Source organism: Soonwooa purpurea (genome assembly GCF_053891095.1).
The window spans coordinates 114,433-172,103 of the sequence record NZ_JBSSMA010000006.1; the positions used below are offsets into that span (position 1 = coordinate 114,433).

At 34.9% G+C, this 57,671-nt stretch carries 55 protein-coding genes, 1 other RNA gene and 1 pseudogene (2 of these 57 only partly in view); 41 read left to right on the forward strand and 16 right to left on the reverse strand.

Annotated elements, in window-relative coordinates; all coding sequences use genetic code 11:
* From secY to ACVFVN_RS07495, 10 genes are all read left to right on the forward strand, one after another.
* Positions 1-635 carry the final stretch of a preprotein translocase subunit SecY gene (gene secY, locus ACVFVN_RS07450; RefSeq protein WP_456234810.1) on the forward strand. It extends 748 nt beyond the left edge of the window, so 635 of the gene's 1,383 nt are visible here — the last part of the coding sequence; its start codon lies beyond the left edge, outside the window; it ends in the stop codon at positions 633-635.
* 7 nt (positions 636-642) lie between these two features.
* A complete protein-coding gene (infA, locus tag ACVFVN_RS07455) occupies positions 643-858 on the forward strand; it encodes a translation initiation factor IF-1 (RefSeq protein ID WP_165133812.1) in 216 nt (71 codons plus the stop codon).
* Positions 859-904: 46 nt separating this feature from the next.
* Positions 905-1,021: a 50S ribosomal protein L36 gene (gene rpmJ, locus ACVFVN_RS07460; RefSeq protein WP_007839480.1), complete on the forward strand. Its 117-nt coding sequence runs from the start codon at positions 905-907 to the stop codon at positions 1,019-1,021.
* Positions 1,022-1,037: 16 nt separating this feature from the next.
* Positions 1,038-1,415, forward strand: a complete 378-nt coding sequence (gene rpsM, locus ACVFVN_RS07465) for a 30S ribosomal protein S13 (RefSeq protein ID WP_165133809.1) — start codon at positions 1,038-1,040, stop codon at positions 1,413-1,415.
* A 15-nt stretch (positions 1,416-1,430) separates the two neighbouring features.
* A complete protein-coding gene (rpsK, locus tag ACVFVN_RS07470; protein ID WP_009087288.1) occupies positions 1,431-1,820 on the forward strand; it encodes a 30S ribosomal protein S11 in 390 nt (129 codons plus the stop codon).
* 19 nt (positions 1,821-1,839) lie between these two features.
* Positions 1,840-2,448: a 30S ribosomal protein S4 gene (gene rpsD / locus ACVFVN_RS07475; RefSeq protein WP_165133806.1), complete on the forward strand. Its 609-nt coding sequence runs from the start codon at positions 1,840-1,842 to the stop codon at positions 2,446-2,448.
* A 31-nt stretch (positions 2,449-2,479) separates the two neighbouring features.
* Positions 2,480-3,475: a DNA-directed RNA polymerase subunit alpha gene (locus tag ACVFVN_RS07480; RefSeq protein WP_165133803.1), complete on the forward strand. Its 996-nt coding sequence runs from the start codon at positions 2,480-2,482 to the stop codon at positions 3,473-3,475.
* A gap of 8 nt (positions 3,476-3,483) precedes the next feature.
* Positions 3,484-3,993, forward strand: coding sequence for a 50S ribosomal protein L17 (gene rplQ, locus ACVFVN_RS07485; RefSeq protein ID WP_165133800.1), 510 nt, complete (start codon positions 3,484-3,486; stop codon positions 3,991-3,993).
* A 97-nt stretch (positions 3,994-4,090) separates the two neighbouring features.
* Positions 4,091-5,461: a DUF4403 family protein gene (locus ACVFVN_RS07490; RefSeq protein WP_456234811.1), complete on the forward strand. Its 1,371-nt coding sequence runs from the start codon at positions 4,091-4,093 to the stop codon at positions 5,459-5,461.
* Positions 5,462-5,479: 18 nt separating this feature from the next.
* Complete coding sequence (locus ACVFVN_RS07495) at positions 5,480-6,166, forward strand: hypothetical protein (protein ID WP_165133794.1); 687 nt, start codon at positions 5,480-5,482, stop codon at positions 6,164-6,166.
* 40 nt (positions 6,167-6,206) lie between these two features.
* Here the strand turns inward: ACVFVN_RS07495 and ACVFVN_RS07500 are convergent, their stop codons facing one another.
* From ACVFVN_RS07500 to ACVFVN_RS07510, 3 genes are all read right to left on the reverse strand, one after another.
* A complete protein-coding gene (locus tag ACVFVN_RS07500; protein WP_456234812.1) occupies positions 6,207-7,166 on the reverse strand; it encodes a phosphatidylinositol-specific phospholipase C in 960 nt (319 codons plus the stop codon).
* 79 nt (positions 7,167-7,245) lie between these two features.
* On the reverse strand, positions 7,246-13,332 hold the full coding sequence (locus ACVFVN_RS07505) for a choice-of-anchor Q domain-containing protein (RefSeq protein WP_456234813.1): 6,087 nt from the start codon (positions 13,330-13,332) through the stop codon (positions 7,246-7,248).
* A gap of 252 nt (positions 13,333-13,584) precedes the next feature.
* A complete protein-coding gene (locus tag ACVFVN_RS07510) occupies positions 13,585-15,336 on the reverse strand; it encodes a tetratricopeptide repeat protein (RefSeq protein ID WP_456234814.1) in 1,752 nt (583 codons plus the stop codon).
* Between the two features lie 381 nt (positions 15,337-15,717).
* Between ACVFVN_RS07510 and ACVFVN_RS07515 the strand changes: the two genes are divergently transcribed.
* Complete coding sequence (locus ACVFVN_RS07515) at positions 15,718-16,551, forward strand: choice-of-anchor J domain-containing protein (RefSeq protein WP_456234843.1); 834 nt, start codon at positions 15,718-15,720, stop codon at positions 16,549-16,551.
* Between the two features lie 97 nt (positions 16,552-16,648).
* Here ACVFVN_RS07515 and ssrA read toward each other — a convergent pair.
* Positions 16,649-17,047, reverse strand: a transfer-messenger RNA (tmRNA) gene (gene ssrA, locus ACVFVN_RS07520).
* Between the two features lie 419 nt (positions 17,048-17,466).
* Here ssrA and ACVFVN_RS07525 point away from each other — a divergent pair.
* The 3 genes from ACVFVN_RS07525 to ACVFVN_RS07535 all read left to right on the forward strand — a co-directional run bounded on the left by ACVFVN_RS07525 (position 17,467) and on the right by ACVFVN_RS07535 (position 21,173).
* The gene (locus ACVFVN_RS07525; RefSeq protein ID WP_165133737.1) at positions 17,467-18,441 is read left to right on the forward strand and encodes a ribonucleotide-diphosphate reductase subunit beta; all 975 of its coding nucleotides are present in this window, start codon (positions 17,467-17,469) and stop codon (positions 18,439-18,441) included.
* A gap of 68 nt (positions 18,442-18,509) precedes the next feature.
* Positions 18,510-20,165, forward strand: coding sequence for a ribonucleoside-diphosphate reductase subunit alpha (locus tag ACVFVN_RS07530; protein WP_456234844.1), 1,656 nt, complete (start codon positions 18,510-18,512; stop codon positions 20,163-20,165).
* A gap of 114 nt (positions 20,166-20,279) precedes the next feature.
* On the forward strand, positions 20,280-21,173 hold the full coding sequence (locus tag ACVFVN_RS07535) for a DUF72 domain-containing protein (RefSeq protein ID WP_456234815.1): 894 nt from the start codon (positions 20,280-20,282) through the stop codon (positions 21,171-21,173).
* A 52-nt stretch (positions 21,174-21,225) separates the two neighbouring features.
* Here ACVFVN_RS07535 and ACVFVN_RS07540 read toward each other — a convergent pair whose 3' ends face one another.
* Complete coding sequence (locus ACVFVN_RS07540; RefSeq protein ID WP_456234816.1) at positions 21,226-22,746, reverse strand: Do family serine endopeptidase; 1,521 nt, start codon at positions 22,744-22,746, stop codon at positions 21,226-21,228.
* A gap of 344 nt (positions 22,747-23,090) precedes the next feature.
* On the opposite strand from ACVFVN_RS07540, the gene ACVFVN_RS07545 reads away from it, so the two are divergent.
* From ACVFVN_RS07545 to ACVFVN_RS07560, 4 genes are all read left to right on the forward strand, one after another.
* Positions 23,091-24,386, forward strand: coding sequence for a peptidase U32 family protein (locus ACVFVN_RS07545; RefSeq protein WP_456234817.1), 1,296 nt, complete (start codon positions 23,091-23,093; stop codon positions 24,384-24,386).
* A 21-nt stretch (positions 24,387-24,407) separates the two neighbouring features.
* Complete coding sequence (locus ACVFVN_RS07550; protein WP_456234818.1) at positions 24,408-24,638, forward strand: ferredoxin; 231 nt, start codon at positions 24,408-24,410, stop codon at positions 24,636-24,638.
* Positions 24,639-25,211, forward strand: coding sequence for a 5-formyltetrahydrofolate cyclo-ligase (locus ACVFVN_RS07555; RefSeq protein WP_456234819.1), 573 nt, complete (start codon positions 24,639-24,641; stop codon positions 25,209-25,211).
* Positions 25,212-25,387: 176 nt separating this feature from the next.
* Positions 25,388-25,603, forward strand: a complete 216-nt coding sequence (locus ACVFVN_RS07560) for a hypothetical protein (protein ID WP_165133719.1) — start codon at positions 25,388-25,390, stop codon at positions 25,601-25,603.
* Between the two features lie 55 nt (positions 25,604-25,658).
* Here the strand turns inward: ACVFVN_RS07560 and ACVFVN_RS07565 are convergent, their stop codons facing one another.
* Both ACVFVN_RS07565 and ACVFVN_RS07570 read right to left on the reverse strand, forming a co-directional pair.
* The gene (locus ACVFVN_RS07565) at positions 25,659-26,288 is read right to left on the reverse strand and encodes a hypothetical protein (protein ID WP_165133716.1); all 630 of its coding nucleotides are present in this window, start codon (positions 26,286-26,288) and stop codon (positions 25,659-25,661) included.
* Entirely contained in the window at positions 26,278-27,456 is a 1,179-nt protein-coding gene (locus ACVFVN_RS07570; protein WP_456234820.1) for a hypothetical protein, read from the reverse strand. Before ACVFVN_RS07570 ends, ACVFVN_RS07565 begins: the two co-directional genes overlap by 11 nt.
* 182 nt (positions 27,457-27,638) lie before the next feature.
* Here ACVFVN_RS07570 and ACVFVN_RS07575 point away from each other — a divergent pair, with 182 nt between their 5' ends.
* Positions 27,639-27,869, forward strand: a complete 231-nt coding sequence (locus ACVFVN_RS07575; protein ID WP_165133711.1) for a hypothetical protein — start codon at positions 27,639-27,641, stop codon at positions 27,867-27,869.
* Between the two features lie 51 nt (positions 27,870-27,920).
* On the opposite strand, the gene ACVFVN_RS07580 is transcribed toward ACVFVN_RS07575, so the two are convergent.
* Positions 27,921-28,691 (reverse strand): TrmH family RNA methyltransferase, encoded by a 771-nt coding sequence (locus ACVFVN_RS07580; protein WP_456234821.1) that lies wholly within the window; start codon positions 28,689-28,691, stop codon positions 27,921-27,923.
* A gap of 224 nt (positions 28,692-28,915) precedes the next feature.
* On the opposite strand from ACVFVN_RS07580, the pseudogene lptB reads away from it, so the two are divergent.
* From lptB to ACVFVN_RS07650, 14 genes and pseudogenes are all read left to right on the forward strand, one after another.
* Positions 28,916-29,641: pseudogene (gene lptB, locus ACVFVN_RS07585) on the forward strand (LPS export ABC transporter ATP-binding protein); the annotation flags it as partial.
* 341 nt (positions 29,642-29,982) lie between these two features.
* The gene (locus ACVFVN_RS07590) at positions 29,983-30,606 is read left to right on the forward strand and encodes a Crp/Fnr family transcriptional regulator (protein WP_456234822.1); all 624 of its coding nucleotides are present in this window, start codon (positions 29,983-29,985) and stop codon (positions 30,604-30,606) included.
* Between the two features lie 205 nt (positions 30,607-30,811).
* Entirely contained in the window at positions 30,812-31,603 is a 792-nt protein-coding gene (locus tag ACVFVN_RS07595) for a sulfite exporter TauE/SafE family protein (RefSeq protein WP_456234823.1), read from the forward strand.
* Between the two features lie 134 nt (positions 31,604-31,737).
* Positions 31,738-33,147, forward strand: coding sequence for an MBL fold metallo-hydrolase (locus ACVFVN_RS07600; RefSeq protein WP_456234824.1), 1,410 nt, complete (start codon positions 31,738-31,740; stop codon positions 33,145-33,147).
* Positions 33,147-33,461, forward strand: a complete 315-nt coding sequence (locus ACVFVN_RS07605) for a rhodanese-like domain-containing protein (protein WP_456234825.1) — start codon at positions 33,147-33,149, stop codon at positions 33,459-33,461. The genes ACVFVN_RS07600 and ACVFVN_RS07605 overlap by 1 nt, the downstream gene beginning before the upstream one ends.
* A gap of 9 nt (positions 33,462-33,470) precedes the next feature.
* Positions 33,471-34,109: a methyltransferase domain-containing protein gene (locus ACVFVN_RS07610; protein ID WP_456234826.1), complete on the forward strand. Its 639-nt coding sequence runs from the start codon at positions 33,471-33,473 to the stop codon at positions 34,107-34,109.
* 31 nt (positions 34,110-34,140) lie between these two features.
* Positions 34,141-34,350, forward strand: a complete 210-nt coding sequence (locus tag ACVFVN_RS07615) for a DUF6132 family protein (RefSeq protein WP_165133696.1) — start codon at positions 34,141-34,143, stop codon at positions 34,348-34,350.
* A 10-nt stretch (positions 34,351-34,360) separates the two neighbouring features.
* Entirely contained in the window at positions 34,361-34,924 is a 564-nt protein-coding gene (locus ACVFVN_RS07620; RefSeq protein WP_165133693.1) for a YeeE/YedE family protein, read from the forward strand.
* A gap of 81 nt (positions 34,925-35,005) precedes the next feature.
* The gene (locus tag ACVFVN_RS07625; RefSeq protein WP_456234827.1) at positions 35,006-35,425 is read left to right on the forward strand and encodes a DUF6691 family protein; all 420 of its coding nucleotides are present in this window, start codon (positions 35,006-35,008) and stop codon (positions 35,423-35,425) included.
* 258 nt (positions 35,426-35,683) lie between these two features.
* A complete protein-coding gene (locus tag ACVFVN_RS07630; RefSeq protein ID WP_456234845.1) occupies positions 35,684-37,414 on the forward strand; it encodes an ABC transporter ATP-binding protein in 1,731 nt (576 codons plus the stop codon).
* A gap of 132 nt (positions 37,415-37,546) precedes the next feature.
* Positions 37,547-38,128: a hypothetical protein gene (locus tag ACVFVN_RS07635; RefSeq protein ID WP_456234828.1), complete on the forward strand. Its 582-nt coding sequence runs from the start codon at positions 37,547-37,549 to the stop codon at positions 38,126-38,128.
* Between the two features lie 42 nt (positions 38,129-38,170).
* Positions 38,171-38,755 (forward strand): cob(I)yrinic acid a,c-diamide adenosyltransferase, encoded by a 585-nt coding sequence (locus ACVFVN_RS07640; RefSeq protein ID WP_165133684.1) that lies wholly within the window; start codon positions 38,171-38,173, stop codon positions 38,753-38,755.
* Entirely contained in the window at positions 38,756-39,370 is a 615-nt protein-coding gene (locus tag ACVFVN_RS07645; RefSeq protein WP_456234829.1) for a thiamine diphosphokinase, read from the forward strand.
* Between the two features lie 90 nt (positions 39,371-39,460).
* Positions 39,461-40,852, forward strand: coding sequence for an arginine decarboxylase (locus tag ACVFVN_RS07650; protein WP_456234830.1), 1,392 nt, complete (start codon positions 39,461-39,463; stop codon positions 40,850-40,852).
* Positions 40,853-40,887: 35 nt separating this feature from the next.
* Here ACVFVN_RS07650 and ACVFVN_RS07655 read toward each other — a convergent pair whose 3' ends face one another.
* The 4 genes from ACVFVN_RS07655 to ACVFVN_RS07670 form a co-directional block, all read right to left on the reverse strand.
* Positions 40,888-41,550: an HAD family hydrolase gene (locus ACVFVN_RS07655; protein WP_456234831.1), complete on the reverse strand. Its 663-nt coding sequence runs from the start codon at positions 41,548-41,550 to the stop codon at positions 40,888-40,890.
* Between the two features lie 64 nt (positions 41,551-41,614).
* Positions 41,615-42,241, reverse strand: coding sequence for an alpha/beta hydrolase family protein (locus ACVFVN_RS07660; RefSeq protein ID WP_456234846.1), 627 nt, complete (start codon positions 42,239-42,241; stop codon positions 41,615-41,617).
* A gap of 264 nt (positions 42,242-42,505) precedes the next feature.
* On the reverse strand, positions 42,506-43,090 hold the full coding sequence (locus tag ACVFVN_RS07665) for a pentapeptide repeat-containing protein (protein WP_058699790.1): 585 nt from the start codon (positions 43,088-43,090) through the stop codon (positions 42,506-42,508).
* A gap of 135 nt (positions 43,091-43,225) precedes the next feature.
* On the reverse strand, positions 43,226-43,780 hold the full coding sequence (locus ACVFVN_RS07670) for a TetR/AcrR family transcriptional regulator (RefSeq protein WP_058699789.1): 555 nt from the start codon (positions 43,778-43,780) through the stop codon (positions 43,226-43,228).
* Positions 43,781-44,064: 284 nt separating this feature from the next.
* Between ACVFVN_RS07670 and ACVFVN_RS07675 the strand changes: the two genes are divergently transcribed.
* From ACVFVN_RS07675 to ACVFVN_RS07700, 6 genes are all read left to right on the forward strand, one after another.
* The gene (locus ACVFVN_RS07675; protein ID WP_058700049.1) at positions 44,065-44,910 is read left to right on the forward strand and encodes an RteC domain-containing protein; all 846 of its coding nucleotides are present in this window, start codon (positions 44,065-44,067) and stop codon (positions 44,908-44,910) included.
* Between the two features lie 250 nt (positions 44,911-45,160).
* Positions 45,161-45,508, forward strand: coding sequence for a helix-turn-helix domain-containing protein (locus tag ACVFVN_RS07680; RefSeq protein ID WP_058699788.1), 348 nt, complete (start codon positions 45,161-45,163; stop codon positions 45,506-45,508).
* Positions 45,509-45,519: 11 nt separating this feature from the next.
* Positions 45,520-45,828 (forward strand): helix-turn-helix domain-containing protein, encoded by a 309-nt coding sequence (locus ACVFVN_RS07685; protein WP_058699787.1) that lies wholly within the window; start codon positions 45,520-45,522, stop codon positions 45,826-45,828.
* An 88-nt stretch (positions 45,829-45,916) separates the two neighbouring features.
* Positions 45,917-47,371 carry a DUF3945 domain-containing protein gene (locus ACVFVN_RS07690; RefSeq protein ID WP_058699786.1) on the forward strand — a complete coding sequence of 485 codons (1,455 nt, stop codon included), beginning with the start codon at positions 45,917-45,919 and terminating at the stop codon, positions 47,369-47,371.
* A 19-nt stretch (positions 47,372-47,390) separates the two neighbouring features.
* On the forward strand, positions 47,391-49,475 hold the full coding sequence (topB, locus tag ACVFVN_RS07695; protein WP_058699785.1) for a type IA DNA topoisomerase: 2,085 nt from the start codon (positions 47,391-47,393) through the stop codon (positions 49,473-49,475).
* The gene (locus tag ACVFVN_RS07700; protein WP_058699784.1) at positions 49,472-50,347 is read left to right on the forward strand and encodes an ORF6N domain-containing protein; all 876 of its coding nucleotides are present in this window, start codon (positions 49,472-49,474) and stop codon (positions 50,345-50,347) included. The genes topB and ACVFVN_RS07700 overlap by 4 nt, the downstream gene beginning before the upstream one ends.
* 75 nt (positions 50,348-50,422) lie before the next feature.
* Here the strand turns inward: ACVFVN_RS07700 and ACVFVN_RS07705 are convergent, their stop codons facing one another.
* The 4 genes from ACVFVN_RS07705 to ACVFVN_RS07720 form a co-directional block, all read right to left on the reverse strand.
* Positions 50,423-51,655 carry an IS256 family transposase gene (locus tag ACVFVN_RS07705; RefSeq protein ID WP_059344605.1) on the reverse strand — a complete coding sequence of 411 codons (1,233 nt, stop codon included), beginning with the start codon at positions 51,653-51,655 and terminating at the stop codon, positions 50,423-50,425.
* Between the two features lie 79 nt (positions 51,656-51,734).
* Complete coding sequence (locus ACVFVN_RS07710; protein WP_058699783.1) at positions 51,735-51,911, reverse strand: histone H1; 177 nt, start codon at positions 51,909-51,911, stop codon at positions 51,735-51,737.
* Positions 51,912-51,992: 81 nt separating this feature from the next.
* Complete coding sequence (fabF, locus tag ACVFVN_RS07715) at positions 51,993-53,243, reverse strand: beta-ketoacyl-ACP synthase II (protein ID WP_058699782.1); 1,251 nt, start codon at positions 53,241-53,243, stop codon at positions 51,993-51,995.
* A gap of 55 nt (positions 53,244-53,298) precedes the next feature.
* Positions 53,299-53,886, reverse strand: coding sequence for a TetR/AcrR family transcriptional regulator (locus ACVFVN_RS07720; protein ID WP_058699781.1), 588 nt, complete (start codon positions 53,884-53,886; stop codon positions 53,299-53,301).
* Positions 53,887-54,107: 221 nt separating this feature from the next.
* On the opposite strand from ACVFVN_RS07720, the gene ACVFVN_RS07725 reads away from it, so the two are divergent.
* Both ACVFVN_RS07725 and ACVFVN_RS07730 read left to right on the forward strand, forming a co-directional pair.
* Positions 54,108-54,545 carry a DUF1896 domain-containing protein gene (locus ACVFVN_RS07725; RefSeq protein ID WP_058699780.1) on the forward strand — a complete coding sequence of 146 codons (438 nt, stop codon included), beginning with the start codon at positions 54,108-54,110 and terminating at the stop codon, positions 54,543-54,545.
* Positions 54,532-57,671: the 5' portion of an N-6 DNA methylase gene (locus ACVFVN_RS07730; RefSeq protein ID WP_058699779.1), read on the forward strand. Its footprint extends 2,245 nt past the window's final position; the window shows 3,140 of its 5,385 coding nt (coding positions 1-3,140); the start codon lies at positions 54,532-54,534; the stop codon falls past the right edge of the window. Before ACVFVN_RS07725 ends, ACVFVN_RS07730 begins: the two co-directional genes overlap by 14 nt.

Consider the following 57,671-nt stretch of genomic DNA (forward strand, 5'->3'; position numbering starts at 1 on the left):
TATCAGTTGCAGTAAGAAAGATTCCGATTCAGTATGTGAGTCGTGCGCAGGCAAGAGGTGGTGTTAACAGAAATCTGATGCAAGGTGCCAGACAATGGATTCCATTGAAGGTGAATGCTTCAGGAGTTATGCCGATTATCTTTGCACAAGCATTGATGTTCGTACCAGGATTGTTAACGAAAGTAGATGAGTCTAATACATTTTTGGCAGGCTTCAAAAATGTTTTCAGCTGGCAATACAACGTATTGTTCGCATTATTGATTATCATATTCTCATTCTTTTATACTGCGATTACAATTCCAGTTAATCAGATGGCTGATGATCTAAAACGTAATGGAGGTCTAATTCCTAAGGTAAGACCAGGGAAAGAAACCGCAGATTACTTGGATGATATTTTGTCAAAAATAACCTTGCCAGGTGCGATTTTTTTATCTATCTTTGCAGTCCTTCCGGCAATAGTGCACGGAGCGTTTGTTCAGACAGATAGATTTGCCCTGTTTTTCGGCGGGACATCCTTATTGATTATGGTTGGGGTTGTCTTAGATACCGTACAACAAATTAATACATATCTGCTGAACCATCATTATGACGGGTTGATGCAATCTAAATTATCAAGATCATCTAACGACGTATAAGAATTGTATGGCAAAACAAAAGCATATAGAACAAGACGGAGTAATTGTTGAGGCGTTGTCCAATGCAATGTTCCGTGTAGAACTTGAAAATGGGCATGTACTTATTGCCCATATTTCTGGTAAGATGAGAATGCATTACATCAAATTGCTTCCCGGAGATAAGGTTAGACTGGAGATGTCTCCATACGACTTATCAAAAGGAAGGATCACTTTTAGATACTAGTTGTCTAAATGTAATAATAGAATAAAATTAAGAAAATTACTCTCAAATGAAAGTTAGAGCATCTATTAAAAAAAGAAGTGCTGATTGCAAAATTGTACGTAGAAAAGGCGTATTGTTCGTAATCAACAAGAAGAACCCTAAATTTAAACAAAGACAAGGTTAACAACCACTATTAAATTATGGCGAGAATTGCAGGTATTGATTTACCAAAGAACAAAAGAGGCGTTATCGGTCTTACTTATATCTACGGTATAGGAAGAAGTACAGCTTCAGAAATTTTGAAGAACGCTGGAATCAGCGAAGACAAGAAAGTCAACGAATGGAATGACGATGAATTGGCTGCCATCAGAGGTTTTATCTCAGACAACATCAAAGTTGAAGGAGAATTACGTTCTGAAGTGCAATTGAACATTAAGCGATTAATGGACATAGGATGCCAACGAGGAATACGTCACAGACTGGGATTACCTTTAAGAGGCCAAAGAACTAAAAATAATTCTAGAACCCGTAAAGGAAAGAGAAAAACTGTTGCTAACAAGAAAAAGGCAAGTAAATAATCTGTAGAATTTATTATGGCAAAACAAACTAAAGTTGTTAAGAAAAGAAAAGTAAAAGTTGAAGCTATTGGTGAGGCGCATATCCAAGCATCTTTCAATAACATCATCATTTCTTTAACAAATAAAAACGGAGAAGTAATCTCTTGGGCATCTGCCGGTAAAATGGGATTCAGAGGTTCTAAAAAGAATACGCCTTTCGCAGCACAAATGGCAGCGGAAAACTGTTCTCAAGTAGCTTACGAAGCTGGTCTTAGAAGAGTTAAGGTATTTGTAAAAGGTCCAGGTGCAGGTAGAGAGTCTGCTATCAGAACTATCCACAACTCAGGTATTGAAGTTAGCGAAATTGTAGATATTACGCCAATGCCGCACAATGGATGTAGACCACCTAAAAGAAGAAGAGTTTAATTTTTAGAATTACCCCATTATGGCAAGATATATTGGACCTAAAACTAAAATTGCTAGAAAATTTGGTCAAGCAATTTACGGAGACGATAAAAATTTCGAAAAAAGAAAAAACCAACCTCCTGGACAACACGGACCTAACAAAAGAAGAGGTGCTAAGAAGTCTGAATATGCAATTCAGTTAGCTGAAAAGCAAAAAGCTAAATATACTTACGGTATTTTAGAAAGACAATTTGCTAACCTTTTTGAAAAGGCTGATAGAAGCAAAGGAGTAACAGGTGAAGTTCTTTTACAACTATGTGAGTCTAGACTAGACAATGTTGTGTACAGATTAGGTTTCGCAAAAACGAGATCTGCTGCAAGACAATTAGTTTCTCACAAACATATCACTGTTAATGGTGAGTTGGTAAACATTCCTTCTTATTTATTAAAAGCTGGTGATGTAATTGCTGTAAGAGAAAAATCAAAATCACTAGAAGTAGTAGCTAATGCATTAGCATCAAAAGCAAATTACGAGTGGTTACAATTCAATGACGAGAAGAAAGAAGGTACTTTCGTTTCTGCTCCTGAAAGAATCCAAATTCCGGAAGACATCAAGGAACAGTTAATCGTCGAATTATACTCTAAATAATAATTTTTTCAAATTTTTGCTCAACCAAACTATGGCAATTTTAACATTTATAAAACCAGATAAAGTAATCCTACTTAATTCTACAGAGTTCAAAGGTCAATTCGAGTTTAGACCTCTTGAGCCAGGATTTGGATTAACAATCGGTAATGCATTGAGAAGAGTTTTGCTTTCTTCTCTGGAAGGATATGCTATTTCATCTATCAAAATAGAAGGCGTAGAGCACGAATTTTCAACTATTCCAGGTGTGATTGAAGATGTTACGGAAATCATACTTAATCTTAAACAACTACGTCTAAAAGCTACAACAGAAAATGCAACTAACGAGCAAGTTAATGTGAAAATTTCTGGACAAGAAGTAATTACTGCTGGTGACTTAGGAAAAGGGATGAACAATTTTGAAGTTCTTAACCATGACCTCGTTATCTGTAATGTTACTAAAGATGTAAACTTTGAGATTACTTTCAATATTGAAAAAGGTAGAGGATACGTTCCATCGGAACAAAACAAGTCAAACAATGCACCTATCGGTACTATTGCGATTGACTCTATCTTTACTCCAATTAAAAAAGTGCAATATAGTGTTGAGAACTATCGTGTAGAGCAAAAAACAGACTACGAAAAACTTGTTTTGGATATTGAGACAGATGGTTCTATCAGTCCTCAAAACGCATTAACAGAAGCTTCTAAGATCTTGATCTACCACTTCATGTTATTCTCTGATGAGAGAATTACCTTGGAGACAGAAGCGGTTAAAGCATCTATCCAATACGACGAAGAAACACTTCATACAAGACAACTACTTAAGTCAAAATTAGCAGATATGGATCTTTCTGTAAGAGCCCTTAACTGTCTAAAAGCTGCAGAAGTAGAAACGCTTGGAGAACTTGTAGCTTTCAGTAAGTCTGATTTGATGAAATTCAGAAATTTTGGTAAAAAATCTTTAACAGAACTTGAAGAATTGGTTCACGCAAAAGGACTAAATTTCGGGTTTGATGTTGCAAAATATAAGTTAGACGCTGATAAATAATCCTTACAATGAGACACGGAAAGAAAATCAATCACTTAGGTAGAACGGCGCCGCACAGAAAAGCAATGCTGTCTAACATGGCTTGTTCCCTAATTGAACATAAAAGAATCAACACTACAGTTGCTAAAGCAAAAGCTTTAAGAACCTATGTTGAACCTCTTCTTACTAAAGCTAAAGAAGATACAACTCACAACAGAAGAACTGTATTCTCTTACCTACAAAGTAAAGAAGCTGTTACAGAACTTTTCAGAACTGTAGCACCAAAAATCGCTGAAAGAAACGGCGGTTATACAAGAATCATCAAAACTGGTTTCAGACTTGGTGATGCAGCAGATATGGCTATGATCGAGTTGGTGGACTTCAACGAGCTTTACAACCCTAAAGCAGAAGAGAAGAAAACAACAAGAAGAAGTAGAAAACCTGCTACTAAAAAAGAGGAAACAGCTCCAGTTGCTGAAACGAAAGTTGAAGAAACGCCAGCTGCAGAAACTTCTACAGAAGAAAAAACTGAAGAATAATTCAGTTTTTATCAATACCAAAAACGCCTTGCAATTTGTAAGGCGTTTTTATTTTTATACTTGGCAGAAATCTATTACATTTGTCGAAATATGCAGTATGAAGTATTTTTTTAGTTGGTTATTTAGCCTAAGTTTTTTATGGGCTTTTAACCAAAATAGCGAGGTAAATGCGATAGATCTCCCAAAAATTCCTTCCAATATCAGCCTTCCCATTGAGATTCCTATTTCAGAAATTGAACACCTTGTTAACAAATCGGTTACAGGGACTATTTATGAAGACAAATCTTTCACAGATAACAACAACGATCAGTTCAAAGTTAAGGTTAACAAGCAATCAAATATTAGAATAAAAGCTTTGACGAATAATCGATTGATGATTTCTGTCCCGTTACAGATTTGGGCCGAAAAAGGTTATGGCACAATGGGCGTGTATGTTTACAAAGACACGAGTTTTAATCTGGTGATGAATTTTATTTCCAGCATTTCTACCAATCCAGATTGGACGCTAACAACTTCGACGCAAAGTGCAGGATTTGTGTGGAAAGACAAGCCTGTATTGGATTATGGAAAAGTAAAGATACCCATTGCAAGTTTTGTAGAATCGACTTTAAAGGAACAACAAAACAAATTCACTTCTGTGATAGATACACAAATTAAAAGTTCGTTTAAGCTACAACCTTACTTGGTTTTGGCATGGAATCAATTTGCAAAACCGATTAACATTTCTCAAGAATATAATACGTGGTTGAAAATAACACCACAAAAAACTTATCTTAAACCTATCGAAGTTTTTGCCGATAAAATAAAAACGAATGTTGGGCTGGCTTTGGTTTCTGAGACTTTTGTTGGGCTAGTACCGTCGGCTTCTGCTTTGGTAAAACAAGTTCCCAATTATATTTCTAAAAGCGAGATTTCGGATGATTTTGTGTTGCAGACAACAACGAATATCAGTTTTCACCAGGCCACAATTTTGGCAGAACAACAGTTTTTGAATAAAGAAATAGAACTAGGAAGTCCTTCTAGAAAAGTTAAAGTAGAAGCAATTTCGGTTTTTCCGGATAAGGATGAGATAGTCCTTGAGATCCGAACATCGGGTTATGTCAATGGGACGTCAACTGTCAAAGGAAAACCAGCTTATGATGAAGCGAATCAAAAAATAGTATTATCCGATACCGATTTTAATCTTAAAACTAAAAATGTTTTTCAAAAAGCAGTGACTGTCTTGTTCGAGGGTAAAATTCGAAAAATGCTTGAACAAGAATATGGTATCCCGATGCAGGATATGATTGCGTCTTCTAAAGAAAGTATTAAGGAAAGCTTTAATAAAGAGTATTTTCCAGGCTTGAAATTAGCGGGACAAGTTGTGGATCTGAGACCAAGTCAATTTATCTTAACACCTACCTACATTACCGCTGTGGTTGATACCAAAGCAAAATTACAATTGGTAATTTCTGGACTGAATTTTTAGTATATTTAAAGGAAAAATATGAAAATAAAATCAATTTGTTTTAGTGTTTTAATCTCAGCATTTGCCTTTGCACAAGAAAGTGCGCCTATGCATATTCAGAATATGAGTAATGATGCGAGAAGTTTATTATTGAAAGATGGGTACAAAGCGAATTTGGAAACCGAAGGAAATCCTTATTTGGGAAATGACAGCTTCAGAGAAGCCAAAATCGGTAATAATGAAAAGTTGACAAGTGTGCGGTATAATGCATCTTTGGATGCTTTTGAATTTCTACAAAACGGACAAATGCTGCTTATGGGAAAAGAGGATTGGTACAGCCCAATATATTTTCCAGATTTAAAAAATACGGTCATACTTGCGGAATACACGTATAAAGGAAAGAAAATTAAAGGCTACTTGTTTGAATATATTAATGGACAAGATGTTAGCGCATATAGAAGGATTTCGAGAAAATTTAAGAAAGGAGAATATGCGGCTTCGTCTTTTGATAAAGATATGCCAAACCGTTTCATAGAAGAACCAGATGTATATTATCTTAGACTAGCAGATGGTAAATTTGTTGAATTTCCTAAGAATAAAAAGAAACTTATTGCTCTTTTTCCAGATAAAGGAGAAACCATTAATAAAAATATAAAGACCAATGATTTTGATTTTAATACCATGAAGCAAATCATTATGATTCTCAATAAAAAAAGTTCTGAATAATTTCAGAACTTTTTTGTTGGATAATACTTAAAAAAAAATACTATTGATTAAAATTTGTCATATAAATTGTTCTGGCCAAATTGGCTGTTGCAAAATCGACAATGACCATTCCTAAGTAATTGTTTTGATTTTCACTTTCGGCATAATAGTCAAGTATTTTTGGATTGATAACGTTGGAGACATTTTTTATTTTGTTTCCCGAAGAACCTTGCAATTGTCCACTGGTAAAGTTAAAATAGAATTTTCTATTGTCTCTGCTCATGCTTTGTTCTTTTTTACTGAGGTCGTTAACTTCTTTTATCTGATTAAATTTAGTAGTATTAGATTGCACTTTATAGACATCTTGAAAATAGTAATTCACTTTGTCGGTGTTGGTCACGTCGGCTATTGCATTATCTGGCCAATTAGAATAAGTATTGATTCCAAAATTATCTCCTGATATAAAGCGTCTTACCAGAACAATTTTCCCCCTTACTTTCCCCAAATCCGGAATCTTATTGCCCAGATAAAACAAATTAGGATAAGCTTGTGTATATTGATAGAAGCGCTGTGAGTAGGTATTGTTCGTAATGTTTGATTTTTCTTGTTTAACACTCATAATGATCGTTTCTGATGGATTAGCGGCAAGAAAAGATCGACATGTCTTTAGCACATCATCAAAATCTTGTTTTTGGTCCACAGAGCCATGGTATATTTTAAACTCGCCATCTTTATAATTACATCTAATATCTAAATACCGAATACCAAAATTGAGCTGGTCTGCGATGGAGTGATCTTGGGTTTTCGCATACGTGGTAAATCCCAAAGTGTTGCCATCATGGAGTGCGCCAGAATCATGGGTGCCAGGTATAGAAATAAAATGTAAAGGTCTGTTATCTCCAAAAAAACTCATCCAGTTATTAGCCTGTGGCGTTGTTGTAATCTTTTTGTCAGTTGTATGAAATGACAAAAGAGGTAATATGGAGAAAAGTAACAAAAAGTAAATTTTATTTATTTTCATAATGACTATTTTTTTAAAAAATAGCAGCACAAAACGTAGTTCGTGCTGCTAAATATTCAATTATTGATGAATTGTCATATTATTTCTTAATAATTTTATGACTTGATTTTTGGGCTTTAATGATATAAAGACCCGCTGGTAATCCCGTAATATCAATTTGATTTTTACCTACTTTCACATTGATGGTTTTAATAAACTGTCCTGTGATGTTGTAGATGGCAACAGTTTCCTGTTGTGGAGAATCGATAATGAAAACACCAGATGTTGGATTTGGATATACCTTAGCCGTGGCGTGAGTATTGTTGTCGACAGTTGATAAACTACTGTCTTTAAAGTACTCGTATGCGCCAAGATCAATAACCAGATTTTCTAATCTCTTATTGCCCAATACATCAAGGTCAATATTGATATCATTTCCTGAAGCAATATAATCATCATTGTTACCTCGGTCGATAGCCTCACTTGTAGATTTTAATCTAAAATCATTGTTGTCAACATCTTCAAATTCTGGATCGAATGTAAAGTAGTTGATGTTGTTACTTAAATGTGGTGTACTTCCTGGATTCATCACTGTATTAGCAATGGTGAAATAGGTTTCGTTACCACCTGTAAGGTTAGTAATAACACCTCCCTTGCGCTTATTGTTCCATAGGATGCTGTTATAGACTTCGAATTTTCCGTTAGCTTTAACATGTAGTGCACCGCCGTTCTCGTTTGTGTTACTAGTATTATTAACGATTGTTGAATTAACAACTTTAATTAATGCATAGTCATTAGAGTACATTGCGCTACCATCTCCATTGCTCACGTTATTGTGTAAAATTGAGTTTACTACATTGATTTTGGCATTTTTCTCGGCATATAACCCAGCTCCGCGCTCGTCACTTTTATTGTTTCTTACGACAACATTTTTAAGATTAATCGTTGCGTCTTCTGCATAAACGCCACCGCCATAATAATGTGCAATACCATTAACATTGCCTTCTCCCACTGCGTCAGCTCCTTCTATAATAACATTCTCTAACGAAGCTACTACATTTTTTCCGTTGCTTTTTGATGTTACAATGATATGATGGTTTTTATCAACAGCACCAGATAGGATTGTTCCTGGAATTGCATCTCCTTTTTCCTGAATACCAGTTACTGGATTGTAGTTACCATATACAATTACATTGTTAGGAATAAAGAATGCATGTTTTTTCTTGTCACCATTAATATCAACTTCGAAATCAGAATCGATTTTTTCATTATCGTCATCACTAGAAGGTCTACCTTGGTCATTTCTGTAAGTTTTAGTATTATAACTATACATTGGTTTTTGTGTACCTTTAGCGACATAGATTTTTAATGGGTTTTGTGCAGTATATGTATTATTCATTCTGCTTACCCATTGTAACGCATCTGCAAGGTTTGGCATTGCATTAGCCCAAGTGTCTCCTGTTTTGTCACTAGTAGATGATACATTAGAGTCAACATAAAGTGCTATTGGATTTTTTGCTACAGACTTGATACTTTCAATAGCGCCAATATCGATAGAATTTTCTTTAATTCTGGTATTGCCATAGACATCCAAGTCAGTTGCCGAGCCTACTGCTAGATAATAGTTTTTATCACCAGCATTAATAGCAGAACTTGTTGGTTGCAATGAATAATCTTCGTTTGCAGCGTCTACAAATTTTGGATCATAGCTTTTGAAGTTGATTCTACCTCCATTTTCGCCGTCATTGTGACCATCTCCATCTCCCACAAGGTTACTTTTTCTGTTGATAATAGAATTGTTAACATTCCATCCATAATCATTACTATTACCTCCTGTAAGGTTTGCAAAACCATTCTTGTTTCTATTGTTCCAAACAATACAGTTTTGAATGTAATAATCTGCACCATTGGCGATATGTACAGCGCCTGTAGGACCACTAGATGTAGTAAGGTTGTCTACAATTGTTGTATTTACAATCTTAACAGAGGTATCACCGTCGTTTGCATATATTGCACTTCCTTCTCCGTCTATCTTATTTTTAAATAGTAAAGAGTTAGATAGTACGATATCACTATTGCCTTCCGCATACAGAGCAGCTGCTCTACCATAATTTCCGTTAGATCCAGTAATACTTTCATTGTTTTTGAAAATAGAACTATGAATTTTCAGACGGGTATTATCAGCATAGATACCAGCTCCATAATGTTGGTTAATGCCTTCACCATTGATTGTAGCACCACCTAATCCGTTAGCTTTACCTCCTGTAATGGTTACACCATCAAGTTTACTGAAAACATTTACATCAGCATCTTTATCTCCTGCAGATACCACAACGTGATAACTTTTATCATTACCCGATAAAATGGTTTGTGCAGTTTGTGTATTTCTCTGTGAACCGTTGTCAGGATCATAGCCACCATAGATATGAACATTTTTTACCATTAAGAAGGTCTTATCAACTTCTGCAGAATATTTGTTAAAATCTACAGCATTATATTTTGGAGTATAAGTACCTTTTGCAACTTTTATTGTTAATTTTCCAACAGGATCAATTCTTTGGTTTATCCATTTTAAAGCATCTGCAAGTTCTCCTACAGGATTGTTCCAGTCTGATCCATTACCAGTTGCTCCTTTCTTTACATAAAGTGTATTGTCTGCACTTGGTTTTATTACATTTTCTGATTGATTTTCGATAGCTCCTAAATCTAGTTTACCAAAAAGTCTTGGGTTAGCTGCTATATCGTAATCCTCTCCAGTGAAAGGTTTTGCTAAACTTTTATAAATTTCGTAGTCACCTTGGTCTAAAGCAGGACTAGCGTTTGTCGAATCTAACGAGTAATCTCTATTAATGGCATCTTTGAATTCTGGATCGTAAATCAAAAAGTTGATTTTTCCATTATTTTCTCCATTATCATGAGAATCATTACCATGGTTACCATCTTTGTTCATAATACTACGATTAACTACAAAATTGGCATCGATACCACCAGTCATATTGGCGTTTACATTAGACTTGTTTTTATTATTCCAAATAATACTGTTTTGGATATTAAAAGTTCCATTGTCTGCTACGTGTAATGCGCCACCTCCAGCATTATTAGATTTGTTATCTGCGATGGTTGAATTAATAATATTTACTTTCGCCTTATTATTAGAAAAGACAACACTACCACCTTCTGTACCATTAGCTACAACGTTATCATATGCTAAAGTATTGAACATGTAAAGATTGGATCCATCTCTGTCTGCGTATACAAATCCACCTCTTTCGTTAGCTTTGTTATTATTAGCTACTATATTTTTTAAATATAAATTAACAGGTTTGCTAGAGTTTTCTGCTACCACATATACACCTGCGCCTTTATCTCTATTAATATCATGGCCATTAACATTGTAGCTATTAGTTCCATTTGCAGTAGAATTCTGAAGTTGGAAACTTTCTAAAACAGAATTGTTAGAATTTTCTCCAGCAGCAATTACTAGGTGATAACTATTAGCTCCATTAAGGACAGTTTTCTTATCTCCTAAAACGCTAGTTTGCTTGCCTGTAGTTGGATCATAACTTCCAGAAACATGAACATTCTTAACCATTACAAAAGAACGATTTTTTGTATCTGTCTCACGTTCTAAATTAGCTGGATTATATAAAGGCTCATATGTGCCAGATGCAACTTTAATTTTTAAAGGATTTTCAGCTGTAAAGGATTTGAAGGTGCTTTGTTGGTTAGCCCATTTTAAAGCATCGGCTAGTTCATTAAATGCATTGATCCAATTGCTTCCATTTCCTGTTCCAGTAGCGTCTTTTTTAACATATAAAGTATTGGCTACGTCTGGTTTAATAGGTGCTTCGTTCTCGAATGCTCCAATATCAATTGTACCATCTACGACTCTTGACTTACCAAATATGTCTTGGTCAGGAATACTGCCCACATAAGTAGTGTAATAATTATTATCACCTTGATTAATTGCTGAACTTAACTGTTGTAAAGTATAATTACCTCCTAGGGAATTTACAAATAAAGGATTGAAAGATCTGAAATTGATTTTTCCAGCATTATCACCATTATTGTGACCATTTCCTCCTTCACCATCTGGGTTGCTATTGGCATTAATTATAGAATTGTAAACTTCAAAATTGGAACTATTACTAGAACCACCCGTAAGATTCAATAATTTTTGCGAAGTGTTGATATTGTTCCAGGAAATAGTATTGTAAATATAAAACTTACCACCTGCTTTTACATGCAGAGCACCACCGCTGTCACTTTTAGAAAGGTTATTCGCTACCGTAGTATTTATAACTTTCGCAACAGCATTATCGTTTAGATAAATTGCACTACCCTCTAATGTTGTATCAAATTTTGATGGTTCGTTATTATGTAATAAGCTATTAGAAATAACTAGTTCACCATCAGATTTTTCAACATATATTGCGCTTCCACGTTCTAATGCTTTGTTACCTGTGAATATTAATTTATTTGTTTTTATTTTAGCGCCTTGGATCATTAGACCACCTCCAAATTTACTACTTAGAGACTGTCCATTGACATCCATGTTATCGCCGCCATCAGCGTTACCACCTCTGATTTTGAAGCCATCCAATACAGCGCCAGTAGATTTTGCTCCTGCCGCTATAACGACATGTTTTCTATTAGGTCCATATAGCTCGGATAAACTAGAGTTCATATTTCTCTGAGCTAATGTTATAATGCCATTTTCTGGATCAAAACTTCCGTATATTTTAACATTTTTAGATAGTAAGAAGCTCGTTTTTTTAGGATCAGCATCTAGATTAAAATCAAATGCGTTGTATATAGGTTGATATTGACCCTTTGCTACATATATTGTCGTCCCAGCGAAATTATCTTGATAATTTGTACTACCCGGTATTAATGTAGCTGATTTCTCTGTTCTAAAATTTACTAATTGTAATAAATCAGCAAGATTAGGTAATGCATTTTCCCAACTGTTGCCAGAGCCATTCCCTCCAGTTGCGTTGGGGTTAACGTAGACTATGCTACCAAATGTAAATGGTTTTTGATTTTGATATGCACCAATATCTAGACGAGTTCCATTTTTTCTAGGATTACCATTAAGGTCTCGAGTATTGCCTCCTCCGTTTTCATCGAGATAAGAGACTTTACCTTTATCGATTGCATAACTTGTACTTTTTAGACTAAAATCATTATTCGCATAATCAGTAAACTGAGGATATTCATGATATACCAAATTTCTATATTGCTCACCGTAATAGTTCGCAGTGTTGTTATTAACAATAGAATTTCTCATCACAAAATCTGAAGCCGATCCTCCAGACATCCCAGAAAGACCTCCGCCTCCTTTGGTATTATTCCAAAGGATAGTATTGTAAACATAAAACTTACCACTTTGTCTTACATGTAATGCACCTCCGTTACTAGTATTTTCTGAAGCATTTTTAACAATCGTAGAGTTTACAATATATGCTTTTGCTTGTTCACTAAGATAAACCGCACTACCGTCACCATTAGCCTTATTGTTGTAGATCTCGGTGTTAATCAATGTGATTTTAGCATTTGATCTCTCCGCATATATAGCGCCACCACGGTCAACGGCATAATTATTATAAAAACGTGAGTTGAGTATGTTCAAAGTAGCATCTTTAACATGTACAGCTCCACCAAAGCCTCTGAACAACCCGTTAGCAGAATTGGTACCATCAGCCTTACCATTGACAATGCTAACTCCATCTAAGGTTCCAAAATCTGTTTCTTGCACAACAACAACATTGTAATAATATGCAGCGTTATTGTATGCACCCGATAAAATAGTTTCATTGTCTTTTGAAAAATTTCTCTGAGATTCTGTTACAATACCCTTGTCAGGATTAAAGCCACCATATACAGACACGTCATGAGGGATTCTAAAGCTTAAATCTCTATTGTTTGCATTTTGAACATTGTAAGTCTTGTCTCTTGTAGGGCTATACGTCCCTTTTGCAACATATATTTTAGCGACAGTACCATTTTGCTTAGCTTTTGCAAGCACTGCACCAAGGTCACCATGGGCATTCTCCCAAGAATTACCTGCGCTATTTGCTGTAGAAGCCCCTTGCTTCACATAAAATACATTGTTGCTATTTGCTGTTTGAGCATTAATTAGCCCAACTGTTAACAGCAAACCCAATGTAAAGATTTGTCTTTTCATGTTTAAAAAATTAATTTAAAAAGGTTGATTATTTAAGATATTTCTCCGAGTATCATTTTCCTATCACTACAAGGTAGAATAGAACGGTTATTAAAGTTTTTGGATACTATCGGTATCCGCAACAAATATCAAATAATCAGTAAACCTCTTTGTGTAATTTTGAGTTACAAATCCGTTACAAAGTTTAAGTTACTGTTAGTCAGTTGGTTGTTTTGGGCGGTTTTATGCGGGTTTTTAGTTTTGAGAGTTTGATTAAATATTTTTGTCTACAAACTCATAGGCCTGAATTTGTTCTGAAAGCTCTATTTTTTTCTTTATTCGATACCACGTAACGCGTAAAGATGAAGGTGAAATTCCCAAAGTAGAAGCTATTTGTGAGCTTGACATATTTAGCTTTATCAAGCAAAGGTATCTTATTTCTGCGGTGGTAAGTTGTGGATATTTTTGTATTAATTTTAGGATAAAATAGGGGTAGAATTTTATGAATTTTTGTTTAAAAATTTCCCATTCTTCGTTGGTCAAAATAGTAGAGCTTTTTAGCGCTTTCAGTTCTTCTGAGTCCACTTGTTGGCTTTCAATGGCTTCTATTAATTTGGACTTTTCCTCCAGTTTATTTTTAAATTCTTTAATCTGTGTTTGTACTTTGATCTGCTCTTCTTTGGTTTTCTCAATTAAGATGTCTTTCTGTTTGAGCTTTCGTTCTTTTTCTCTTAGCGATAATTTCGCACGTTTTTTGTACCGACGAAACAAGTACACCAAGAGAAAAATAATTATCAAACCTACAACGGCGAAAATTCCTAAAAGCCTAACAATACTTTTTGTCTTAATAGCTTTGTTAATTTCTGACTGTTTGGTTTCGTTAGGATTGTCTTGACTGGTTTTAAGCGCATTTTTTTCATCACGATATTTAGTGGCGTACTTTTCAGAAGCGTCTTTATTTCCTAATGCTTTGTAGGTTTTGGACAAGCCAAGAAGTGTTTTTAATCTTGTGTTCTTGTCAGCGCCAGTCAGGTTGGTTGCAGTTAAGGCTTTATCATAATTAGTAAGCGCTTCTTTGTATTTTCCTTCGTTAAAATCACATTGTGCAAGTAATGCTAAGACTTTCCCTTCGTTGTAATATTCTTTTTGTTCGTGAGATTTTATGTAGCTTTCTGTAAGTAAAGGCTTTGCATCGTTGCATTTGTTCTGTAATATCAAAGCTTGACCTATTCCTCCTTTGGCTACTATAGACCAGTCAAACGTATTGTGGTCTCCCGGGAAATAATAGATTGGTTTTCTATTATTTTTAAAAAAATCATTAGAAACTTGATCTAGTTTTGTATAATAATATAGACCTTTTTCGGGTTGGTTTATTTCGTTATAACAAGCGCCTAAGAGATCCAAAAGTCTAAAATAGACCTTATAGTCTACAATGTTTTTATCCTTTTCTAAAAGCACAAGGCCTTTTTTTGCATGGGAAATAGTTTTGTTAAAATCTTGTCTTCCATAATATCTATAAGATAAATAAAAATGCCTCCTGTATAATGTTGGGAAATATTTTTCACCAATTTTTTCTTGCTGATAAATAACTTTGTATTTGTCGTCTAGGTTTTTTATAGTATCGTAGGTGTAGTCTTTTTCATTGTAAACACTTTGCAGTTCAAGTGACAACTGTTTGTCTCCAATTTTTTTAACATCTTCTTCTATGGCTTTTTTTAATTTATTCATAGAATACTGGTCAGTTTTCATGTTCAGCATATAGAATATGGCCTCACTATACATCAATAATCTTAAAGAAATACGAATGTCTGGTTTTTCGCGCAAGTGCAACTCAATTTTCTTAACCAGGTCAAGCGCGTTTTTGTTGTTAAAATTTTTATAGAGATCTTGTTCGGTTTTATGATAGGAAATTGTTTGATACAGAGAAGAGTCGGACCAAGCTTCTATTAGTTCTTCAGAAGTTAAAGATTGCGCTTTGGAAAATGAAATACTGATAAGACAAAAAAATAGTAAAAACCTCTTCATGGAAAATATAGTAGAATAACTGTCAAAGATAACTAATTTTGATTTTTAAACAATTGAATTTATTGTCATAATTGATTATTGTAGGCATAAAATTGTTCATATTGGATTATTTTAATCAAATTATTAATAATTCTAAATAAAATTATTAAATACGCAATTGCTTGATTGTTAAAAGATTTGATTGTTTTAAGTTAATTGTAGCGCTTTTGTAACGCTCAAATTTTTATCTTATCACCGATTTTTTTGTTTTTTTGAGCTTTCCAATTATTTATGAACACTACATGCACAAAGTCTTTTAATAACAAGGCAAAAACAATCCGAAAAAAATATAAATTTTCGAACCTGATTTTATCTCTTCTTGTCATGGGCTTTGGAACTAAGATGCAAGCGCAATCTTATATCGAGAATTTTGTCGAAATTCAGGATCTTGCGTACAAAGATTGGCATATGAAAAATCAGAGTTCTGCATTAGGAAAGAATGATTGGTCGCAAGGCGATGTTAAAGTTTTTTCTGCCTACGAAGGAGGAGCAAAAGATTATATTGCGGCCAATTATAACAATGCAAGCGGTTTTGGAAACGATAATAACATTAGCAATTGGTTGATAACGCCGAACAGGATTTTTAGAAATGGCGATACTTTTAGTTTTTACACGAGAAAAAGGCTGAACACGATTCCAGATCGTTTAGAAGTGCGTTTTAGTAATAATGGAGCTAGCACAGACACAGGAAATTCTGCGACAGATGTTGGTGATTTTTCTAAAATCCTACTTACAATTAATCCGGCTCTTACAAAAACAGATTATCCTACAGATTGGAAAAAGTACACAGTTACAATTTCGGATCTCGACCAGCCTACTTCGGGACGTATTGCTTTTCGTTATTATGTTACTAATGCTGGCTTAGAAGGTATGAACTCGGATTTTATAGGGATTGATACAGTAGAATATACAGAGTCCAAAACATTGCACACGACGAATGCTTCAGTTGCACACGAAATTAAAATTTACCCAAATCCTGTTAAAGATATTTTGTTTATCAATTCAAAGAAAGAGATTCACAAAGTTGTAATTTTATCTATTGATGGGAAAAAAGTTTTTGAGAAAAAAAGCAAAAACTTAAATAGTGTCGATGTAAGACAATTGAACAAAGGTGTTTATATCATTAACATTTATACAGAAAATAAACATGAAATCTTGAGGTTTATCAAGGATTAATGAGCCGTTTACGTGAGGCTACCAGGAAAGGCTACTAGGAAAATAGTTATGACAAAAACTAAAAATCCGCGTTAAGCCATTGGTTTAGCGCGGATTCTAGTGGAGTTGGAGGGATTCGAACCCTCGTCCAAACAAGCAATACATAGGCTTTCTACATGCTTATTCTGTTATTGGTTTTCGACCCAAAGCAGACAACAGACCGCCAACTTTGAGCTTATCTTCTAAAATTTTCGAGCTTTGGTCAAAGTGCCCAAAACCTTATTTCTGCATTCCTATGCCCCAAAATCCAACGCCGCAGAACAGAGCGATGGCGAGACATCTTGCTTCCTTACTATCTTCGGGAAAGCGCTTGTACCTACTAAACTTCGGATTAAGCTGCAAGAGCGAACTCTTCGTTGCCAGTTAAAAATTTGTAGCAAGGGATTTAAGAGATCGCGCTACGGTTCTCTGCATGCTTACTTATACATTGGTCTTGCTGTCGAAACCAGTCAACCCCATAAGTGTCTGCAAAGATACAAAAATTATATCGTGTTTTTTATTAACTGGGATAATCTACAGAATAGAAAAAGCTCTAAGTGGTTCTGTTTGTTTTTTAAATGCTGATAATTAGCCGTTTATGTTTGGATGTTTAAACTTGGATTGGTTGAAATGGAATAAAACAACAAGGAGGTTTGCTTAACCGCTTGTTAATCAGGTCTTGGCGAATTCTGTGGAAAACTTTTTAAAATATTAACATGCTTTTGGGACTTTTCGGGACTTTTCGATTTTTTTTTAGACTTTCCTTTTCTATTTTTGTGAGGCTGATTTATTTCAAAATCAAAACATTTAATCTCTTGAAATTGAAATATGTAGTCGTTTTTAATCGATCTAAATCACATCACAAATAGTATAAAACGCGAATAAAAAGTAAAAATTATGGGCATTTTTGATAAAAGAGTAAGCTACAAACCGTTTGAGTATCCAGAGATTTTACAATTTGTGGAAGCTATTAACAAATCGTTTTGGGTGCATTCTGAAGTAGATTTTACGGCAGATGTGCAAGATTTTCATTCTCAGCTACAACCACATGAAAAGATGGCTGTAAAACACGCTCTTTTGGCTATTGCTCAAATTGAAGTTTCTGTTAAAACATTTTGGGGTAACCTTTACAACCATTTGCCAAAGCCAGAATTCAATGGATTGGGAGCAACGTTTGCTGAATGCGAATTCCGTCATTCCGAAGCTTATTCTAGATTGTTAGAAGTTTTGGGTTACAATGAGGAGTTTAATAAAGTTATTGAAATTCCAGCAATTCGTAAAAGAATTGATTTCCTTTCAAATGTTTTGAAACACGCTAATTCTACAACGCCCAAAGAATACGTTTCTTCATTGTTGTTGTTTTCGATCCTAATAGAAAATGTGTCTTTGTTTTCTCAGTTTGCGATTATTTTGTCGTTTACAAGGTTCAAAGGTTTTATGAAAAATGTATCCAACATTATTGCTTGGACGTCGGTGGACGAACAGATCCATGCCAATGCTGGTATTTATTTAATTAATAAAATTAGAGAAGAGCAACCAGACTTATTAAGCGATTCTGACATCGAAGATATTTATACTTTAGTGGATGAGTCTATCGCATTGGAAGCTGAGATTCTTGATTGGATTTTTATGAATGGCGAGCTGGACAACTTCTCAAAAGAAGATCTTCTTAACTTTATGAAATACCGTGTAGATGATTCTTTAAAGAAAATCGGAATGAAAACCCGTTACAATGTTTCTCCAGAACAATACAAGCCAATGGTATGGTTCGAAGAAGAAGTTTTTGCCAATTCTATGGACGACTTTTTTGCAAAAAGACCAGTTGATTATACAAAGCACGACAAATCGATTACAGCAAACGATTTGTTCTAAACTCAATTTTATTTTTTAATTTTAAATATAACATCACACCTTGTGATTCCCAATATAACCAATCTATGATGGACGAAAATATCGATATCTGGTGGCTCAACGAAGAGTCCGAGCAAATGCTTAACAGAGGCTATCTTCTTAAAGGAGAAACTGTAGAAGGTGCAATAGACCGTATTACAACGGCCGCAGCGAAAAGATTATTTAAGCCTGAATTGCAACCGGCTTTCAAAGAAATGATTGTCAAAGGTTGGATTAGCTTCTCATCTCCGGTGTGGGCCAATATGGGAACGCAAAGAGGATTGCCGATTTCGTGTTTTAACGTTCATATTCCTGATAGCATCGAAGGGATCACACACAAAATGGGTGAGGTCATCATGCAAACCAAAATTGGTGGTGGAACATCTGGTTATTTTGGAGAATTAAGAAATCGTGGAACAGCGGTGACAGACAACGGAAAATCTTCTGGAGCAGTGTCGTTCATGAAGTTATTTGATACCGCGATGGATGTTGTGTCCCAAGGTGGCGTAAGACGCGGTGCTTTTGCAGCTTATCTTGATGTTGACCATGGTGATATTGAAGAATTTTTGTCGATTAAAGATATCGGAAGTCCCATTCAAAATCTATTTACAGGGATTTGTGTTCCAGATTATTGGATGCAAGATATGGTAGATGGCGATATGGAAAAACGTAAAATCTGGGCAAGAGTTTTGGAAAGCCGTCAACAAAAAGGTTTGCCATATATTTTCTTTACAGATAATGTTAACAGAAACAAACCTCAGGTCTATAAAGATGCAGGGTTGATGGTTAATGCAAGTAATCTTTGTTCGGAGATTATGTTGCCATCAACAACCAATGAATCTTTCATTTGCTGTCTTTCTTCCATGAATCTGGAATTGTATGACGAATGGAAAGATACCAATGCTGTTAAACTGGCTATCTATTTCCTCGACGCAGTTTTATCAGAATTTATTGAAAAAACCGAAGGTAACTATTACCTAACTTCTGCACGTAACTTCGCGATGCGACACCGTGCTTTAGGTTTAGGCGTTTTAGGCTACCATTCGTATTTACAAAAAAATATGATTCCGTTTGAAAGTTTTGAAGCAACACAATTCAATGCACGCGCTTTCAGACATATTAAAGAAGAAGCCGAACAAGCATCTCGTGAGTTAGCAAATATCTATGGCGAGCCAGATATGTTGAAAGGCTATGGCATGAGAAATACAACTTTGATGGCTATTGCGCCTACAACGTCCAGTTCTGCAATTTTGGGACAAACCTCGCCAGGTATTGAGCCGTTCGCTTCCAACTATTATAAAGCTGGTTTGGCAAAAGGAAACTTCATGCGTAAGAACAAATATTTGGCTAAATTGTTAGAAGAAAAAGGTCTTGATAACGAAGAAACCTGGAGAAATGTTATGCTTAACCACGGCTCTGTACAACATCTGGAAGGTTTAACAGAAGATGAAAAAGCAGTCTTTAAAACCTTTAGAGAGATTTCTCCGATGGAGATTATTTCTCAGGCAGCGCAAAGACAACAATATATTGACCAAGCGCAATCGCTTAACTTGCAGATACCGTCAACAATGCCTGTTAAAGATGTTAACTATTTGATGATTGAAGCTTGGAAAAAAGGTGTTAAAACCCTATACTATCAAAGAAGTTCTTCGGTTTCTAAAGAACTGATGGTCAACTTCGTTTCATGTTCTTCTTGCGAAGCTTAAATGATAATAAATAATTGATATAAAAGCCATGGATTTTTCTATGGCTTTTTTATTTTAGATTTAAAAATGAAATAAAACAATTTTTTCTAACTTTAAACTTTAAATTGTATTAAAATGAAATTCGGACAAGTTGAAGATCCCTCAAAAATAGATTTCAGTTTACCAACTGATCATCCACAAACTAAAACGATTTTAAATCTAAATAAATCTGGTCTAATAGACATAGAAATTGGATGCGCCAAATGGAACAAAACCGACCTCAAAGGCTTTTACCCAAAAGGAACAAAAGACGAATTAAGCTATTATTCTACACAATTTAATTCGATTGAGCTGAATGCAACGTTCTACGGAATGCCTTCGCCTGCGCAAGTCGTAACATGGAAAGACAAAACATCAGACGATTTTAAATTTTTTCCAAAAATCACCAATACCGTTTCGCACTTTCGACGACTGAAAGACGTCACAGAGCCTGTAACACAGTTTGTAACGTCCGTTATGAATTTTGATGAAAAGTTGGGAATGGTTTTTTTACAATTGCACGATAATTTTAAACCTAAAGATTACGATCGGTTAGAAAAATTTGTCAAAGATTGGCCTCGTGATGTGCCTTTGGCTATCGAACTCCGAAATACAGAATGGTTTACAGACGAAGATGTTTTTAACCAAACTTGTGAGCTTTTTGAAAAATATAATATTACAAATATTATTGTTGATACAGCGGGACGACGCGATATGTTGCACATGCGATTGACTACGCCCGTTGCCTTTGTACGCTATGTTGGTGCCAATGCAGAAAGCGATTATAAAAGACTCGACGATTGGTTGACGCGTTTGACAATTTGGAAAGAACAAGGTTTAGAACATTTGTATTTTTTCGTACACCAAAACATTGAAAAAGCCTCACCTTTGTTATCTGCACATTTTATTGAGAAATTAAATAAAGCTTGGGGCGAAAACCTCCATATTCCGCAAATGGCTACGGAGCCATCGAAATTGACTTTGTTTTAAATAAAAGAAGCAGCTCAACCGAGCTGCTTTTCTTTTTATGACTCATATTTTATTATGGCATTTTGAATCCTCTTGTGGTAATTCTGCCATATTCGTCAACATACTTTACTTGGACATTTCCTTTATAATCGTTAAGGATTTTTTCTACATCTTTTTGACTGTTAACAGGTTTGCCATTTATTTCGATAATGATATAATTATCTACCACGCCAATTTTGTCCATTTCACTATTTTCAACAACATTTCTTGCGATAACGCCACTGTTTAGTCCGTAGTTGGTTTTAATTCGGTCACTTAATGGGTCAAAGTCGCTACCAATTTTTTCTGTCACGCTAAGGTCGGCTTTGCTTCTTGCTGAAGTATTTCCTTTTTGATCTTTAAGAACTACCGTAGTCGTAGTCGCTTTACCATTTCTTGTATAGGTAAGTGCAACTTTGTCGCCAGGACGTTTGCTGCCAATTACGAAAGATAAATCAGCAAAGCTATTGATATCTGTGTTGTCAATTTTTGTAATAACATCTCCTACGCGAATTCCGGCATCACTTGCCCCACCGTTGTCTGTAACTTCGCTTACAAAAATTCCGTTACCAGTTTTGAGATTGGCTTTTTTCTCACGGTTGTAAGCCATAACCTGCATATCATTTGACAAGTCTAAAGTGCCAACACCTAAGAAACCTCTTTGTACCAAACCGAATTTTTTAATATCCTCAATAATTTTTCTTGCTAAATTAGAAGGTACTGCAAAACCGTAGCCTTCATAATAGCCCGTGTTTGATGAGATTGCGGTGTTTATTCCGATGAGGTCACCATTAATATTTACTAAGGCGCCACCGCTGTTTCCTGGATTAATAGCAGCATCCGTTTGGATAAAACTTTCAATTGGTGTTCTCGATTGTTGGCTAAGAAGATCGATACTTCTACCTTTTGCTGAAATAATCCCAGCTGTTACCGTTGAGTTAAGTCCCAGCGGATTACCAACAGCTAAAACCCATTGCCCAACTTCTACTGCATCAGAATTTGCGAAATTAAGATAAGGTAAGCCTTTTTCTTCAATTTTTAATAATGCTATATCTGTGTTAGGATCTGTTCCTACAAGATTTGCGATATATGATTTTTTATTGCTTAATACAACTTCAAGTTTATTAGCACCTGCAATAACGTGATTGTTAGAAATGATATAACCATCAGGTGAGATAATAACGCCAGAACCTAAACCAGAAGGCATATTTTTAGGTGGTTGTTGACGTTGCTGTGGTTGACCACCGCGACCAAATGGGTTCCCGAAAAAGAAATCGAATAAATCTTTTTCTGGTGCTCTTTGTGCGGATCTGTCAGAATAATTTTTTATGGTAACAACTGCGGGAACGGTAGTTTTGGAAGCTTTTACAAAGTCGTCACCTACAGCCGCCGAATTCATGCCTACGAAGTTAGCTTTCGGACTTGATTTTGTGAAATAAGAGAAATCTTCTCCTGAGTTTTGCGGATCGAAATATTTAATAGCTCCAAAAGTAGTAGCTCCAGATAAAACACCCACAACAGCTAATGGCATTAGTTTTTTTAAAGTATTCTTCATTTTATATCTCTTTTTTTTTATTTTGATTATTGTCTAACAAATTTAATGCTAAATAAGTATAAACTAAAAACTTAGTGTTACATGTTTAACAAAATTTAACCATTATTAAATATAAATTAATAAATATTGACTGATTTTAAGAGTTTTTTAAACTGTTTTAAAATCTTTTTATAATACTATCCTAACTTCTATTCATTATGTAATAGGAAATTTTGTCAATATTTGTTCAGCAATATGAAATCTTGTCATAGAAAGGGTGATTGTAAACGAACAAAACTATCAATTGGGAATTATTTTAATCAAGAATAAATTAATTACCTTTGCAAAAATTTATTGATAATAAAATGACAAAAACAGGAAGAATAGAACTAATGTCTCCCGCAGGAGATTTTACTTCGTTACAAGTGGCGATTGACAATGGGGCAGATTCTGTTTATTTCGGAGTAGAGCAGCTTAATATGCGTGCTCGCGCTTCCATGAATTTTACAATTGACGATCTCCCAGAGATTGCAAAACGTTGTGAAGAAAAAGGTGTTAGAACTTATTTGACGCTCAACACAATTATATATGATCATGATTTGTCAATCATAAAAACACTCCTAGACAAAGCCAAAGCAGCCAATCTTACAGCAGTAATTGCTATGGACCAAGCGGTGATTGCTTATGCCAGACAAATCGGTATGGAAGTGCATATCTCGACGCAGATTAATGTAACCAACATTGAAACGGTCAAGTTTTATGCTTTGTTTGCAGATACAATGGTGATGAGCCGTGAGCTAAGTATTAGCCAAATTAAAAAAATCTGTAGCCAAATTGAAAAAGAACAGGTTAAAGGACCTTCTGGTAATTTGGTAGAAGTTGAAATCTTTGGTCATGGTGCTTTATGTATGGCGGTTTCAGGAAAGTGCTATTTAAGCCTTCATTCTCACAACTCATCAGCAAATAGAGGTGCGTGCAAGCAAAATTGTCGTAAAAAATATACTGTAATCGATCAAGATTCTGGTTTCGAAATCGAATTGGATAACGAATATATGATGTCGCCAAAAGATCTTTGTACCATCGGATTTTTAGACCAAATTACAGATGCTGGGGTTAAAGTTTTGAAGGTTGAAGGACGTGGACGTGCGCCAGAATATGTTGCGATGGTAACCAAATGTTATCGTGAAGCAATCGATAGTGTTGCGGAAGGTACTTTCTCTCAAGAAAAAGTTGCAGAATGGATGAAGCAATTAGAAACGGTTTATAACCGCGGTTTCTGGTCTGGATATTATCTTGGTCAAGAGTTAGGAGAGTGGTCTGCTAATTCTGGTTCTAGTGCGACACAGAAAAAAGTCTATATCGGAAAAGGAAGACACTATTATCCAAAATCCGAGATTGCTGAATTTTTAATCGAAGCTTATGATTTAGCTGAAGGCGATACCGTTTTGATCCAAGGCCCAACGACAGGTTCACAAGAGATGGTAATAGAAGGTCTCAAAGTAGATGCTAAAGATGATGCTACAAAAGCGACAAAATCAGACGTTGTAACTTTTAAAACCGACTTTAGAGTTCGCCCTTCTGATAAACTTTATAAAGTTGTTAAGGTTGAAGAGCCAGGCACTCAGCAGAATAATGTAGAAGAAGGTGTTTATTCTCATTAATTTTAAATTTATTCAGAGTTAATGGTTATTGTAACATTGCAAAGAGATAAGTGTATCGGCTGTAATTATTGTGCAGAGTTTGCACCAGACTATTTTAGAATGTCTAAAAAAGATGGGAAATCTGTACTTCTTAAATCCATAGAGAAAAAAGGTTTTTTTACAATAAAAACACCATTTCCAGACGCTTTTGAATCTTGTGATAAAGCAGCAAAAGCTTGTCCGGTTAATATAATTTCAGTTAAAGAAATTTAGATGGACACTATTTTTCAACAAAAATCAGTTTTAAGAGAAAAATATTTAGAAAAAAGAATGACCTTGTCAAAAGACGAGGTTTTTCTATTTTCTAAAGGAATCTTTGACACTTTTATTTCTAATTTTGAAATTAAATCAAATTCTAAAATCCATTGCTTCTTGCCCATTGTTTCGAAAAATGAGATAGATACCAGCTTTTTCTTTGATTATTGCTTCAAACATAATATTAGAATTTTTGTTCCAAAAGTCGTCGGTGATAAAATTATTTCTATTGAAATAAATCCAGATTCTGAATTTAAAATAAGCAAATGGAATATCCAAGAGCCTGTAAGCAATCTGGATTCTGGAGAAATTGAGTTTGATATTTGCATCACGCCGTTGGTCTATTGTGATCCGTTAGGAAATAGAATTGGTTACGGAAAAGGATTTTATGATAAGTTTTTTGAGGAAAATAAAGTTATTTCAAAAATTGGTCTTTCTTTTTATAAGCCAGTTGAGTGTGTTGATAATGTTTTTAAAACAGATGTTCGGCTAGATTATTTAATAACTCCTAATTATTTTTTTGTATTTTAAAAGTTTTGATTTGTTTTAATTCATTGTAAATCAGTGTTTAAATTTGTAAAATAGATTACAAAAACATTACAAGCGAATTATTTTATTCATAGTTTTTAGTGTTATAAATTTGGAATGTTCAAAATGAAAGAACGAAACACAGATTTTATATATTAATAATTAAAAAACCATTTATTATGAAAAAAGTATTTTTCGCAGTAGCTATCGCTTCATTAGCAGTAGTATCTTGTAAGAAAGCAGAAACAGTTGATACAAAAGTTGATTCAGTAGCTACAGATATGGATTCTTTATCTAAAGAAGTTGATACTGCTGTTGCAAAAGTTGATTCGGTTCAGGCGAAAGTTGACTCTGTAAAAACTGAAGTTAAAGAAGCTGTTGAGGCGGTTAAATAATCATCCGAAACTAAATTATTAAATAAAGCCACCGAGTCTCGGTGGCTTTATTGTTTTATTTTCCAGAAGATGCTTTAGGTAAATTTGTTGTTGTTGGTGGTATGATAATCGTTTTTATGCTATCTTCTTTTTTATTCAATTCATCATAAAAATTCTTGAAATAGAACTTAAATTCGTTATTTGCTTTTGTGGGAACCGATTTTAAGACATATTGTGCGTCACGTTCGTAACTTCCTATGAATAATTTTTTATTATTAAAATACTCAACATTGAATTTTGCAATGTCAAAAGTGTCTTTGCCAACTATTTGCCGCTGAATGCTTAATTTGTTGATGTTGGCGTAGCGTACTTTTAGACTATCCAGATCTTTGAAAAGAGGTTTCAATTGCAAGGAATCGGGCTTCAAAAAATAACTTTGCATTTGTGCATAGATTACAGAATCTATTTCAGTGTCTTTATTTCCTGAGATATAAAGCGTGGAAAGATCCAAGAGATCTTGTATCTTTTGCTTTGTAATGGTGTTAATCGCTTGTGCACTATCCATTTTTATGGAAGGGATAGTATTGCGGTTATTTTTATATTTAACATCGTTGATAGTCGTGTCGCCTTCGTATTTTTTGTTACAAGACGCCATAGAAACTATTGCAATTGCAACGAATAATCCGTGTAGTAGTTTACTTTTCATTGGTAGAAATTTTAAAGCGGATAAGTACAATTTTTCCATTTTTCATCTGTGTGTCAATCACATTCAGGTTTTCCAAAGCAGTTGTTGGTAAGGTTACAAGGCTAATGTATTTTTGTTTGTCAAGTCGCTCTACGCCATATGTTTCGTTGTCATAAACCTGGGTTATTTGAGCGTTATCACTAATTAATTGATTGAGTTGCTCTCTTTTCTTTTTGAAATCTTTAATAGAACGAGAATAATAGTACAACAGAATGGCGTAATCATTCGGTTTTAGTTCAATATTTTCGTTGCTTGGTGCTGTTTCTAGATTGCGTTTTATTGTATCTGTTTTGTAAAATGGCGACGATACAATCATGGTTAAAGTTTTACTTTTGGTGCTGTATCTAAAAGGTTCATTCGGCTTAACACGAATGAGAATTGGAGATTCGTTTTCATTTAAGATTTTAACATCCAATTCGTCTTTAATTAAGGTGTTTCTATCCGAATCGATAAAGCTATACGTAAAATCATTAATTAACCATTGATCTCTAAAAATTAAAAATAAAATTAAAAGACTTAATACACTAGTTATCAAATACCAGATATTTCTTTTAAAAAAATTAGAGTTTTTAATCTGTTTTTTTTCTTTTGTTGTTTGATTATCAGTACTGTTTATTTGTAAAACATTATTTATTTCTTCTTTTAGAATGTCCTTTTTTTCTATTGAGATTAGTTGTTCTTGTTCGGCTTCAGGTTCTAAAGTATTTAATATTTTTGGAACTGTATTTTCTATAGAATTTGTTAGAGGTAAGTCCTGTTCCGTAGATGTATTATCGTTTACTAGAGCCTTTTCCTCAAATATAACTTCTTGTTGGATAGATTCTTTAGGAAGTTCAATAGGTTTTAATTTTTTATAATTAAACCAAGATTCATAACCCGCGTAATTTGATAACAAATTTAGCATGTCAATTCTCGGCAATTTCTTTACAGGAGCCGTTTTGAAGTATGTGTAAAAAGATTTTTCGCTGATGTTGCCTTTAGCATATTTTCGCAAATCTTCTTGGAAGTAGATAATATCTATTCCTTTCCATTTGCTAATATCAGCTTGAGAAGGGGTGTGATTTTCTAAATATTTAGTTTCTACCTCCTTTTTTAGCTGTTCAAAGTATAAAATTTCTAAATTGTCCAATATTTGAAAAATTTATAATTACCTGTATTACAGTAATGTTTATTTGTAAAACTATTTTACAAAGATATTACAATTAATTTTCTAACACAAATATTTTTCTCACCATACCTTTGTCCTGTTCAAATTGAAAGAACAGAAAAGAATTCATTTAAAATAACAAACAAAATTAAATTTAATTTATTATGAAAAAGTCATTATTTGTAGCTGCTATCGCTGCTGTTGCTCTTGTAGCTTGTAAAAAAACTGAAAACGTAGACGCTGCTAACACTGATTCTGCTGCTGCTATGGTTGACTCTGCTGCTGCAACTGTTGATTCTGCTGCTGCTACAGTTGATTCTGCTGCTGCAACTGTTGATTCTGCTGCTGCTAAAGTACAAGATGCTGCTGCTGAAGTTAAAGAAGCTACAAAATAATTAAAAATTATTTGTAAATGAAAACCGTTTCGAATCTCGAAACGGTTTTTTTTATTTCCTTTTTTGTCTTAAAGCTTCATAGCAAGTTATTGCCACGGCATTGCTTAAGTTTAAAGAATCTATACTGCCGACCATAGGAATTAAGGTGTTTTTTCCTTTGTCTTTCCAATAATCACTCAGACCCGAATGTTCGGTCCCAAATAATACAGCACTTTTTACCGTCATATTTCTAGACGCTAAATCCTTGGCGCCATCTGACATGAAAGTGGTATAGATCTCGAAATCTTCCTTTTGCAAAAATTCGTAGGCTTCTTCATTGGTTACCGCGCAAAAATTCATTCCAAAAAGACAACCAACACTACTTCTGATAACATTCGGATTAAAAAAATCAACTTTAGGATCTGTAACAATTAATGCGTCAATGCCAAAAGCTTCGCAGCTTCTTAAAATAGCTCCTAGATTTCCAGGCTTTTCAATGCTTTCCAGAATAATAACTGTTGAGGTGTCTTTTATTTTTAAAGAATCGATATTCAGTTCTTTATTTTTGTAAACCCCAATTATTCCTTCTGTTGTCCCGCGATAAGCCAACTTTTCATAGACAGCATTACTTACAAAATGGATCGGTTCGCAAGGATTTGTTCCTCCAAAAATTTGAGGTGCGATATAAAACTCAATCGCTTCATAACCAAATTGCAAAGCACGTTCGTTCTCTTGTTGTCCTTCCACCACAAAAATTCCCGCTTTTTTTCGATCACTATTTTTAGTCAGCCAACGGCTTACTTTCTTTATTTTTTCGTTTTGAAAACTTTCAATAATCTGCATTTCAGCAATTTTTCAGCAAATTACGGTAATATTTTTAGCTTTTTCAAAATTTTGATAGCTTTTCAGGAGCTATTCCCGCTTTCACTACTCGCTATCTCGAGCCAGCTCTTTTGCCTTCCTTTCGAGATGAGCTCAGACATACCGTTCAATCGGGGCTAAAAAATTCAACACCGAAGTCCTGTACAGAAAGTTATTTAGATTCAAAAAATATTTATCTTTGTTGTATGATTCTACGAGGAGAAAATTTAATTAAAGAATACGGGCCTAAAAAGGTGGTAAAAGGTGTTTCGGTACAGGTTCAACAAGGTGAGATTGTAGGTTTGTTGGGACCCAATGGAGCAGGTAAAACTACTTCTTTCTATATGATTGTTGGATTGGTGAAGCCTACTTCTGGAAAAATTTTCCTCGATAATAAAGAAATCACCAGCGATGCCATGTATCGCAGAGCTCAAAAAGGAATCGGATATTTGGCTCAGGAAGCTTCTGTTTTTAGAAAATTGTCTGTGGAAGATAACATTTTAGGAGTTCTACAATTGACAAAGCTTTCCAAAAAACAACAGCAGATGAAATGTGATGAGTTGATTGAAGAGTTTTCTTTAGAACATGTTCGGAAAAACCGTGGCGATTTGCTTTCTGGAGGTGAAAGACGTAGAACAGAAATTGCCCGTTGTTTAGCAACAAGTCCGAATTTTATCCTTCTAGATGAGCCTTTTGCGGGGGTTGACCCGATTGCGGTGGAAGATATTCAGAAAATTGTGAGAAGTTTGGTGGACAAAAATATCGGAATCTTAATTACCGACCACAATGTGCAGCAAACTTTAGCGATTACCAATAAAACCTACATTATGTTCGAAGGGAAAATCTTAAAAGAAGGTCTTCCTGAAGATTTAGCGAATGATCCACAAGTTCGTGAAGCCTATTTGGGTGAAAACTTCGTTTATCAGAAAATTGAAGATAAACCAAAATCAAAACATTGGGTGTATAATATCTGGGCTGGAGATTTTGATTCAAAAACAGAATTTCAAGCTTATGCAGATGATACTTTCCAAAATACAAGCGATTTAAAACTTCTTCATGGTTTTGAGGATATCAGTTTTGCTTCTTTGGCCAATTCTGAAATCGAACATATTTTTGCTGAAGTGGTGGACAAAAACGCACACAATTCTTTCATCCTCCAAAAAATAGAATTGCGACCTAATAGAAATTTGGACGAAATTAAAAACCAAGCCGAAAAACTTTCCAGTCAGAAAATGAAGTTTCTAACATCGTTTGATACTAAAACAATATAAAAATGGAAAGCCCAGAATTAAAACAAGAATTTCAGTCCACACCGGAACTTCTAGAAAAATTATATGAATACAGCATGATAAAAAACTATCAGGCTGGAGATATTATTGTGGACGAAAATTCTCAAATACGATCGATTCCTATTGTCACAAAAGGTGCTATGAAAGTGGTGCGTACTGAGGAAGATGGTCGAGAAATACTTTTGTACTATATTAAAGCTGGCGAATCTTGCATTATGTCTTTTTTGGGTGGTTTACACAACGAAACCAGTAAAGTGAAAGCTGAAATAGAGGAAGATGCCGAAATACTTTTTCTTCCAGTATCCAGAGTTTCAGAGTTTATAAAAGATCATCCAGAATGGTTGGATTATATTTTTAAATTGTATCATAAACGTTTCGAAGAACTTCTTGGAATCATCAACGAAATTGCTTTTAAAAAAGTGGACGAACGCTTATTAAACCTCCTCGAAAAGAAAGCTGAACTCACACAATCTAATAGCCTCAACGTTACTCACGAACAACTTGCTAACGAGTTGGGAACTGCGCGTGTAGTGGTTTCTCGCCTTCTGAAGCAACTCGAAGAAAACGGTGAAGTACAACTTGGACGCAACAAAATTACTTTGCTTTAGGAGAATCAAGAGCCAAGAATCAAGAGCCAAGAACCAAGAGTCAAGAATCAAGAAATTAGTTTTCTTGAACTTCGTTCGTAAAACTTCAGTTGATATTCAGACTTACAACTTACTACTAAAAACCATCAAGCAAAAAATCCTTTTGTAACAAAAGTAGCTGCGCATCTCTTTTGATTTGCTGAATTTTGCATTACAAAACAAGAGAATGGAGATAGCAGGATTTTTAGCATCAATTTTAATAGGAATTTCTTTAGGATTAATCGGCGGTGGCGGAAGTATTCTTACGGTTCCTGTATTGGTGTATCTTTTTCATGTAGACGCTGTTTTGGCCACTACTTATTCGCTTTTTGTAGTGGGAGCAACCAGTTTTGTGGGGTCAACCACTTATTTCAAAAATAAATTAATAGATTTTAAAACGGTTTTTGCATTTGGTATCCCTTCAATAATTGGAGTGTATATTTCCAGACAGCAAATTTTACCTCATATTCCAAACGTATTTTTCAATATTAATGGTTTTGAAGTCACCAAAAGTAATTTTTTAATGCTTTTTTTTGCGGTTTTAATGTTGATGGCAGCATTTAAAATGATAAAAAAAGATACAAAACCAAATAATACCTCTCATCAAAATTACAATTATCCATTGGTGGTTTTTCAAGGTTTTTTGGTGGGAATTATAACAGGATTTGTAGGTGCCGGTGGCGGATTTTTAATTATTCCAGCTTTGGTAAGTTTACTAAAAACTCCTATGAAGAAAGCCATCGGAACATCTTTACTGATTATCGCTATTAATTCTGCGTTCGGTTTTGTAACCTCTTATGCACACTTTGGAGAAGTCAATTGGAAGTTTTTATTGAGCATTACCACAATGGCAATTATAGGAATTTTAATAGGAAGCCGACTTTCCAGAAATATTGATGGTAAAAAACTAAAACCCGCTTTTGGTTGGTTTGTCCTTGTGATGGGCATTTTTGTCATCGTAAAAGAAATGTTTTTTTAATCGATTAGAAGTTTTGAATTAGTTTCGTCTAAAGTCTAAAGTCTAAAGTCTAACTTCTAAAAATTCCTAATGTAACAAAAGTAACTGTGCAGGAATTTATTTATCAAGAACTTTGTACAACTAAAATAAAGAATATGAAAATAGAACAAATTTATACAGGATGTTTAGCTCAGGGAGCTTATTATATTGTTTCAAATGGTGAAGCCGCGATTATAGATCCGCTTCGTGAAACGCAATCTTATACAGATAGACTAGCAAAAGATAATGTTCGTTTAAAATATATTTTCGAAACCCATTTTCACGCAGATTTTGTGAGTGGACACGTAGATTTAAGTAAAAAAACAGGTGCGGCAATTGTTTACGGACCAACAGCCAACCCAGATTTTGAAGCTATTATCGCAGAAGATGAACAAATTTTCGAAATTGGAAATATCAAAATTAAAGTGCTTCATACACCTGGACATACTTTGGAAAGTACCACCTATCTTTTGATGGATGAAAACGGAAAAGAAACTGCAATTTTCTCTGGAGATACCTTGTTTTTAGGAGATGTTGGTCGTCCAGACTTGGCTCAGAAAGCTGCAAACATGACACAAGAAGATTTGGCGGGAATGCTTTACGACAGTTTACAAAATAAAATTATGCCTTTAGCGGATGACGTTACGGTGTATCCTGCTCATGGCGCGGGTTCGGCTTGTGGTAAAAATATGCAGAAAGAAACGGTGGACATTTTAGGAAACCAAAAGAAAACCAATTATGCTCTTAATCAACCTAGTAAAGAAGCGTTTATAAAAGCTGTTACAGATGGTTTGTTGCCGCCTCCTGCTTATTTTGGAATGAATGTAGCGATGAACAAACAAGGTTATCAAAATTTTGATGAGGTTCTTAATAATGGATTAAGAGCGCTTTCTGTAACGGAATTTGAGGAGGTTGTAGAAAATTCAGAAGCTTTAATTTTAGACGTTCGTGCTGCGGCAGATTTCGCAAAAGGCTATATTCCTCAATCTGTAAACATCGGTCTTAAAGGCGATTTTGCACCTTGGGTAGGCGCTTTGATAAAAGATGTTAAACAACCTATTTTGTTGGTGACAGATCTTGGTGATGAAGAAGAAACCGTTACCAGATTGAGCCGAGTTGGTTTCGATCATACTTTAGGATTTTTAGAGGGAGGTTTTGAAACTTGGAAAAATTCAGGGAAAGAAATTGATACCGTGAACAGAATTTCTGCAACGCAATTTAATACTGAGTTTAATGAAAATGTAAAAGTAATAGACGTTCGTAAGGAAAGCGAATACGAAGCTGAACACGTAGAAAACGCTTACAGAAGACCTTTGGCGTATATTAATGATTGGATTGGAGAGGTGAAAGCTGATGAACATTTCTACATACATTGTGCGGGTGGATACAGAAGTATGATGGCTGCAAGTATTTTGAAAGCGCGTGGTTATCATAATTTTTCTGAAGTTGAAGGTGGTTTCAATGCCATTTCAAAAACAGATGTTCCCAAAACTGAATTTGTTTGTCAATCTAAAATAATGTCGTAATGTTCGGATTTTTTAAAAAACTTTTTGGTTCCGAAGATTCGGAAAGGCTAGTAGAAGTTATCAATAACGGAGCTACTTTAATAGATGTTCGTTCCAAAGGTGAATTTGCTTCTGGAAGTGTGAAAAATGCGGTGAATATTCCGTTAAATGAAATTTCTTCTAAAGTAAATTCATTAAAAAATAAGGAAAATATTGTTGTATTTTGCCGTAGTGGAATGCGCAGTAAACAAGCGCAATCTATTTTAGAACAAGCCGGAATTACCAATGTTTTTAATGGCAGTTCTTTGCAAAATATGAAAAACATTACCCGTTAAAAGTGAAAAATGAGTACAGAAGACCATAAAAATACAGATATGCAATGTTGCGTTACGCAATGCGATCTTCCTTTGGATAAAAATTATTGGGAAACGCGTTGGAAAAATCGCGAAACTTCTTGGGATATTGGTTACGCATCGCCCGCAATTACCGATTATATGGACAAAGTTGAGGATAAAAATATCTCGATTTTAATTCCAGGTTGCGGAAATGCTTATGAAGCTGAATATCTTTTAAAAAACGGATTTCAGGATATTACGTTAATAGATATTGCACCAAAAGCGGTGGAAATTCTTCAAAGTAAATTCCCAAATGATCCTCAAATAAAAGTCTTGTTAGGCGATTTTTTCGAACATAAAGGTGAGTATGATTTAATGCTGGAACAAACATTTTTCTGTGCTATTCCGCCATTAATGAGAAAAGATTACGCTAAAAAAGCTGCCGAACTTTTGCAACCAAATGGTAAAATTGTAGGCGTCATGTTCGATACCACTTTCGAGAAACAAGGTCCGCCGTTTGGTGGCTGTCCATGTGAGTACAAACCGATTTTCGAGCCTTATTTTGAAATTAAAAAAATGGAAGAATGTTACAATTCTATCCCTCCAAGAAAAGGGTCAGAAGTTTTTGTAGAACTCTTTTTAAAATAATTCTGTCCCATTAACTCCAAATTGAAACAATATGAATACTTTTTTTCAAAACAATAAAATTGTCATTTTAGGCGCTGTTGTTGGTGCTATTGCAGGATTTCTGTATTGGAATTTTATAGGTTGTAGCACAGGAAGTTGCGCTATTACATCAAAACCTTTTAACAGCAGTATTTATGGTGCTTTTATGGGAGGTGTATTTTTTTCAATGTTTAAAAAAGATAAAAATAAAATTAAAGAATAAATTATAAAAAATGTTAGAACTTATCAAGCAACCTTGGCCATGGTATGTTGCGGGGCCACTCATTGGTCTTACGGTGCCTATATTACTTATTTTAGCCAATAAAACCTTCGGAATTTCTTCGTCTTTAAGACATATTTGTGCGTCTTGTGCACCAGCAAATATTCCGTTTTTTAAATACAATTGGAAGAGTGAAATCTGGAATTTAGTTTTCGTTATCGGAATTTTAATTGGTGGATTTGTCGCTTTCAATTTTCTTTCTAATGGACAAGCTGTTGCTGTAAATCCTGATCTTCAAACTGAATTGGCGGGCTACGGAATTACAGATTTTTCGAGCATTATTCCAGCCGATTTTATGAATTGGGAAACTTTATTTTCTTTGAAAGGTTTTTTCCTTTTCGTGGTGGGAGGTTTCTTGGTAGGCTTCGGAACGCGTTACGCGGGAGGTTGTACAAGTGGACATTCCATTATGGGATTGGCAAATTTACAATGGCCTTCTTTGGTGGCGACTATTTGCTTTATGTTGGGCGGATTTATCGTTGCTAATTTTGTAATGCCTTGGATTTTGTCTTTGTAGAACCAAGAGCCAAGAGCCAAGAACCAAGATTTAATTAACTTTAAAATAAAATCTTGAATCTATTAATTTTAAAAATAAAAAATGAAAACATTAGATTATATAAAGTTTTTAATTGCCGGAATATTTTTCGGAATCGTCATCACAAAAGCGGAGCTCATCAGTTGGTTCCGAATTCAAGAAATGTTCCGTTTACAATCTTTCCACATGTACGGTGTTATCGGAAGTGCTGTGGTTACAGGGATGATTTCAGTTTGGTTGATTAAGAAATTCAAAATAAAATCTTTGGATGGTGAACCGATAAAAATCGCTGATAAAAAATTCAATAAAGGTCAAATTTACGGAGGTTTAATCTTCGGATTTGGTTGGGCGATTACAGGGGCTTGCCCAGGACCATTGTTTGCACAAATAGGAACGGGCGCTTTGGTGGTAAGCGTTACCTTATTGTCAGCAATCCTCGGAACTTGGGTGTACGGGAAATTCAGAGAGAAACTTCCGCATTAGGAATTAAGATTCAAGAGCCGAGAGTCAAGAATCAAGAATTAAGAATCAAGAATCAAGAGACAAGAATAAAAATATAAGAATTAAAGAGCAAAGATGAGTGAAAACAAAATCTTTGCTCTTTTTTTGTTCTCTATTCGGTTTATCTTTTTTTCTTAAATTTAAGGTTCGCGAAAGAATATGAAAAATCCTTTTAACAGAACCATCACCATTTTTGGAATTTTTAAACAGCTCAAACCTTTCATTAAGCCTTATCGTTTAATGATTTTTTGGACGTTGCTTCTCACTTTGTTGGGCGCTTTGGCAGCACAGGTGAACCCAATTGTTCTTAAATATACGGTGGATGAGGTTCAGAAATTAATAGATTTGCCAAATCCAATGCAAGAAGGGATTCATGTGTTAATCGTCGTCACCATTATTCTTTTGGTGAAAGAAATCGCTAATATTTTCATCAATTTTGGACAAAAATTTTACGGTGAAAAAATCCGAATTAATGTAAGTTCAGAATTGGCTCAACGCGCAATTGATAAAATTTTAACCTATAAATTTGCTTATTTTAATGATGAAAACCACGAATCTGGAAAACTTCAAACCCGCATCGACAGAGGAATTGAGAGTTTAACAAAATTGGTTCAGAATTTTTTCATCGATATTTTGCCCTTGTTTACGACTTCCATTATCGCTTTGGTGGTGATGTATATGCAAAATGTGTATGTGGGATTGGTTTCCACAATTGTTGTTCCGATTTACTTTTGGGTGAGCAATATGCAAGCAAAAAAACTCTCTGGCGTTCGTCGTCAGCTTAGAAATCAACGTGAGGAAAAGACCTCAGGACTTTTAAATCTCATTAATTCTATTTTGGTGATTAAAAGTTTTGTCCGTGAAAAATTTGAAGGTAAAAAACAATACGATTTGCAGATGCAACTTATGGAAAGTCAGTTGTACACGCGTAAAACCAACTTTTTTTATGATGGTTTAAAAACTTTTATCGAACAAATTGGTGTAGTTTTAATCATATTGTTAACGGTGTATTTGGTGCTCGATCAGCAAATGACGATTGGCGCAATTATGCTTCACATCATGCTTTTTAACAACGTTTCTTCGCCTATTCGTCAGTTGCACAGGATTTATGATGATATGAACGATGCCATGATTTATGCCGAAGGTTATTTTGATATTTTAAATGCGGATGAAGAAGCAGAACCCAGCGGCAGTTTTGTGGAAAAAGAAATTAAAGGTGAGTTTAAACTTCAAAATGTTAATTTCACTTACCCCAACGGTACGCAAGCTCTTTTTGATGTCGATATGCTGATAGAAGCTGGAAAAACCACTGCTTTGGTCGGACTTTCAGGCGCAGGAAAATCGAGTATTATTAATTTGTTGTGCAAATTTTATCTTCCAGATTCGGGTAATATTCATTTAGATGGTGTAAATCTTAATGAATACGACAATACTTTTTTGAGAGGTGATTTAGGATTGGTGCTTCAGAAAAATCATATTTTTAAAGGAAGCATCGAAGATAACATTCGTTACGGCGATATGAATGCGAGTTTTGAAGAAGTTGAAGAAGCTGCAAAAAAAGCCTATTTGCATGAACAAATTCTGGATTTGCCAACGGCCTATCAACATGATGCAACTCAACTTTCTGGCGGTCAACAACAGCGAATTGCGATTGCAAGATTATTCCTGAAAAATCCACCCATTATTTTCTTGGACGAACCCACTGCGAGTTTGGACGCGATTGCTACGGAACAAATTAAGAACTCATTAGATGCCATAAAAGCAGGGAGAACGGTGGTTATTATTTCTCATTCTTTATCTCAAATTATCGATTCGGATAGGATTTATGTAATGAAAAAAGGTCGCGTTGTGGAAAACGGAACACATGACGAATTATACCATCAGGAGGGCGTTTACAAAGAAATTTTTGATGCTTCGGCAAGAAGTTTAAACCTCGATTTATTGGTGAAAACTTTTAAAGAAGAAGATTGATTTTTTGAAATATTCAAAATTTTTTATTTTCAATATTTAGCTTGAATTTTATTTTGTGGTTTACAAATTGAAGCTAGATGCTAAATAAATCTTGGCAGGTAAATTGTTGCGATAAAAAGTTAAATTTTTGAAATGAAAAATTACGTTATTATACTATCAACATTATTTTTAGTCTCTTGCAATAAAGTTGAAGAAAAGATTAATGAAAGCATCGACAAAGCTACAGAAACAGCTAAGCAAAAAACGCAGGAAGTTGTTCAAAATACTTTAAACGAAACCATTAATACCTCTATTAATTCTATTACTAAAGCCGAAGATGTTCAGTTTGAGCAGATTTTTTCTGGAGCAGAGCCTCATTTAATTACAGAATTTAAAGGCAAAAAAATAAAATTTCCGAACGGAAGTCCGGCCTATTTCTTAAAATACAAAGCAGACAAAGCAGCTTTATTACAACTTATGGCGGCTCAGCCGACAACCGATGAGGTAAAATCCGATAAAGAAGCAAGAAAAATTGATGGTCAAAAATTTATAGATCAATTTAGTTTTTTTGAAAAATTTATTCCCGAAGGCACTTTTGATTCTAATTTTTTAAATGAAATAAAAACAGATCATTCTATTGAGTTCTACAAAATCAACCGATTACCTAATAAGTCTACCATTATTGTAAATCCTAAAACAGGAGTTATTTATCAATTTATGGAAGTTGCCTCTTAAAATCATTTAAAAATATTAATTTTAGACTTTAAAATTACAGCAATGACATTCAAAGTATATACAAAAACGGGCGACAAAGGCGAAACAGGACTTTATGGCGGAACAAGAATTTCTAAAGCTTCAGCAAGGGTAGAATCTTACGGAAATATTGATGAACTCAATGCTTTTATTGGCGTTGCAAAATCTTACGTGCATGATATTCCTGTTTTGGAACAACTGCGAAAAATTCAGTTTGATTTGTTTACGGTAGGTTCCGAAGCTGCAACACCTAGCGATAAATTGTTTTTAGCCAACGGAAAATCACGATTATCTCTAATCATCTCTGAATCGGAAATCGAAGAATTAGAACATTGGATAGATGCTTTTGAAGAAGAACTGGAGCCTTTACAATATTTTATTTTACCAGGCGGTGGAAAAGCAGCAACACATTTTCATGTCGCAAGAACCGTTTGCAGAAGAGCCGAAAGAAGTCTTGTTTTCTTAAACGAAACCGAAGAAGTTCGTCCAGAATTGATAAAATATTTGAACCGACTTTCCGACTATCTTTTTGTATTGGCAAGATACATTTCAAAAATCGAGAATGAGCCAGAAGAATATTGGATTCCTAACGAAAGAGCACCGAAATAAATGAACAAAGCTTTGCTCTTTATAAACGGTGAACCGCCTAAAAATTTGCCCGAGTTTTTTAGTTATAAACTTATTGCCTGTACGGATGGTGCGTTGGATTATCTTTTAAAATTTGATTCAGAAATTGTTTCTAAACTCGATTTTATCTCGGGAGATTTTGATTCGCACGAACGTCTGGATTTTGTTAATGAAAAATTTATCCTTACTCCCGATCAAAACAAAACCGATTTCCAAAAAGCTTTAGAAATAATTTTAGAAAAAGGGATTCCGGATGTAGATGTTTATGGTGCGAGTGGTGGAGAGATGGATCATTTTCTGGGCAATCTAAGTGTTGCCGATTTTATGAGAACAAAAATGGAAATTCGTTTTTTTGATGAGTTTTCGAGTTATTATTTTATTCCAAAAAACTTTAATATTTCTGGTGTAAAAGACAAAATAATTTCACTTTTTCCGTTCCCAAAAGCAGAAAGCATAACAACACAGGGTTTGAAATGGCCACTTTATAAAGAAGATCTGAAAATGGGTGAACGCGTAGGGACAAGAAATATTGCTGAGAATGATGAAGTTGTCATCCAATATGCAAAAGGAAACTTATTAATTTTCATAGGACAATAAGTTTGTCATAAAATATATTAAAAGGTGCATTTAGCATCTTTTTTTATTTAATTTTGCAGATGTATAATTTGTAAAATCAGGATTTAAGAAATGAAAATAAAATATTCGGAGTTAATTGACCAGACTCTTTATTTTCCAACACAAGAATTCAATGTTGAGGAAAATAAATTGACCTTCCACGATATTCCTTTAATGGACGTTGTTGAACAATACGGAACCCCTTTAAAACTCAATTATCTTCCGAAAATTTCTCACAATATCCAACGTGCCAAATCTTGGTTCAGAGAAGCTTTTGAAAAGCATGGATACGAAAAAAATTACCGATATTGTTATTGTACAAAATCAAGCCATTTTGCTTTCGTTTTGGAAGAAGCTATTAAAAATGATATTTCTATCGAAACCTCTTCGGCTTTTGATATGGACATCGTTAAAAGTCTCCATACAAAAGGAAAGGTTGATAAAAATATCGAAGTAATTTGTAATGGTTTTAAAACCGATGATTATTTAATGAAAATTTCGGAAATGATCAATTCTGGTTTTGAAAATATTACACCCATTTTGGACAATTATCGTGAGCTGGATAAGCTGACAGAAAGCATTGATACAACTTTTAACATCGGAATTCGTATCGCTTCTGAGGAAGAACCGAAATTCGAATTTTATACCTCTCGTTTAGGAATTGGGTATCGTGATATTATCCCATATTATAGTCAGAAGATAGCGGATCATCCTAATGCCAGACTAAAAATGTTACATTTCTTCATTAATACAGGTATAAAAGATACCGCCTATTATTGGAACGAATTGTACAAATGTCTTCGCGTGTACGCACGTTTGAAAAAAATTGCGCCAGAAGTAGATTCTTTAAATATTGGTGGAGGTTTCCCAATAAAAACCTCTCTTAATTTTGATTACGATTATCAATATATGATTGATGAGATTGTTTCTCAAATTAAAAAATTCTGTGATGAAGAAGGCGTGGAAGCACCAAATATCTACACCGAATTTGGTAGTTTTACTGTTGGGGAAAGCGGTGCTACACTTTATCGTGTGATTTCTCAGAAGCGTCAAAACGATAGAGAAAAATGGAATATGATTGACTCGTCATTTATGACAACATTGCCAGATACTTGGGCAATTTCTCGTCACTTTATCATGTTGCCACTTAACCGTTGGGACGATACTTATGAAAGGGTGTTTTTAGGAGGCTTAACTTGTGATTCAGATGACTATTATAACTCTGAACAGCATACCAATGCCATTTATCTTCCTGTCTATAACGACACAAGGCCATTATATATTGGGTTTTTCCATACGGGCGCGTACCAAGATACCATTAGTGGTTATGGCGGTGTTCACCATTGTTTAATTCCACAACCGAAACATATCCTGATCGATCAAGATGAAGAAGGTAATTTTATATACAAAGTCTTTCAGGAAGAGCAAAAACCTCAAGATATACTGAAACTTTTAGGTTATTAAAAAATAGTATAAGCTGGATACTCTTCCAGCTTTTTTTAATTAAAATATTGAGAAATTTTTTCCAATTCCAAATCTTTAAAATCGGCAACCAAAATATTGGCTAGCGCATAATCTTGTTGTAAAGTATGTTCGCTTTTATAAGCAGCGCAGAAGATTCCAGCTCTGTGAGAAGCTAAAATACCATTAGTAGAATCCTCAATTACCATGCAGTTTTCAATAGGTTCATTGGCAATGCTGGCTGCTTTTAAAAATATTTCGGGATTGGGTTTCGATTCTTTTAGTTCTGCACCACTAATTTTTCCGATAAAATAGGGATCTAATTCAAACTTTTCAAAAACCATTTCAATAGTTATGCTACTTGCTGAAGAAGCCAAAACCAATTTAATATCATTATCAAAATAATGTTGAATTAGTTTTCTTACTCCTGGAATTAAATCAAATTCAGGGTCATTGTCGAACAAAACTTTGAAAATATCGCGTTTCTTTTTTATCAAATCATATTTATCAGCTTGGATGTTAAAACGCTCGATAATTTCTAGACAAACGCTATCTGTTGTGCGACCTGTAAAAGTGCTGAACAATGAATCATCTACAGTCATATTGTAATAATCAAACATCCCAAAATAAGCCTTGCGATGCAGTGGCTCGGTATCCACAATAACACCATCCATATCGAATAAAACAGCTTTTAAAGACATTTTTTTAATTTTTGCAAAGTTAAGGAAAGATAAAGCCTTTTCAGATTTTGAAAAGGCTTTATCGTTATTTTAAATTTAAAACCCACTCACTCATTATGTCTAAAACTTTCGGTGAGAATGTTTCTTCAATTTGTGAATATTCGTTGGGACTTCCAGTTTTTGCAGTTTGAAATAAATGGTTAACACCTAAGATTTCTTTAGTTTTGAAATTCTTGTTTTTTGCTTTTACTAAAGCTGTTTTTATAGCGTCAAGATTAGGCTTTGCTGCAACTTGTGTATCAAGATTTCCATTAAGAGCCAATACGGGTATTTTAATTTTAGACCATTTTTCCGAAGGTTTGTATTGCATAAAATATAACATCCAAGGCATTGTGAGTTCTAAGTAAGCTTTCTTTTCTTGTTCTGAAATTCCTGATAGTTTTATAGTTAAGAAATTATCAAAATCAGATTTAATGTTTTTTCCATTATAAGTAGCCAGATAATCGAACATTAACTTTTTATTGCTCAAATCCTTTTTGATAATATCTTCTGGAAGTTGCATTTGTTTTAAAATGTCTTCATTTTGCTGATACATCAATTCATTTATTGGAACTCCTGGACCCGCCAATGAAATGATAAATTTGATATTTGGATTTTTAACTGCAACCATTGGCGCAATCATTCCACCTTCGCTGTGACCAACAAGTCCAATGTTTTTATAAGCTTTTTTTTATCAAAAAAATCAATTAGGACCAAAGCGGTTAATTAAGAGCGAATTAGGCAGTGTGAAATTATTATTGGTAATGATTTAGTAATGGTGCTTACTGCATTCATTTATATTCAAATTCCTTGTAACTCAATTACAAAAGTACAAAAAATAAAGCAATGAATCACTGGAAAAGCAATTACTTGGTACAGCATGCTTCAGTGATAATTATCAGATAATTCAACGGGTTATGATTGGTCAAATAATTTATTAGCTGTCATAATCTATATCCAAATTATGTCTGTATAAAAGACCTACAAGGTTAAGTGCCGAAAACTTCGCTTTTTTCATCTTGTTAACGTCTGGGTCTATAGCAAAATTTACTGCTGTCCTGAAATCTGTTTTTTCTAGAATAGAATTAGAGAATATAGCAGAGGAAAGGTCACATCCTAAAAATTCAGAGGCCGTCAGATCAGCCTCACCAAATTCAACGTCTTTTAATGTACAGTTCTTGAAAGTAGTTTTTCGAAGCTTTGTTCCAAAAAAATTACTGTAGTCTAAATGACATTCCGTAAACGAAAACGAAAACGCAAACTTGCTACATCTTGCAAAGTCTACCCCCAGCATTTTGCACCCAATAAATACAGCATTCCTGAATCCGGTTCCGTCAACGTCCACCATTGAAAAGTTACATTGTTTAAAAGTGCAATCTTCAAAATTATTGTCCTTTAGATCACTCTTGTTAAAATCACAACTGACAAATTCACACTTTATGAATTCTCTGTTTCTCAGTTTCTTTTCAGAGTAATTTATACCGGAAAATATTTTGTCTTGATGAATTACGGTTTCTTCCATTTTATATATTTTATATCCAAACAAGTTTAATTTTAAATATCAACAGTTTTAAGTAAGCACTTGAGAATCATTTTATTTGTTTTGTGATTCAATATATTATCCATTAATTGGTGTTAATACCTAATAAAGAATCGGTTACTTTAATTGCTGTAAAAAATTTAAAACCTTGGGTTTATCTTTTTCAGTAAGGTGTATACTACCCATATTTTCTGAGTACCAGATAGCATCTGCCACCAGAAAAACAATAGTACTATGTATGCTCAACTCCTCTCCATCGGTTGGCAAAATGTGAAGATTGTACCAATCTTCCCATTGTAGGCGATACTTGGAGTTAATCATGATTGCTTGGAGAATGATTCGCATTGTTTTAGCGTATTTTTCATCATTTTTCTTTTCTAAGATAAATTTCAGATAAGCAAAAGCACCATCCTTATCGACATTTTGATCTCTGTATTTTTTTACTTTATCCGTAAGGTTAATCAGGCTTTGATTTACTAGCTCATCCAGTAATTCTTCCTTATTCCTAAAATGATGGATAATCCCTCCTTTACTCAAACCTGTCCAATCAGCAATAGATTGAAAAGTTACGTGGTGCCAGTCTGATTCTGATCCAATGTGAATAGCCGCGTCGATAATCAACTGCTTACTTAATTCCGGTTCCTTTTTTCGGGTATATGAGCTATTTTCCAAATTATATCTTTATAGTTTATAACAAGCAACATTTGCAAAGATACCGAACGTTTGGTTTGTTTTGACATCGAATCATTAATTATTTTAAATACTTTTTCATTAACAGTTATGTCCTTTAATAAGACATGTCCTCATGGTGTTTTTCTGATTAAAACATAAAAATATTGCTACTAGAAATGGATAAAAATTTCCCAAGTTGGTTAGTACTTGGGAAATTTTCTCGTTTATAATAACAAATTTTGTAAAATATGGAAGAGACTATCTAATTTCTAAATATGTCACTTATGAGAATATCCCTGCCAAATATTATTGCTGAAATAAACAGTAAAGAGAGTAGATTATCCTCAGAGTTATCTCTGATTGTAGAAGAAGCCTACCAAATGACGATTTTTTTGCAAGATTTACTTCTCTCTGTGAAAGATTATGTAATCTCAAACGGATTTAAAAACAACGAAGAAGAAATTGATTTCTTCCGAAACATCAAACCATATATTTTAGGAAAATTAATCTACTACAATAAGCTGTTTAGAATAGAAACCGTTTGTCCAGTCAATGAAGGTGAGATCTATCATAAGTACTTTTCTAAGCATCTTGAAAAATTGAAGATAGATTACAGTGAGCACATCTGTAATTCTGATTTTTATAGATACTATCGTTCAGGCAGGGTTGACAGAGATGATTTATACTTCAGGTTAGGTAATGTTAATTGTTATGATGGATTAAATAGTATTGCTTTTGAAATCGATTTACAATTCTCAACTTACTATGACTACAAAATTGCCAAAATCATTTCAAATGATTTGCTATATTCTTATTTAATAAATAAGATAGCCCCTGATGATAATACAGGTATAAAACTGGATCATATAGATTCTATAAAAGAATTAACATGGACAAACTCAAAAAATGCACTTATTGAACTAATTTATGCAATACATGCGTCAGGAACAATTTGTCATGGCAAAATTGGGATTAGAAAGCTCGGCTTGATCTGTCAGATACTTTTTAAAATTCCTCTTAACGATGTACATCATGCATTTCATAGAATGAAAACTAGGAGTGGTTCGCGAACTACATTTTTAGATCAGCTTAAAATATCTCTTGAAGAATATATGGATAAAGATCTATAGTTACTTCGATACACCAATCTTAAAAGCAGTACCCTAAACGTACTGCTTTTTTCTTTACCCATATTTGCCAATTGGCAAATGTTCACAAACCGTTATTGCTGATGCTTTCATGTATTCTTAATGCCTAACAACTAGGTGTTTATATGATTCAAGAAAATTTAAAAAAAACTCCAAACCAATTGGCAGAGCTTGGCAGACAATACCAGCCAGACAATCCAACTTTGTATCGTAATTAATAAATACGTGTACAATGAAAATTATAACAATCGAAGAAGAAGCGTGGAAACAGCTCAATGAGCGGTTAAAGGCAATTAATGATTTTATCCTGAAATCAGAAGATACCAGCTATGATAGCCTCTGGCTGAACAACCATGAAGTATGTCAGTATCTCCATATTAGTGAAAAAACACTTTGGCGAATACGTACAAAAGGAGAAATAGCTTATTCCAAAATGTATGGACAGTATTTCTATACCATTGGAGCTATAAAAGATATGCTTAATGCCAATGCCGTACAGACCAGCGATGAATATGTACAGGAGCTTATGGCTAAAGGCAAGAGTTACATTGAGAAAGGTAGAAAACTAAAGAATTCTTAAAGGACTACATTATGAATATAGATAGAATAGAATTTATATCGTGGATGGAACGCATTATGGATCGTTTCGATATGCTAAAAGATAGCTTAACAGATATTGAAAAAAAGAAAAACACCATAGATGGTGAAGTATTATTAGATAATCAGGATTTACTTCAGATGCTTAAAATCAGTAGTCGTTCTTTACAACGTTATCGTTCTTCTGGCAAGTTACCATACTATACAATCAGCGGTAAATTATATTACAAATTAACTGACGTACATCAGTTTGTAAGAGAAAGCTTCAATACTCCATTGCACCGTACTAAAGACAGCAAGTGACAAATAATGCCCCTAAAGGACGCTTTGGTCATACCTTTTTGTGTATAGGTTATTTTCGAAAAGATAACAGTTTTAAAACAATAAAATTATGAGTGAAGAAACAATAGATAGTCCGCAATTACCGGATCAATTATCGGAAACACTTTTGGTATTGGACAAAGAAAAAAACAGGATTCAGGTTGTCAAAGGAATTGATAAAGACGGCAATCTCAAAACTGTAGAGCCAAATGAGAAAAACCAAAATCAGTTTATGCGTGTGGATAAACACGGAGATATGTTTTCTAACTTCTTTTCCAATTTTTTCCGTCAACTGAAGAATCCTACCCATTTTAAATTTTTTAAAGTACCAGCTGATGAAGCAATTGATACGGCAAAAAAAATGCAGCAACAGATTGATACACCTACTAAAGAAGGGGAATCAGTAATGGCAAAGCATGAGGTAAAAGAACCAGAGTTAAAACAAGAAAATCATAAAAATATGGAAACAACACAAAAAACTCCGGAAACAGGCGAATACCGTTTCAAGCCGGAACAGATTGATTGGGAAATGATGAACAATCTTGGATTGAGCAAAGAATATCTGGAAAAGAGAAACTTGCTTGATCCTCTTTTAAAAGGATATAAAACCAATGAATTGGTAACAGTTACGCTAAACCTCGGAACTGCTGTTTCCCGTCCTGAAGGCAGGTTGTCTTTACAGCCCGGCGAAGATGGCAAAGCTGTTATGCTTATCCATAGCGTAAGAAAAGAACCTCAATTAAACTTCCCTTTCTTTGGGCATGAATTCAGCAAAGAGGATAAAGAGAATCTGATTAAAACAGGCAATATGGGGCGAACTGTTGATCTTAAAAACCCTAAAACAGGTGAAACAATACCTTCCATTATAAGTGTAGATAGACTAACCAATGAGCTTATTGCTCTGCGGACAGATAAGATTAAAGTACCTGATGAACTAAAAGGCGTACAATTGAATGAGCAGCAGAAACAAACTCTTATGGAGGGTAAGCCACTATTGATTGAGGGAATGATCTCAAAAAAAGGTACTTCATTCGATGCTACAGTTCAATTCAATGCCGACAAACGTTATGTAGAGTTTTTATTTGATAGAACCACCAACAATAAGCAGACACAAAATCAGCAGCAAACACAATTACAAGGTACTTCTCAGGAAGCTCCGCGAAATTTCCGAGGAAAAGAACTGGATGACAAACAGTACGAGAAATTCAAAGAAGGTCAAACTGTATATGTAGATGGATTACTGGATAAAAAAGGCCAGAAATATCAGGGTTATATAACTTTTGACAAGGAAACAGGCAAAACAGGCTTTTCGTTTAACAACCCTGATAGGTTGAAAGAAAAAATCCAACCTGTTGAAGCACATAAAACTCAGACAGCTGTTAATTCTCAGGGAAAAACTAATGAGGCTACAAAAAATTTAAAAGAGCCTTTAAAGACAGGGCAGAAAAACCCTGACAGTAAGACGCAACAAGAGCAACAGGAAAAGCCAAAAGCTCCCGCTAAATCCAAAGGCAAAAAAATGTAAATCTCCAAAATAGCAAAATATGAAAGTAGTAATAGCAGAAAAGCCAAGTGTTGCAAGAGAGATTGCCACAATATTGGGTGCAACAGAAAAGAAAGAAGGATTCTTGACAGGTAATGGGTTTTACGTTACCTGGGCATTTGGGCATTTGGTTGCTTTGGGAATGCCTGAAGATTATGGTATCTCAGGTTTTCAAAGAGAATCCTTACCAATGCTTCCTAATCCCTTTTTATTGACAGTAAGGAAAATCAAAAAAGGCAAATCGTACGTACCTGATAACGGAGCTTTAAAACAGTTAAAAATTATTGAGCAGGTTATCAGTAAAAGCGAAAGTATCATTGTAGCTACTGATGCCGGACGTGAAGGGGAATTGATATTTCGTTATATATACGATTACTTTAAATGCAATAAACCTTTTGAGCGTCTTTGGATAAGTTCTTTGACCGAAAAAGCCATTAAACACGGTTTAGAAAACCTAAAACCTGGTAGTGACTTTGATGGACTTTACCATGCCGGACAAGGCAGAAGTCGTGCCGACTGGTTAGTGGGCATCAATGCTTCACAAGCATTGAGTATTGCCGCTGGGCATGGTGTATATTCGCTTGGACGAGTGCAAACACCCACATTAGCCCTCATCTGTAAAAGGTATCTGGAAAATAGAAACTTCTCAATAAAAACTTATTGGCAGATAAATCTGGAACATCATAAGGAATCAATAGATTTCAAAAGTCTTTCAAAAACTAAATGGGACGATAAAAAGCTAGCTGAAGACATACTGAAATCGTTACAGCGTATTGGAATAGCTAGAGTGATTGAAGCAGAGAGTAAAAAGATAGCAGAGCAACCGCCTCTATTGTTCGATCTGACAGGATTACAAAAAGAAGCTAATAAAAAACTTGGACTCTCTGCGGATGAAACGCTTAACATTGCTCAAAGCCTTTACGAAAAGAAACTGATTACCTATCCGCGTACAGGTAGTAAATATATTCCTGAAGATCTATGGGCTGAAATCCCTGGTCTAGTAAGACTACTAGAAAACAGAGAATCGTGTAAGGAAGCCAGCAAAAAAGTGAAATGGGGACGTTTCAATAAACGTATGGTGAACGATGTCAAAGTAACGGATCATCATGGTTTACTCATTACTGAAAAAATACCCGCTGAATTACCTGCCAAAGAAAATGCAATTTATGATATGATAGCTTTCAGATTATTGGAAGCCATCTCACATCCATGCTCCAAAGAAATAACAGATATTACCTTACAAGTAATACATTATGATTTTATTTTGAAAGGTTGTAAAATTCTTGAACCGGGTTGGCGTGCTATTCGTGGAAATTTTAGTGAGGATGACAGTGAGCCTATACAAGATATCCCCGAACTGAAAGTTGGTGAAGAAGTTAATATCAAAAGTATGCAGGTAATAGAAAAGAAAACTAAACCTCCTGTATTGTACACCGAAGCCGGATTGTTATCAGCAATGGAAAGTGCTGGGAGGGAAATTGAGAGTGAAGAGGAACGTAAAATTTTACAGGGGATTGGTATTGGCACCCCAGCTACAAGAGCAGCTATAATAGAAACTCTTTTTAAGCGTGACTATATTCGTCGCGAAAAGAAATCACTCATCCCAACAGAAAAAGGTTTGCAGGTTTATGATTTAGTTAAAGACAAAAAGATTGCTGATGTTGCTATGACCGCAGAATGGGAGTTAACATTACAGCAAATTGAAAATGATCAAGAAGATGCCACCATATTTCTTAAAGAAATGGAGTTATATGCAGATTTTATTACAAAGGAACTATTAGAATCTACTATTGTAAAACAGAAACAACCTGAACTGGAATGTCCAAAATGTAAACAACAGCAACTCCTCATTTGGAATAAGGTGATAAAATGTCCCGATGAAGTTTGTAATTGGATACAGTTTCGTAATGTTTGCGGAGTATTATTGAGTACCAATGATATTGAAAGTCTTTTAAAAACACGAAGAACAAAACTCATAAAAGGAATGCAAAGTAAATCAGGCAAAAAATTCGATGCATACATTGTGTTGGATACAACCGGAAAAAGCTCTTTCGAATTTCCACCCAATAAACAAAAAAAGAAATGAGTAATATAATCCTGTCCAAAAAAGAAATAGAAAAACTGATTTTCACCATTCGAGATAAACACGTAATGCTGGATAGCGATCTGGCTTCCTTATATCAGGTAGAAACTAAGAACCTAAATAAAGCCGTGAAAAGGAACATCGAAAGATTTCCACAATCGTTTTGTTTTCAGTTAACCGAAGAGGAAGCTGAAAACTTGAGGTTCCAGATTGGAACCTCAAGTTTAAACTATGGTGGAAGACGTTATTTACCCTATGCTTTTACCGAGCAAGGTGTGGCAATGGCTTCCGCCATTCTTCGTTCGTCTACAGCGATTAAGGTCAGTGTTGAGATTATGGAAGCCTTTGTAGAAATGCGTAGAATACTCATCAGTAATGCTTCTTTGTTTCATCGTTTGGATAAAATGGAACTGAAACAGTTGGAAACCGATCAAAAATTTGAAGAGATATTCAAAGCTCTGGAAAGTGACAAGCTACACATTGAAAAAGGGATTTTCTATAGTGGACAGGTTTTCGATGCCTACGCCTTTGTATCAGATATTATTCGAAGTGCTAAAGAGTCCATTATCTTGCTTGACAATTATGTGGATGATACTGTACTTACGCTACTAGGTAAACGAGAACAATCTGTAACCGCAACAATCTATACCAAAAGCATCAGCAATCAGCTTCGGTTGGATTTACAAAGGTACAACAGTCAATATCCCCGTATTGAAGTTGAAGTTTTTGCCGATAGCCACGACCGCTTATTAATTATTGACAGTACGGAACTTTACCACATTGGGGCTTCGCTTAAAGACCTGGGCAAAAAATGGTTCGCATTTTCACGAATGAATATAGAAGTGAGCAAAATTCTTCAGGTACTTAACAAATAACAAACCCTCCGAATATGGAGGGTTTTGTCATTATTATGGGGAGTGTAACTCAAACTGTGTCATTGGATTTAAATCTTAAAAACCTCTTTCTAATTTGAGTCTATCCCCAAATCTAATATAAAGTTGGGATATGGTCAAGCCCCAGTTATGCATTGGCATCGTCCATTTTTTTGCAATATCTTTAATAATTAAATACATCAATTTCATGAGCGCCTGTTCAGAGCTGAAAGCTCCTTTAGATTTAATAATTTTTCGTATCTGACGGTGCATTCCCTCGATTGGATTTGTGGTGTATATAATCTTGCGAACCTGATCCTCGTATTCAAAGAAAGTAGAAAGATTGGTCCAGTTATCCATCCAGGATTTGGCAGCAAGTGGGTATTTCTTGCCCCATTTTTCTTCAAAAGACAGTAGGTTTTCATATCCCATTTCTTCGTTCACAGCCTTATAGACCGGTTTTAGATCCTCCATGACAAGCTTCTTGTCTTTTTCGGTTACGTAACGCATACTTGTTCTGATCTGGTGAACAATACACAACTGGATCTTTGTTTTTGGAAAAATAGCTTCTATGGCCTCAGGGAACCCTTTTAGACCATCAATACAAGCAATAAGGATGTCTTCAACGCCACGTTGCTTTAAATCTGTAAGAACTGAAAGCCAGAACTTAGCTCCCTCATTTTCTGAGCTATAAAGACCAATCAGATCTTTTCTACCATCCATACCAACTCCCAGGATATTATAGATAGCCCTCGATTCAACAGTTCCATTCTGGCGAACCTTGATGTGCATACAGTCTAGGAATACAAAGGGATAAACAGCTTCAAGAGGCCTGCTACGCCACTCATTTACCGCTGGAAGCACGCTTTCTGTAATACGCGATATTTCTGTGGCAGAGATCTCCATTGCATACATTTCGCGTATAAACTCGCTTATCGCCCGTGTGCTCATTCCTTTGGCATACATGCTCAACACATGTCCCTCAAGCTGTTCAGTGATGATTAATTGTCTCTTAGGTACTACTTTAGGCTCGAACGTTCCCGATCTATCCCGACCTGTCTCCAGCTCAAAAGTTCCGGTATTGAGACCTCGGACTGTCTTTTTTGTCTTGCCATTTCGACGATTGCTATTGCCCGAAGCTTTCTCTTCGTTCAAGTGGTTTTCCAGTTCTCCATCCATCATCGATTCCAACAGATGCTTCATTAACGGCGCTAGGACGCCATCATTGGGAGATAAACTTTTACCTTCGTAAAGACCTTGCATAGCTTCTGCCTTGAAGCGTTCAAAGTCGAATGGGTCTTTTTCTTTCATGACCGTGTCGTTTGAATAATTGAATATAAATAATCTTATTGAATTATTCCTCTGACACAGTTTACGTTACAGTCTCTTATTATGCCTTAGAAGCATCTAAAGATGCTTTTCTAAATTCTTTTAGCAGTTTTTCAAGTTCTAAAGAGGTTTTACGAGCTCTTGTTCCTGCTGCTTTGTTTCCTTTGTCTGCCTGTAATTCAGCATCTACTTTTAACGCTTCAAATGAAGCATTGATTTTTTCGATTAGTTCTTTCATTATGATAATGGATTAAATTGTGATGCAAAAATAAAAAAATATGCTTAAAGCATTTTCATAGAGATTTCCCTACTTTGTAATTTAGTAAATGTATTTTTTTAAGATTAAAGCTCCACAATGTCCCCCAAACCCAAAGCTGTTGCTCAAGGCATAATTCACCGTTTTTGAAAACGCCTTACTACCTAAGGACAGATTTAATTCTTTTGGTATATTTTCATCAATTTCGGTCGTATTTATAGTTGGTGGAATTAAATCGGTTTTTACGCTTAAACAAGTTGAAATGGCTTCAATAGCACCTGTACCTCCCAATAAATGCCCAGTCATAGATTTTGAAGCACTTACCTGAATTTTATCAAGGTTTGATGAAAATAATTTCTCAATCGCTTTAATTTCTGATAAATCACCAAGTCCAGTCGATGTCGCATGTGCATTAACATAATCAATATTATTTGGATTTAAGTTGGCTTCTTTTATACCTTCCCTCATGGCCAAAAATGCCCCAGTTCCTTCGGGATGCGTTCCCGTAATGTGATAGGCATCTGAACTTTCTCCACCACCTACAATTTCCGCGTAAATTTTAGCTCCTCTTTTTATTGCCGAGCCTAAGCTTTCGACAATCAAAGCCCCGGCTCCTTCACCGACCACAAATCCATCACGGCTTGTATCAAAAGGCCTTGAAGCAGTACCGAAATTTTCATTATTGGTCGACATGGCCTTCATCGCGTTGAACCCGCCAATGGAAGATGCTGTTATGGGAGCTTCAGAACCGCCCGTAATAACGATATCCGCTTTGCCTAAACGGATGTAATTAAATGCCTGAATAATGCTTTGTGTAGAAGAAGCACAAGCGGTAACAGGGCAATAATTAACTCCCCTTAATCCGTAATTGATAGAAATTATACCAGACAAGCCATTAGAAATGATCTTGGTAATAAAAAATGGATTAAACTTTGGTTGAAAATTACCTTTTGCATAATCGATGACTTCATGCTCGAACGTTTCAAAGCCACCAATTCCACTGGAAAAAATGACACCTATCCGGTTTACATTCAATTTCGAAAAATCTAATTCTGCATCTTTTACAGCTTCATCTACGCAAATAAGTCCGTACTGCGTAAATCTGTCCATTTTTCTTGCTTCTTTCCGATCGAAGTAATCTAAAGCCTCATAATTCTTGATTTCACATGCAAATTTTGTCTTGAAATTTGTTGTGTCAAAACGCGTTATTTTGTCGGCACCAGAGTCTCCGTTAAGCAAGTTGTTCCAATATTCCATTGTGTTTTTTCCAATAGGAGTAATTGCTCCTAATCCTGTGATAACTACTCTTTCCATTTTTTTAATATTTACGCATATACCTACCGGTATATGCTTGTTCAAATTTTTTTATTTAAATTTTCAGACTATTAATTTCAGACTGTAAAAAATCGATGCTTTCCATCAATATTTCTGGTTTTTCAAGTGTTTTTGCTAGCAAAATACTTCCTTCAATCAGAGCAATTAACCGATATGCAAAAACACTCGCATCCAAATTTTTTATTTCATTTTTATTGGCACCATCTTCCAGTATGGAGACAATGGTCTTGTGCCAACTTTGGATTGATTTAGTGACCTCCATTTTTAGCAAATCATTTCCATCATCTGCGTCAACGGATGTATTCAAGATGGCACAACCTCCGTTTTGGAATATTGGCTTAAATTCCGTTTTGTAATGACCTAAGAATGCAATCATTTTTTCGGCTGAATGCTCTATTTGATTTATTTTGCCGAGTATTTTTTCAGATTGGAATTTGTAATTGTATCTAAAAGCTTCTACAGCAACCTCATTTTTGTCTTTGAAGTTTCCATAAATACTACCTTTTGTCAAGCCTGTTGCATCAGTCAAATCGGATAAATACGTCCCTGTATATCCCTTTTTGTTGAAAATTGAAGCTGTTTTTTCAATAATGTATTGTCGTGTTTTTTCTGATCTTACCATATTGCAAATATACCGTACGGTATTTGATTGTGCAAATTCATTATAATTTTTTTAATAGACTATTTGTCTCTTAAAATCTGGAACCTCTCAGATGATTGAAATTCTCGTTGCATATTACGCCAAATCCTACCTCTCAAAGCCAAATCCTACCACTTCTATAAAAACTTTGCCTTACTGCTCTAATTTTAGGATTTACGCAAAAATTCTAAATAAAATTTACCATGAGTACACTGCAAAAAGACTTGTCGTATTTCAGACTACGACTGCAAGAACACCTTAACAGCAGCTTCCCCGAAAAAGCAAGCGACCAGAAATTTATTGACCAACGATCTTCATGGGCAGCAAATGCTTATGAAGGAGCATTTCTTTCGGGCAACGCTATAGAGCAATGTAGTGAAATTGCCAATTACATATTATTTGAAGGCTTACATTTCTCCCGTTTCGACACCATTTTTCAAGTGGTTTGCAATGAGTTTGATGCTTTAATGGCAGATGAAGAATTGAAACCATTTGCCCTAAAAATGTTTCCCGTCTGTGAATCTGTTTTCTTGAAATATGAATTAACCGATGATTTCGCATACTGTCATGAGTTTGATGAGCTCTACACAGAAATAACCGGTACCATTTCAATCTGGATAGAGGAAAATGGGCTTCAGTAAACGTCTTCATCTCCAACAGAATATTGAAGCCTTACGTACTGCTTTTAAATTGGAGAAGGAACAGCGGCAAGCTACCGCAGGCGAAAGACTGCTAATGATGCATTATAGCGGATTTGGTGGTCTAAAGTTCGTATTGAACCCTATCTCCAGTGAAGTAGATATCAATCATTGGCGAAAAAACGAACATGATCTTTTTCCAATTACACAGGAATTACACCAACTATTAATGGAGAATTCCGTTGATGATAAACAGTACAGAAAATATGTGGACAGTATGAAAAGCTCTGTCCTAACAGCATTTTACACACCACCACAGGTTATAGATGCTATCTCATTTGCTCTGAAAGATAGTGGACTTAAAATACAGAATTTTCTGGAACCATCAGCAGGTATTGGTGCATTCATACAATCTTTTGCAGATAACGAAGAGACTAGGGTTACTGCCTATGAAAAAGATGTATTAACCGGGAAGATACTAAAACACCTCTATCCAGAAAGTAATATCCGTGTAAGTGGCTTTGAGGAAATTTCCGAAAAAGAACAGAACAGCTATGATGTAATCGCAAGTAATATTCCGTTTGGAGATACTGCTGTATTTGATTTATCCTATTCCCGAAGTAAAGATTATGCAAAAGTACAAGCAGCCAGAAGTATTCATAACTATTTCTTTTTGAAAGGGAATGATATGCTTCGGGAAGGAGGTTTACAGTTTTTCATTACCTCGCAAGGAGTATTAAATAGTCCTAAGAATGAGCCGATACGTAGAGCATTAATGGAAAACAACAATTTGGTGTCAGCTATCCGATTGCCAAATAACTTATTTACAGAGTATGCAGGCACAGAAGTAGGCTCTGATTTGATAATCCTACAAAAGAATACAATTAAGCAAAGCTTATCTGAAGCAGAAGAACTGTTTTGCCAAAGTCAACAGACTGTATACAATACACCAGGGAATGCATTATTTTATAATAACAGCAGGATTGTACATACTGAAAGTAAATTAGATACTGACCCTTACGGACAGCCCGCTTTGATCTATAAACACAATGATGGTGTAAATGGAATTGCTAAAGACCTAACACAAATGCTTTCTAAAGACTTTGGTAGGAATTTAAACTTAGCTTTATACAAAGGTGAACGAAATGAGGAGCCGGCAATAGAAATTCCCGTTACACCAATTTTTACACCTCCTATAATTGAATCAGCAATTACCCAACAGGAACAACAAAGAATTTCACCGCCACAAGAACTAAAACAGCTGAGTATTTTTGACTTATTTGGCAATGATGATGAGTCTATAACAGTAATTGCACCACCAAAGAAAACAGCCCAAAGTCAAAAGAAAAAGTTTAACAGAAACCGTACTCCGATTGGAAAGCAAACCAATCTTTTCAGTGGTGGTATGCAACAACCCTATGTACAGCCTGTTAACAATGAATCTATAAGTAAACCTAAAAACAATGAGCCAAGAGAGCTAATCGGAGATTTATTTTCGCAGGTAAACGAAAAAGATACTGTTGATAAGCTAGTTCTAAAAAACACACTTCCAGAGCCTGCTTTGTATAGTCAGGAAATACAAGCATTTCACCGTAATGACTGCCTTGTGGTAAACAATGGCTGGGTTGGTCATTTACAAAATGTTGACAAAGTTGACAAAACAGGTATATTCCATCCTTTGCAATTGACTTCTTCACAGAAAGCAAGAGCTGAAGCCTATATTGCTATAAGGGATACCTACATAGATCTTTATCAAAAGGAAGCAGAGAAACAAACCGAACATAACTCAGAAAGAGAAACCCTTAACTATTTGTATGATGCTTTTGTAAGAAAGTATGGTAACCTGAATAGTGCTGATAATATTAAGCTTATTAAAACGGATAGTGCGGGGAAAGAAGTACCGTATCTGGAACGTACAATTGGTGGAGTGATACATAAAGCCGATGTATTTAGTCATCCTGTTAGTTTTTCCATCTCTACACTGGCAACGGACAATCCAGAAGAAGCATTAGCAGCTTCATTAAACAAATACGGAACTGTAGATCTGGAATACATGTCTGAAATCAGCAGTATGTCTGCCGATGCTCTTAAAGAAGCCTTGAATGACCGTATTTATTACAATCCGTTAGCTAATGAATACGAAATAGCGGAACGTTGGATTGCAGGAAATGTGGTTGAAAAGGCACACGAACTTAGAAGCCATGTTGAAAATAATCCTGAGGATAAAGAAGCTGCACGAAGCTTAACTATATTGGAAGAATCCCGACCAAGAAGAATAGAGTTTGAAGAACTTGATTTTAATTTAGGTGAGCGATGGATACCGTCCGGAATCTACGCACGCTTTGCCTCACATCTTTTCGACACAGAAGTAAGAATACACTATTCAGATAGTTCAGATGATTTTTCCGTAACCTCTAAACAGGGCAATCAACATATTTGGGAAAAATATGCCGTAAAATCGGAAAGCAGAACATTTGATGGAATTGCGTTACTGAAACACGCTTTAGTAAACACGACACCCGATATTACTAAAAAAGTTACGATTGGAGATCAAGAGGTTAAAGTAAGGGATATGGAAGCCATACAAATGGCAAACAGTAAAATTGATGAAATAAGAACAGCCTTTACTGAATGGCTCCATGCTCAAAACGATGAGTTCAAAACACGACTTACAGATCAATATAATGATAAGTTCAATTGTTTTGTCCGCCCCAATTATGATGGAAGCCATCAGGATTTTCCTGGTCTGGATCGCAAGGCTTTGGGCATAAATGATCTTTATGGAAGTCAAAAGGATACCGTTTGGATGATTAAGCTGAATAACGGAGCCATCTGCGACCATGAAGTCGGTGCAGGAAAAACTTTAGTAATGTGTACAGCGGCACAGGAAATGAAACGACTGGGTTTGGCTCATAAGCCAATGATCATTGGTTTGAAAAGCAATGTTCATGAGATTGCAGAAGCCTATCGTACTGCATATCCGCATGCTAAAATCCTGTTTCCAGGGAAAGATGATTTTACACCTCAAAAACGCTTGCGAATCTTTGGCGATATAAAAAACAATGATTGGGATTGCGTGATATTGACGCATGATCAGTTTGGAATGATACCGCAATCGCCCGAAGTACA

Coding starts and splice junctions, on each gene's coding strand:
- ACVFVN_RS07530 (WP_456234844.1), top strand. CDS start 18,510: ATGGACGAAAATATCGATATCTGGTGGCTCAACGAAGAGTCCGAGCAA.
- ACVFVN_RS07710 (WP_058699783.1), bottom strand. CDS start 51,911: ATGAAAGAACTAATCGAAAAAATCAATGCTTCATTTGAAGCGTTAAAA.
- ACVFVN_RS07625 (WP_456234827.1), top strand. CDS start 35,006: ATGAAAACATTAGATTATATAAAGTTTTTAATTGCCGGAATATTTTTC.
- ACVFVN_RS07515 (WP_456234843.1), top strand. CDS start 15,718: ATGCAAGCGCAATCTTATATCGAGAATTTTGTCGAAATTCAGGATCTT.
- ACVFVN_RS07615 (WP_165133696.1), top strand. CDS start 34,141: ATGAATACTTTTTTTCAAAACAATAAAATTGTCATTTTAGGCGCTGTT.
- ACVFVN_RS07550 (WP_456234818.1), top strand. CDS start 24,408: ATGGTTATTGTAACATTGCAAAGAGATAAGTGTATCGGCTGTAATTAT.
- ACVFVN_RS07725 (WP_058699780.1), top strand. CDS start 54,108: ATGAGTACACTGCAAAAAGACTTGTCGTATTTCAGACTACGACTGCAA.
- ACVFVN_RS07525 (WP_165133737.1), top strand. CDS start 17,467: ATGGGCATTTTTGATAAAAGAGTAAGCTACAAACCGTTTGAGTATCCA.
- ACVFVN_RS07605 (WP_456234825.1), top strand. CDS start 33,147: ATGTTCGGATTTTTTAAAAAACTTTTTGGTTCCGAAGATTCGGAAAGG.
- ACVFVN_RS07490 (WP_456234811.1), top strand. CDS start 4,091: ATGAAGTATTTTTTTAGTTGGTTATTTAGCCTAAGTTTTTTATGGGCT.
- ACVFVN_RS07560 (WP_165133719.1), top strand. CDS start 25,388: ATGAAAAAAGTATTTTTCGCAGTAGCTATCGCTTCATTAGCAGTAGTA.
- ACVFVN_RS07690 (WP_058699786.1), top strand. CDS start 45,917: ATGAGTGAAGAAACAATAGATAGTCCGCAATTACCGGATCAATTATCG.
- ACVFVN_RS07705 (WP_059344605.1), bottom strand. CDS start 51,655: ATGAAAGAAAAAGACCCATTCGACTTTGAACGCTTCAAGGCAGAAGCT.
- ACVFVN_RS07545 (WP_456234817.1), top strand. CDS start 23,091: ATGACAAAAACAGGAAGAATAGAACTAATGTCTCCCGCAGGAGATTTT.
- ACVFVN_RS07575 (WP_165133711.1), top strand. CDS start 27,639: ATGAAAAAGTCATTATTTGTAGCTGCTATCGCTGCTGTTGCTCTTGTA.
- ACVFVN_RS07630 (WP_456234845.1), top strand. CDS start 35,684: ATGATTTTTTGGACGTTGCTTCTCACTTTGTTGGGCGCTTTGGCAGCA.
- ACVFVN_RS07610 (WP_456234826.1), top strand. CDS start 33,471: ATGAGTACAGAAGACCATAAAAATACAGATATGCAATGTTGCGTTACG.
- ACVFVN_RS07480 (WP_165133803.1), top strand. CDS start 2,480: ATGGCAATTTTAACATTTATAAAACCAGATAAAGTAATCCTACTTAAT.
- ACVFVN_RS07640 (WP_165133684.1), top strand. CDS start 38,171: ATGACATTCAAAGTATATACAAAAACGGGCGACAAAGGCGAAACAGGA.
- ACVFVN_RS07655 (WP_456234831.1), bottom strand. CDS start 41,550: ATGTCTTTAAAAGCTGTTTTATTCGATATGGATGGTGTTATTGTGGAT.
- ACVFVN_RS07620 (WP_165133693.1), top strand. CDS start 34,361: ATGTTAGAACTTATCAAGCAACCTTGGCCATGGTATGTTGCGGGGCCA.
- ACVFVN_RS07510 (WP_456234814.1), bottom strand. CDS start 15,336: ATGAAGAGGTTTTTACTATTTTTTTGTCTTATCAGTATTTCATTTTCC.
- ACVFVN_RS07565 (WP_165133716.1), bottom strand. CDS start 26,288: ATGAAAAGTAAACTACTACACGGATTATTCGTTGCAATTGCAATAGTT.
- ACVFVN_RS07600 (WP_456234824.1), top strand. CDS start 31,738: ATGAAAATAGAACAAATTTATACAGGATGTTTAGCTCAGGGAGCTTAT.
- ACVFVN_RS07650 (WP_456234830.1), top strand. CDS start 39,461: ATGAAAATAAAATATTCGGAGTTAATTGACCAGACTCTTTATTTTCCA.
- ACVFVN_RS07540 (WP_456234816.1), bottom strand. CDS start 22,746: ATGAAGAATACTTTAAAAAAACTAATGCCATTAGCTGTTGTGGGTGTT.
- ACVFVN_RS07505 (WP_456234813.1), bottom strand. CDS start 13,332: ATGAAAAGACAAATCTTTACATTGGGTTTGCTGTTAACAGTTGGGCTA.
- ACVFVN_RS07535 (WP_456234815.1), top strand. CDS start 20,280: ATGAAATTCGGACAAGTTGAAGATCCCTCAAAAATAGATTTCAGTTTA.
- rpsD (WP_165133806.1), top strand. CDS start 1,840: ATGGCAAGATATATTGGACCTAAAACTAAAATTGCTAGAAAATTTGGT.
- ACVFVN_RS07555 (WP_456234819.1), top strand. CDS start 24,639: ATGGACACTATTTTTCAACAAAAATCAGTTTTAAGAGAAAAATATTTA.
- ACVFVN_RS07645 (WP_456234829.1), top strand. CDS start 38,756: ATGAACAAAGCTTTGCTCTTTATAAACGGTGAACCGCCTAAAAATTTG.
- topB (WP_058699785.1), top strand. CDS start 47,391: ATGAAAGTAGTAATAGCAGAAAAGCCAAGTGTTGCAAGAGAGATTGCC.
- infA (WP_165133812.1), top strand. CDS start 643: ATGGCAAAACAAAAGCATATAGAACAAGACGGAGTAATTGTTGAGGCG.
- rpsK (WP_009087288.1), top strand. CDS start 1,431: ATGGCAAAACAAACTAAAGTTGTTAAGAAAAGAAAAGTAAAAGTTGAA.
- ACVFVN_RS07635 (WP_456234828.1), top strand. CDS start 37,547: ATGAAAAATTACGTTATTATACTATCAACATTATTTTTAGTCTCTTGC.
- rpsM (WP_165133809.1), top strand. CDS start 1,038: ATGGCGAGAATTGCAGGTATTGATTTACCAAAGAACAAAAGAGGCGTT.
- rpmJ (WP_007839480.1), top strand. CDS start 905: ATGAAAGTTAGAGCATCTATTAAAAAAAGAAGTGCTGATTGCAAAATT.
- ACVFVN_RS07720 (WP_058699781.1), bottom strand. CDS start 53,886: ATGGTAAGATCAGAAAAAACACGACAATACATTATTGAAAAAACAGCT.
- ACVFVN_RS07665 (WP_058699790.1), bottom strand. CDS start 43,090: ATGGAAGAAACCGTAATTCATCAAGACAAAATATTTTCCGGTATAAAT.
- fabF (WP_058699782.1), bottom strand. CDS start 53,243: ATGGAAAGAGTAGTTATCACAGGATTAGGAGCAATTACTCCTATTGGA.
- ACVFVN_RS07590 (WP_456234822.1), top strand. CDS start 29,983: ATGGAAAGCCCAGAATTAAAACAAGAATTTCAGTCCACACCGGAACTT.
- ACVFVN_RS07675 (WP_058700049.1), top strand. CDS start 44,065: ATGAGAATATCCCTGCCAAATATTATTGCTGAAATAAACAGTAAAGAG.
- ACVFVN_RS07685 (WP_058699787.1), top strand. CDS start 45,520: ATGAATATAGATAGAATAGAATTTATATCGTGGATGGAACGCATTATG.
- rplQ (WP_165133800.1), top strand. CDS start 3,484: ATGAGACACGGAAAGAAAATCAATCACTTAGGTAGAACGGCGCCGCAC.
- ACVFVN_RS07500 (WP_456234812.1), bottom strand. CDS start 7,166: ATGAAAATAAATAAAATTTACTTTTTGTTACTTTTCTCCATATTACCT.
- ACVFVN_RS07495 (WP_165133794.1), top strand. CDS start 5,480: ATGAAAATAAAATCAATTTGTTTTAGTGTTTTAATCTCAGCATTTGCC.
- ACVFVN_RS07580 (WP_456234821.1), bottom strand. CDS start 28,691: ATGCAGATTATTGAAAGTTTTCAAAACGAAAAAATAAAGAAAGTAAGC.
- ACVFVN_RS07680 (WP_058699788.1), top strand. CDS start 45,161: ATGAAAATTATAACAATCGAAGAAGAAGCGTGGAAACAGCTCAATGAG.
- ACVFVN_RS07700 (WP_058699784.1), top strand. CDS start 49,472: ATGAGTAATATAATCCTGTCCAAAAAAGAAATAGAAAAACTGATTTTC.
- ACVFVN_RS07595 (WP_456234823.1), top strand. CDS start 30,812: ATGGAGATAGCAGGATTTTTAGCATCAATTTTAATAGGAATTTCTTTA.